Below are 57671 nucleotides of genomic sequence, written 5' to 3'. Positions count from 1 at the left end.
TCGGGGCGGCGGGCGTGCGCGGTTCGATGGTCGATGTGCTGGCCCGCAACGGTATTCGTCAACTGGTCGCCGCTGGTCAGTTCGCGCAAGCCGACTACGACCCGATCCCGGTGCTGGAACGGATCACCCAGCCGGTCCTCGCGATCTGGGGTGATCAGGACCGTCTCACCCCACCCGGTGACAGTCTGCGTGGCTTCCGGACCGCCTTCGAGCACGTCGGGAAAACGAACTACACGCTGCGCACGCTCCCGAATGCCCAGCACGCCGGACAGCCGACCACCGATGGGTTCGACAAGCTTCCCGGTTTGGCGCCGGGATACGGCGAGCTCATGGGTGATTGGGTCAACGGGTTGCCCGGCTCGTCGACACCACCGACGGCAGATCAGCCAGCGGCACAGGGCCATTCGGTGCAGTCGTTGACTCCCTCCGCATGGTGGGAATCGACCGCGGTGCAACTGATCCTGCTGTTCGGCATGATCCTGGCGCTTGGTGGCTACGCGATCACCGGAACAGTCGGGTCGTGGCGACTGCCCGATCGACTGCCGGCGCGAGTGCTGCTGTGCGCGGCGGTGATCGGCATCGTGGGCACGATCGTCCAGCTCGGCTACATCCTCACCACTCGCGCAACCTCGTTCGGTCCCTTGCTGTTCGGGCGCACTATGCCCTGGCTGACATTGCAGCTGATCGCGCTCGGCGCCGTGGTCGCGCTCGGGTTCGTGCTCGCGCGCGCCCGTCACACCCTTGCCGGTGCGAGCGTCGGCGGACGAACCCGATGGGCCCTCTTGGTCTGCGGTGGAACAGGTTTCGTGCTCTGGGCACTGTACTGGGGTCTGTTGCTCCCCTGAACCGAACGAGAAAGGCCCCCGACCAGGTCGGGGGCCTTCTTCGCGGTTACTCCTGAGCCGATCGCCGTTGATCGGTCTCAGGAGAACTGGCTCGGGTCAGCGGGCGGCGACGTTGCGGCGGGTGGCCCGAGAGTTCATGGTGCTGCGCAGGATCTGGTGCAGAACGGCGTCGAAGGCGTCGCTGTCTTCGACATTGCTGAGGTGACCGTGCGGCAGTACGTGGAAGTCGGCCAGGTGGCCGGTGCGGCGCAGGGTGTCGACGATCGGGCGCGACAGGCGCTGCGGCAGCAGCCGGTCCCTGGCGCCGGCGATCACGGTGGTCGGGACGGTCAGGTTGGCGGTGCCTGCCGACAGATCCATGTCGGCCATGGCGGCAGCGTGGCGCCCGCGCGCGATCGGACGACAGGACCGGATGATGCCCATCGCGAAGTCGACCTCGTCGGCAGTGGCCTCGGGGGTGAGAATGCGACTGCGGAGAACCTGCTGGGTGAGCCAGCCGCCGGGGATCGGCAAGGGTGCGAACAGCAGCGACTCGCTGACCGGCTGCGGCATCCGCACCGGTGCGCCGAGCAGGGTGACCGGGTACTGCGCGACGGTGAGCTGCTTGTTCAGCAGCGGCAGCATGTCGGTTTCCCAGCGGATCGCGGCATTGGCGGTGTTGGCGAGCAGCACGGCGGACGCGCGGCGCGAGACCTGCTCGGGGTGATGCTTGGCCCAGGCCTGAATGGTGAGCCCGCCCATGCTGTGCCCGGCCAGGACCGCTTTCTCGTCTCCACGCAGCGTCGCGTCGAGGACCGCGGACAGGTCGTCGGCCAGGGTGTGTTCGCTGGGGGCGGCGGTGCCGAGGGTGGAGGCGCCGTGGCCGCGCTGGTCGTAGCTGACCACGCGGTACTCGCCGGCGAAGGCGGTGATCTGCGGGTTCCAGTATTCGATACTGCAGGCCCAGCCATGGATGAGGACCAGGGTGGGGGCGGTATCGGGACCGTAGACGTGGACCCGGAGCTGCGCGCCGTCCGTGGTGGTCACCGGGACGACCCGGTGCTCGACGGTGGGGGCGTTGAATTTCGCGGTGGCGAAACTGCGAGTACGCAGCCCGGCACGGAACTGTGCGGTCAGTGCGCCGGTCTCGAGGTGAGAGACCATGGATCGCGCTGCCGCGAGCGTCATCATCGACTTCGCAAGCATTGTCGGCACTCCTTTGTGTCGTAGGCCACCGTACAGTGCAAGCCGGGGTGCTAGCTAGTGTTAGCGGGTCACAGTGTCCCACTTGTTGTGAAGTGGGTTACCGAGCGTGCCTGCATTGTGAAATCGCACGATCGGGCACCGGCCGCGCTGGCGGCGGCGAACGGCCGCCGCTACCGTAATGGAGTGGACAAATCGCACGTCACGGCCGAGTTTTCCGGCGCGGACCCGAGCCGGGGTGCCGCGCGCTCGACCTGGCAGCGGATGACGCCACCGCTGATCGCCGCCGGACTCGGCGTGGGCACGCTGGCCCTGCTGCACTTCCGTGACCCGCACGTCGAGGGTTCCTACGGCCTGTGCCCGGTGTACGCGCTGTTCGGGGTGTACTGCCCCGGGTGCGGCGGCATGCGCGCGATGCACAACCTCACCGACGGCAATATCGTCGACTCGCTGCACAGCAATCTGCTGGCCCTGCCGCTGACCGTGGCCTTCGCGGTCTTCGTCATCGATTGGATCCTGCGCGCCCGCCGCGGGCAACGATGGCGCGTGCCCGGCCTCAGCGCGGTGACCGTCTGGTCCTTCTTCGGTCTGCTCGCCCTCTATACCGTGCTCCGCAACACGCCATGGGGAACGTGGCTCACTCCCGTCTGACACTGGTTCGCAAGCCGATTACCGGGCAACCTGGACCTATGGGCGATTCACTGAAAGACAGAGTTCGACAGAAGTTGCAGCGTCAGCTCGCCCAGGACGGGCCCGATCCCGAGCAGGATGACGCCAGGACCATCGCGGTGGCCGACGATCTCGAGGCGCTCGAGATGGTGCAGGCCGACGATCCGCTCATCGAGGAACTGGCCCAGCGCTATCTGGTGTTCTGATGCGCCTGCCCACCCAGTGGCGGTAATTGCGGCAGCGGCTTGGTGCCGAGCCAGATCGCGAACAGCCCGCGCAACGGCGCCACACTGTAATGACCGGCCAGGTCGACGAATTCCTCCGTAGTGACAGAGGAGTGCCGGTACCGCGCGGTCCACTCCCTGATCAGTTCGAAGAACAGGTGATCGCGCAGTTCCAGCCGCAGCGCGTGCAGGGTGAGCGCCCCACGTTTGTAGACCCGGTCGTCGAACATGTCCTTGGGTCCGGGATCGCCGATGATGATGTCCTGCGGCTGACGTGCCAGGTTCGCGCGCGCCGCCCTGGCCAGCTGATCGGCGGTCGGTCCACCGGAGGCTTCGGACCAGATCCATTCCGCGTAACAGGCGAAACCTTCGTGCAGCCAGATGTCTTGCCACTGCTTCAGCGTGAGGCTGTTGCCGAACCACTGATGCGCGAGTTCGTGTGCGACAAGACGTTCCGCGCCGCGCTTGCCATCGCAATGGTTGGCGCCGAAGATCGAAATGCCCTGCGCCTCGATCGGGATGTCGAGCTCGTCGTCGGTGACGACCACGGTGTAGTCGCCGAACGGGTACGGCCCGAACCTCTCGGTGAACAGCGCCATCATCTCGGGCTGACGCGCGAAGTCGTGGTCGAAGTTCGCCCGCAGCCGCGGCGGGATGACTGCGTGCATCGGTATCGGTTCGCCGACGGCGCCGACCCGGTACCTGCGGTAGTTGCCGATCTGGATCGTGGCCAGATAGCACGCCATCGGCTCGGCCATCTCGTACACCCAGGTGGTCTGGCTGGCCTTGGCCTGCTTGCCGACCAGGGTGCCGTTGGCCAGCGCGTGGAACGGGCTGTCGGTGGTGATCGAAATCCGGTAGGACGCTTTGGAACTCGGGTGGTCGTCGCACGGGAACCAGGAGGCGGCGCCGTTGGGCTGGCTCGCGACCAGTACGCCCTCGGTGAGCTCTTCCCAGCCGACCTCGCCCCACAACCCGCGCACCGGCTTGGGGGTGCCCGCGTAGTGGACGGTGATCTCGAGAACGCCACCGGCGGGGATCTTCTGCTGCGGCGTGAGCGCGAGCTTGCCCTGCTGATGGACGAATTTCACCGCCTTCGATCCGTTGACGAGCACCTTCGACACCATCAGCGCCTGCGACATGTCGAGGGTGAACCACGGCCGCACCGCAGTGGTGACCGCGATGACCACCGCGCGTCCGGCGAGCCGGTTGCTGGCCGGTTTGTAGCTCAGCTCCAGCTCGTAGCGGGACACGCGGTAGCCGCGATTGCCGTTCTGCGGCAGGTAGGCATCGATGGGATCCTCGTAGAACTTGCTCCGCATCAGGCGGCTCCGCGCTGCCTCGACTCCCGCGTCACGGCGGGATCGGTCCAGTGCGAGATGGGGTTGCCCCACCAGCGTGTCGAGGGCGGAACCACATCGCCGCGCATGACCAGCGATGCCGGGCCGATGGTGGCGCCCGCGCCGATGTGGGCGGCGGGCAGGGCGACGCAGTGCGGGCCGAGGGTGGCGCCCGCGTCGAGTGTCACCGTGTCCATGGACATGATGCGGTCGTGGAACAGGTGTGTTTGCACCACGCAGCCGCGTTCCACGGTCGCGCCGTCACCGAGTGTCACCAGGTCCGCCTCCGGTAGCCAGTAGGACTCGCACCATACCCCGCGGCCGATCTTGGCACCGAGTCCGCGCAGCCACAGATTCATGACGGGCGTACCCGTGGCGGCACGCGCGAACCATGGCGCGGCGACGGTCTCGACGAAGGCGTCGGAGACCTCGTTGCGCCACACGAACGAGCTCCACAGCGGGTACTCCACCGCGCGAATCCGGCCGACGATCAACCACTTGGCGGCCACCGCGATGGCCCCGGCGACCGCGCCCGCGGCCATCAGTACCAGGCCCGAAGCAAGAGCTGCGACAAGGTAATCGGTGTGCTGGGCGATCGAGGCGAGCACGAGCAGCACGCTGAGACCGATGGCGAAGGTCACCATCACCGGGATCAGCCGGCAGGTCTCCACGAAGGCGCGGGCCAGCTTCAGCCGCAGCGGCGGATCGAACGTGCGTGAGGTGTCGCTGGATTCGGTCGCGCGACGCAGCCGCACCGGCGGACTGCCCAGCCAGGACGAGCCCGCCTTGGCCTTGTTCGGCGCGGCCGAGAGCACCGCGACCAGACCGTTCTTCGGCACGCGCCGACCGGGCGCGGTCATCCCCGAATTGCCGAGGAAGGCGCGTTTGCCGACCTTGGATTCGCCGATGCGCAGCCAGCCGCCGCCGAGTTCGTAGCTGCCGATCATGGTGTCGTCGGCCAGGAACGCGCCGTCGGAGATCACGGTGAACTTGGGCAGCATCAGTACGGTCGACGCCTCGACGTTCTTGCCGATCTTCGCGCCGAGCAGCCGCAGCCAGATCGGGGTGAGCAGGCTGGCGTAGAGCGGGAACAGGAACGTGCGGGCGGAATCGAGCAGGCGTTCGGTGGCCCACACCTGCCAGCCGGTCCGGCTGCGCACCGGGTGGTAGCCCTCGCGTAAACCGATGCTGAGCAGGCGTACCGCGAGCACGGTCGCCACGGCGTACACGGCGAGACTGAGCAGGGTGGCCAGCGGCAGGATGGCGAAGCCGCGCAGGGCGGCGGCGCCGATGGTGGTCTCCTCGCGGACCCACCAGGCGATGAAGGTGCCGCCGACGGCGAGGCCGAACACGGGCATCGCGGCCAGCACCATCGACGACAGGCCGAACACGACCAGCCAGTGCCTGGCGCGTTCCGGGGAGTGGTCGGGCCAGCGGCGTGGCGCCTTCCCGGTCTTGGTGGCCGGCGAACCCGCCCATTCCTGTTCGCCCTTGACCTTGCCCGAGACAGCGGAGCCGGGCGCGATCTCGGCCTTCTTGCCGATCTTGGTGCCGGGCAGCAGGATCGAGCGGGCGCCGATCACCGCTCCGTCGCCGATGGTGATGCCGCCGATGTGCACGATGTCGCCGTCGACCCAGTAGCCGGACAGGTCCACCTCGGGTTCGACGCTGGCGCCGTCGCCGAGTTCGAGCATGCCGGTGACCGGCGGCAGGCTGTGCAGGTCGACGCCCTTGCCGATCTTGGCGCCGAGCGCGCGGGCGAACGGAACCATCAGCGGTGCGCCGGAAAGGCTTTCGGCGCCGCTGGCCTCGGACAGGCGTACGGCGGCCCACAGACGCAAATGCACGGCCGAGCCGCGAGGGTAGGAACCGGGGCGGAGTCCGGCGAGCAGGATTCGGGCGCCTGCCACGCAGATCGTCATCCGGCCGATCGGCGAGATGAACAGCACGAACGCCAGCAGAATCCACCACCACGACAGGCGCGGCAGCCACGGCAGCGAACCCGACCAGCCCGCGATGCTGGACACGACGGTCAGCCAGGTGACCCACTGCAACCCGGTGAGGGTGGTCAGCGGAATCGTGGCCAGTACCTGGGTGATCTGCGCGCGCACCGGTGTCGGCTGCACGACGCGCACGTCGACGGCCGCGACCGGTGCGCTGCCGTCGAGGAGTTCGACCAGCGAACCGAGCCGCGGGTGGTCGTAGAGATCGGCGACGGTGACGTGCGGGTACCGCTCACGCAACGCGCCGACGAGCTGCGCCGCCGACAGCGAACCGCCGCCCAGATCGAAGAAATCCGCGTCGAGATCGGTGGCCTCGGCGCCCAGGATCGCGTCCCACAGGCCCGCCACCCAGGCCGCCGTGCCCGACAGTCCGGTCTCGGCGGACTCGTCGGTGCTCGGCAGCGGCCACGGCAGCGCGTCGCGGTCGACCTTGCCGGAGGTACGGGTCGGCAGGTCGGCGACGATCGCCAGGCGCGGCACCAGCGGGGCCGGAAGTTGTTCGGCCAGAATCTCTCTGGCCTTCTTCACGTCGAAGTCGGGTCCGGCGCCGGTGAGGTAGCCGACCAGGATCTTGTTGCCCGCCTTGGTGGTGCGGATCGCGGCGGCCGCACCGCTGACACCGGGGAGGTGCTGGAGCGCGTTGTCGAGTTCGCCGAGTTCGATGCGGCGCCCGCCGATCTTGATCTGGTCGTCGGCGCGGCCGAGGAAGATCAGGCCCTGGTAGTCGTTGCGCACCAGATCGCCACTGCGATAGGCGCGTTCCCACCCGAGCGAGGGCAGCGGGGCGTACTTCTCGGCGTCCTTGGCGGGATCGAGGTAGCGGGCAAGACCGACGCCGCCGATCACGAGTTCGCCTGATTCACCCTCGGCCACCGGGTTGCCCTGCGCGTCCACGACGGCCAGGTCCCAGCCGTCGAGGGGCAGGCCGATGCGCACGGGCATCTCGCCGGTGAGCAGCGCCGCGCACGCGACGACCGTCGCCTCGGTGGGGCCGTAGGTGTTCCACACTTCGCGGTCGGCGCCCGCCAGCCGTTCGGCCAGCTCCGGGGGTACCGCTTCGCCGCCGAAGATCAGCAGTCGCACCGATTCCAGTGCCTGGGCGGGCCAGGTCGCGGCCAGCGTCGGCACCGTGGAGACGATGCTGATCTCGCGGCGCATCAGCCACGGGCCCAGGTCGGCGCCGGTGCGCACCAGATCACGTGGCGCGGGAACCAGGCAGGCGCCGTTGCGCCAGGCCAGCCACATTTCCTCGCAGGAGGCGTCGAAGGCCACCGACAGACCGGCCAGCACACGGTCGCCGGGACCGATCGGGGCCTGTTGCAGGAAGAGCCGGGCCTCGGCGTCGACGAAGGCGGCGGCGTTGCGATGGGTTACGGCAACACCTTTCGGGGTGCCCGTGGAGCCGGAGGTGAAGATGATCCACGCGTCGTCGGCGGGGGTGGGCAGGGTGTTCCAGTCGTGGTCGCCTGCGGCCGTGGTGGCCGACTCGATGCCGTCGCCGGTGGCGATCGCGCTCACCCTCGCCTCGCCGAACACGAGCCTGGCTCGCTCCTGCGGGTCGTCGGCGTCGACGGGCACGTAGGCGGCGCCGCAGTAGAGCACGGCCAGAATCGTCACGTACAGCGCGGCGGAGCCCGAGGGCATGCGGACGCCGACACGGTCGCCCGGTCGCACGCCCGCCTCGGTGAGCTCGGCCATCCTGGCTTCGATCGCGGCGATCAGTTCCATGTAGCTGAGCACGACGGTGCCGTCGTCGATGGCCGGTGCGTCCGGGTGTGCGAGGGCGGTGCTGGTCAGGATGTCGACCAGGGTGCGCGGCGGCGCGGCGAGATCCGCGCGCAACAGCGGGTCGCGCAGGACCGCCGGTACCTCAGTGTGTGGCTCGAGCATCGTGCTCAGTCCACCTCTCATCGGTTGACCCCCATCGGTGGTGTCTGTTGTTTCATGAGCGGGTTACCGGAGGGCAAACAGGATGGTCACCAGATGCCAACGGTACTCGGTGCGGGTGTGGACGGATGGCAGCGCGGGGCGTGCCGTCCGCACTGTTCACGACGGCGATTCCGGCAGTTCGCCGAGCGCCGTGACCACCAGCCGGTGCAGCGTTCGCTGGTCGTCTTCGTCGAGGCCGCCCAGCACGCGCGCGGTCGCCTCGGCGATCAGCTTGTCGGTGCGTGTGCACTGCTTGCGCCCGGCCTCGGTGATCCGCAGCCGGTATTTGCGGCGATCCTTGCCGTCGCGGGTGCGCTCTACCAGGTCGGCTCGTTCCAGTGCGTCGATCAGCCGGACGACTTCACTGCGGTCGATACCGAGCGCGTCGCCCACCTTCTTCTGCGTCAGGTCGGCGTTTTCCTCGATGAAGGTGAGCACCCAGTGATCGCGCAACGGGATGCCGATCTCGGCGTGCAGCGCCTTGGTGAGCCGTCCGAGCGCGTACACCGGGTAGCGCGGCAGGCCGCGGACGGAGTTCGTGTTCGTGGACATGAGAGGGAACTCTAGCAAATGGTGGAGGTGCCCAATCATCTCGGGTTTCCATCATGGGGTGTTCAGATGGTTGGAAACTGGGTGTGATCAGGCAACTCGGGGGCAATCGGTCACGGGTAACCGACCACATTGCGTGCGCGTGGCGAGCGCGCGGACTGATAGGCCTCGGCGCGGCGCCGGACCTCGGTGTGGACGCTCGACGCGGGATCGAGGTCGGCGAGGTCGAACGAGATCTTGCCGCCGTGGTCGTGGTGGATGACCAGGGAATCGTCGAGCACGCGGTAGATCGCGCGCACCTCACCGTCGGCCCAGGCCGCGACGTAGCGCACCGCTGTGGCTCGGTGCAGTGCGAGGCGCCAGTACTTTCCGGTGCGCTCGCGTAATCGCTCGGCGCTGATGCCGTCGTACCAGCTGGGCGCCATCTCCCGCGCTAGGGGCGTGGCGCGTGGTTCGGCGGATTGCCGTGCCCAGCGGTCGGCGGCGCTCAGGTCGACCCAGAGGATTTCGCCGTCTCCGACCTGCTTGCCCGCGCGGGTCACGCGGCGCGATGGTGGGCGGCGTGGTGGTTTGGCCCGGGTGCCGATGACGGTGACGGCGGGCGTGCCGGGCAGTCTCGTCCCGGGGTCCACGGGTCGGTAGTCGGGATTGTCCTCGCGGACGAAGCCGAGGACGCGGTCGAAGGCCGACAGGCCCGGTGCGGGGGCACAACCGTCCAGGCACAGCAGGGTGCGACCGAGTGCGAAGACGAGGTCCGCCGCGATCGACCCCCGCTTCTGCTCGTCGAACGCGCGGGTGAGGACCTGCGCGGGCACGACCACGATCGAGGTATCCGAGGCGCTGGTGTGCTCGGCGCACCGGGTGAGGTGACCGACGTGCGCCGACTCGGACTCGGCGTAGAACAGGTAATACGCGGTTGCGCCGAAATGTCGCGCGGCGTCCTGCAGATCGGCCCGCTGCGCAGCAGGCAGGGCAGCCGATTTGAGCGGCTCACCGCGTCTGGCCCGCTTGGCCTGGATGAGCAATCGCACTTCGCTCGCACCCGAGGGTTCCTGCACGCTGTAGATGAAATCCGCACCGACCCCGCGCCTGCCCCTGGCCCGGTTGCCGCCCTCCTCCGGTCGTGTCAGCAGCCGGAGCCCGCCCGATCCGGTCGCCTGCGTCGCCGAACCCCACGAGCTACACCGACGCGGCGGCACACAGTCGGGGCACGGCGCGTCGATGCGGTAGTCGACCCCGGTGAGGTGGCCGAGCAGGATCTCGGTGAACGTCTCCTCCTGCCACGGAAACAGCCGCGCGCCCAGATGCTGCAGCCGGTACACACTCTGACAACTCAAGCGCCGCGCCGCGATCGGGTCGACGAAGATCTCCGCCGGGAACTCAGACATCGAGCGGGATCTCGATCGCCGGGCGTAGCGCTTCGAGCTGGGTGACATACGCGCTGAGCACTCGCTCGTACAGGTCGTCGACCTTGGCGTGGCGCACCGTGATCACCATCGAGTAGCGGATCGGCTGGGCGTTGGCGGTGGGATGGCCGGATTCCCTGGCGGTGTGGTGGATGTCGAAGACCGGGTTGCGCAGGCTGTTGACGCGCTTACTCCGCTCGGCGTGCAGGACGGTGTCCCACTTGTGGGAGTCGCGGCGCAGCACGGCTTCGGGGTCGAGTTCGGTCGCGCGGAAGAACGGGGCCGAATCCGGGTGGATTCTGGTCGGTTCGGCGAACCGCTCGTCGTGCGGACGGAACGTGACGTCGAGGCCGCTGCGGGTGTAGCTGCCGGGGTCGGCGGGGTCGACCGGGGTGGCGAAGACCAGGGTCGCCCGAATGCGGACCATGCCGGCGGGAAGCGCTGCGGGGAGCGGAATCCGGGCGCGCAGGTATTTCGCGGGGGTGAGCTCACCCTGGTAGAGAATCCTGGCTTCGCCGTCGCCGCAGAGAACCAGGTCGGCCAGGGTGGCCGCGATCCGGCCGTGTCCGGAATCGGAATCCGGTGAGCTGGTGCGTCGTTCGGCGGTGTGCACGAGCAGGGCCTTCAGGTCGAGCGCACCGAGTTTCGGGCCGAACAGGGTGCGGGCGCCCAGTGCGGCGCGCAGGGCCATCGGGGCGGCGAAGCTGGTGCCGGAGTCGGGAACGGCGGTGCCGTCGGGTCCGACGACGTGGAACGGTTCGTGATCGCTGCCGCCGAAGGCGAGCAGGTCGGGCTTCACGGTGCCAGGGGAACGGCCCGGCCCGATCGCGGAGTACGGCGCGCGGTTCCAGTTCGCTCCCACCCGATCCGACGAACCGACCGCGAGCGCGTTGACGCTGTCCGCCGGAACCTGAACGCGCGCATTGCCACTGGGCTTGTCGGCCTCACCGTTGTTGCCGACCGCGATGGTGGCCAGCGTGGTGCCGTCGCTGAGGTAGTCGTCCCAGAACGCGGTCCAGGCATGGACTTCGTCGTCCTCGATGGGAAGTTCGGGGCCGATGCTCACATTGACGAACTCGTATTTGCGTTGGCGCAGCACGGTATCGATGCGCTCGATGGCCGAGTACAACTCGCACTGGTCGTCGTCGGTGTCCTCGTCCAGCACCTGGTAGTGGTCGATGTAGCCGTAGGGGACCGGGACCGGCTGGACGGGGTCGACGCTGCCGAACAGCAGTGCCGAGGTGACGCGATGGCCGTGGTCGAGGTAGGTGCGCTGCGGTGCGGCGCTGTCGGCGAAGGTGTGGGCGTCGACCCAGCGGGTCAGCGGGGTGCGCGCGGGGATGCCGCCGTCGAAGACCGCGATGGTGAGTTCCCGGTCGGTCGGCTCGGCCGTCGGCAAGGCCGGCCGGAACGTCGACAGTGTTGTCCTGGTGGCGGTGTCGCGCCCGAGCTGGGTGCGCATGCGCGGCATCCGGCGGATCACCCTGGTGAACGAGTAGCCGGCGAGCGCGGCGATGGCGGCGTGGGTTCCGGTGACGGGGACGAAGGCCAGACCGCCGTTGTCGAGCCGGCGGTCGATGGCCACGTCGAGATCGAGATCGCGGGAGAAGTCGAGCAGACCCTGCAGGGCGACATCGCGATCGGAGTGCAGCACCAATTCGGCGACGGTCTCCGAATCACGCGGCGCCGCAGTGAGTCTGAGCCTGTCGGCAGCGTTGTTGAGCCGGAATTCGGCCAGGCTGATGATGCCGATCTCGGCGCCGCCCAGCGGTGCGTCGGCGTTGATCCGCGCGGTGAGCAACTGCAGATTGACGCGGGTGGTGGCGAGGAACAGCAGGGTGCTCGCCCGTGGTTTGCCGTGCTCCGGCGCGATGGCCACCGGTCTGCTGCCCAGTGGGTCCAGCTGCATCGAGGTGAGAAGTCTTGTGGGATAGCCGCTCTTGGACAAGAACTGCGGGTGCAGCGTGACCGCCGTCACCGTTTCGTCCTCCGGGCAGGCCGTCTTGGGCAACGCGTCCGCACTCGAGGTGGCCGCGCTCAGCATCGGCGCGAGCCGGGCTCGCGCCTGCTCCACCGTGTACGGGGACTGCGGCGAGCCACCGGATCTGCTGGGAGTGATGGGCGCGGTCAGTCGCTCACCGAAGCCGATCAGAAATCGCGGTCCCGCCACCGTGAATCCCCCCAGCTGCCACGTTATTCCCGTCGATGCGTGAAACCACGAATGGTGTCGCGCGACACCCCCGTCAGCGCGCTGATCTGGCGCTGAGACAAGCCTGACACGCCGGTCAGCGTCTGTGCCAGCCGTAACCGATCCGTTTTGGGAAGTTCAGCTGCTAGTCGCGCGGAATGCTCGGCCATCAACCCGGGCAGCAGCTGGTCCTCGAGCACGCAACGCCTGCGCAATCGCAGCATCGTGCGCTCGATGTCGTTGAACGACAAGCCCTTCGACGCGAGCGCGACCGCGTCCACCGCGCCGTCGGGCAAAGGCTGCCCGGCGAACCGGCGAATCGCCTCGCAGCGTTGCTCGGCCTCGGGGAGCGCGAACTCCACGCTCACATCGAAGCGTCGCCACACGGCCGGATCCAGCAGATCGGCGTGGTTGGTGGCGCCGATGACCAGGCCCGCGCCGGTCGGCCAGTCGTCGATCTGCTGGAGCAGCACCGTCACCAGTCGCTTCAACTCGCCCACGTCGCGATCGTCGTCGCGACGTTTGGCGATGGCGTCGAGCTCGTCGAGCAGCAGCACGCACGGTCGCTGCTTGGCGTAGTCGATGGCGTGGCGCAGATTGGTGCCGGTCTTGCCGAGCAGGCTGCTCATGATGGTCGCCAAGTCCAAAACCACCAGCGGCAGCGACAATTGGTGGGCCAGCCAGGCCGCGGCCATCGTCTTGCCGACGCCGGGCGGACCGACGAACAGCAAGCTGCGGGCCGGGGTCAGATCGACGGCGGCCAGCCGGTCGGCTTGTTTGCGTTCGTCGACGATCTGGGTGAGCACGTCGTAGGTTTCGGCCGCGAGGATCGGTACTTCGGCGACGGAGCCGGGCGGGATCACCCGCACCAGCGGCAGCCGGCTGTCGCTGTCGACCGGAATCGGCGTATCCACTTCCGCGCGTAGGGGATTGGCGCGTGTAGGGTTCTGGCGCAGCAGCGCGACCAGCGCATCGGCGAGGTCGGGACTGGCATGCCGGTGTCGGCGCGCGGCCCGGCGAACGAACATCGCCACATCCTGCTCGCGCCCGGCGAGCGCCAATCTGGCCAGGTGGACGAATTCATCGGGTAGATCGGCGCTCACGTCCGCCGAACTGGAGCTCAAGGCGTGTGACATGGTCTTCTTCCGATCAAATACGTGGACTATTTTCGCTTCACTCGATCGTACGGCGTCCATCACGGGCAAAGTTCACCCCTTGTGTACCGGTTTGACATCGGACCCCACCCACAGCGCCACATTGATCTGCCGAGCCCTCAGCGCAGCAATTCCCTTCGTCGGATGCTAGTTCCGCCACGCGCCCCCATGGGCGATTCCCTGCGCGTCGGCGTGCCTCGTGGCGGGCGAATCCGGCTACAGGTCGAACAGCGACAGGCCGGGGTCGTGAATCAAGCCCGTCGCTCAGGGGATTCGTGGTGGGTGGTTGACAGCCCCGGTGGTCGTCTGTCACTCTCGTTGCAGGTCACGAGTACCAGCGTTCAGCCCCGGCTTGCTGGTCGGCAACCCTCCTCCGCGGTGGGGTGCTCCGGGTGACGACCAGGCCGACGTCCGAATGGGGCGCGGCAAGCGCGGGCCACCTCTTCAGGAGCGGGTCCCTGAGCCGACGGGATTTCGTCATGACTGCTGTAATCGACCCCACCTGTGCCATCGCCGCCGTTTCCGGTGCCGACCTGCAGGTTCCGCTCGTTCAGGGCGGTACCAGCTCCTACGCCAACTTCGACTACGCGGCCAGTGCGCCGGCGTTGAAGCAGGTCACCGACCGGATTTCGCAGTTGCTGCCGTTCTACGCAAGCGTGCATCGGGGTGCGGGATACGCCTCGCGGATCTCCACCGAGTGCTACGAGGCTTCGCGTGGGTCCGTTGCCCGGTTCCTCGATGCCGACGACGACCAGGTCGTGGTGTTCACGCGCAACACCACCGATTCGCTGAACCTGCTGGCCGGGTGCGTGCCGGGGGAGACCGTGGTCCTCGATATCGAGCACCACGCCAACTTCCTGCCGTGGGCCGCGCACGGTCGTCGCGTCGTGCGGGCCGCCGCCACGGTCGAGGAGACGATTCAGCGTGTGGTCGCCGAGCTGTGCAGCAAGCCCGCCGCGTTGCTCGCGGTGACCGGGGCCTCCAATGTCACCGGTGAGGTGCTCCCGCTGGAGCGCCTCGCGACCATCGCCCATCTGTGTGGTGCGCGCATCCTCGTCGACGCCGCTCAGCTGGCTCCGCATCGCCGGATCTCCCTGCGCGAGACCGGGGTCGACTACCTCGCGTTCTCCGGGCACAAGCTGTACGCGCCGTTCGGCTCGGGTGTGCTCGTCGGCAGGCGGGACTGGCTGGACGCGGGTGAGCCGTACCTGGCCGGTGGTGGCGCGGTGCGCAATGTCGGGGTGGCAGAGGTCGAATGGGCGTGCGCGCCGCAGCGGCACGAGGCCGGTTCGCCGAACGTATTGGGCGCGGCCGCTATTGCCGCCGCCTGCGATGCGCTCGCCGCCATCGACCCCACCGAACTCGTCGCACACGAACGCTTCCTGGCCGACCGGCTGCGTGACGGGCTGTCCGCGATCCCCGGTGTCGACCTGGTCAGCATCTGGTCCGACAGCCCCGACTGTGTGGGCATCGTCGCCTTCACGATCGCCGATTTCGCCCCCGGTAAAGTCGCCGCGTATCTCTCCGCCGAACACGCCATCGGCGTCCGCGACGGCCGCTTCTGCGCCCACCCTCTCCTCGCGAGCCTCGGCCTCGACGCCGCCCTGCGAGCCAGCATCGGCCTCGGCACCACCGCCGCCGACGTCGACCGCCTGATCAGCGCGGTAGCCACCCTGGTCACCCACGGCCCCGCCTGGAACTATGCCGCCACCGACGGCCACTGGAACCCCACCCCCGAAACCCGCCCCCTGAGTGCCTCTTCCCCCGAAGGCGCCGCCCCCTGCCTGATCGGCTGAACTCGTCACACAACGAGATCTGCCGAACGTCGGCCGTCGAGACCTGCTCTCGGCGGCCGATGTTCGTTCCCCTCGGTGAGCGGCAGCGGCCAGAGAATCCGGCCGGAACACTTCGTTGAAATTCCAGGTTTGGAATGCTTACCAGCTGGGTAACGCCTGGTGAACCTGTCGCGATGAAGCCCCCGAGATTGCCCGACAATCAAAGGGGACACCGTGACTCGACCGATTCAGCCGCCCGACCCGTGGGCCCGCCCGCCCCGGCAGCCCGAAAAGAAACGGCGTTGGCCGTTGCTGGCCGGGATCGGAGTCGCCGGCGTGCTCGGTCTCTCGGTCGTCGCCGGTCTCGGTGATGACAACCCCTCTCCGGCCGCGCGGACCTCACCCACCTCGACCACCCGCATCGTCGAATCATCGACCACTACGAAGCCGTCGACGACCACCGCCACCCCGACAACCACGGCATCCACCGTGTTGTCACTCGCTCCGGCGACCACGATCGATCCGCCACCGGCACCCATCGCGCCGACCACCACGATCGCCCCTCCACCGCCGGTCATCGTCCCCGTGCCAACGACGGTCGATCTCCCCGCCCCACGGGTCGCAGCCGTCCCGCAGCCCGAAGCACCGGCACCCGCCAGCGCCTATTACAAGAACTGCGCCGCGGCCAAAGCGGCCGGCGCAGCCCCGCTGCACACAGGCGATCCCGGCTACCGCTCCGGCTTGGACCGAGACGGCGACGGCGTGGCCTGCGAATAGCGCCGATCAGCTGGCGAGGCCGTCAGTCGAGGTCCGCGTCGAGGGCGTCCCAGGTGATGGAGACGTCGAGCGGATCAGTGATGGCGATCGCGACGGGGTTGTGGGAGCGGAAACGGGTTTCGGCGGAGACGTAGACACCCGCGGTATTGAGACGCAGGATCTCGATGGATTTCACGCGGCCGTCGTTGTTCTCCATGCGAACAATCCAGTACTGCTCGATACCCAGGCGTGCGTATTCCGCTCGTTTGTCCACACAATCGGCGGTAACCGTCGCTGGTGAAACCACTTCGACCACCAGCATGGTGTCGCTTGCTGTCGGCTTGGTTCTCCACTTGTCGCGCGGGTCTTCGATGCAGCGGTACACGATGGCGTCGGGACGGCGGAAATTGAACGGAACCTCGGAGACCAGCATGTCCAGTTCGCCGCTGGCCTTCAGGCAGGGTTGTCCGGTGGCGCGTTTCCGGATCGCTTCCCGCAGGGACTGTTTGATCGCGTCGGCGATGGCGATGTGATTCGGCGAAGGTGAGTCGCAATGCACCAGCAGGCCGTCTTTGACCTCGATCACCCGAGAGAGGTCTTCCGGCATCGCCAAATACGTGTCCAGGTCGATACCCGGAACACCAGCGCGCAACCACGACCAGTCGTATGCCTCGCTCACCGGACCAACACTAGCTGTAGCAGCTGGCGCACCGGCCGACGTAGACGCTCCGATCAGGTGTCGAGGGCGGTGGGGCGGTGGTATTTGCCGTTGTAGTAGAGCAACGGGGCCGCTGAGGGGGACTCTTCGGTTTGGTCGTGGACTCGGGTGACCAGGCCTACGGCGAGGGTGTGGTCGCCGAGGTCGATGAGTTTGTGGAGGGTGGTGCGCAGCCAGATGGGGGTGCCGTGCAGGACCGGTTCACCGGTGTCGAGGGTGGTCCAGAGGGAGCGGTCGGTGAAGCGGTCGGCGGCGGTGCGGGAGAAGCGGTGGGCCAGGTGGTGCTGATGCTCGCCCAGGAAGTGGATCACCACCGAGTCGGCGGCCCGCAGGGCGTTGATGCTCGATGAGGTGTGCGCGATGTTGAACGACACCAGGGGCGGTTCCAGGGACAACGAGGCGAACGACGTGGCGGTGAACCCCACCGGTCCGGAATCCGCTCCGAGCGTCACCACGGTGACACCGGACGGATAGTGCCGCATGGAAGCCCGATACTGCTCAGCTGTGATCCCGCTCAAATCGTCGGGAACGACCAGCCCGGTCTCGGAAGAAGGTTGCACATCGCCCACCGCCCCCAACATACGCCCGCCTGTCGGCTCTACCCCTCCCGCTGTGTCCGTTTGATCCGAAACGCTTCAGTCGATCTCGATGGGTAGGCCCGCGGTGATGCGGACGATTTCGCGGAAGTTGGTGCGGAACACGGTGTTCGGGTGACCGCCGGCTGCCCAGACTTCGGGGTGGGCGGCGAGGGCGGTGTCCACCCAGGTGGGGAGGTTGGTGGGGTGGCCGAGGGGGGCCGTGCCGTCGATGGGCTGGCCGGTGATGCGTTCGACCAGGGCGGTGGGGGCGGGGGTGAGGGTGCCCTCGAGGCGTTTGCCGGTGCGGACGAGGTCGACGTGGTGGTGATCGGCTACCAGGAGCAGGACGGGGTCGTCGTCGAGGAGGAAGACCTGGGCGGTGAGGATGGCGGTGGGCTGGGCGCCCATGGCGCGGGCGGCGTCGGCCGCGGTGGGAGCCGGCGTCTCGGGGCAGACGATGACGCCGTGGTGCCCGCGGGCGATGAGAGTTTCCGCGACCCGGCATGCGACCGGCGGCAATGACGACCTGCGCATGTCATCCAGAGTAGGTCGATTGCGGGAAATATGCTGTGTTACTTGGAGTTCTGGCGAACGCGAACCCGGCCGCTGCGCGGCCGGCCCCTCCCTAAGGGTCGGGGGGCGGGGCTGGGTGGGCGGCATGTTGGCGCGGTGGCAATAATCAGGGCATGAGTGAATGGAAGGCCTTTACCGTCGAGATCGCCGACAACGTTGCCCAGGTCACGTTGATCGGGCCGGGCAAGGGCAATGCGATGGGACCCGACTTCTGGCGCGAGCTGCCCGAGGTCTTCGCCGAGCTCGACGCGGATCCGCAGGTTCGGGCGGTGGTGGTGACCGGGGCGGGCAAGCACTTCTCGTTCGGTCTCGACCTGGCGGCGACCGCGGGCACGCTGGCGCCGGTACTGGCCGACGACGCGAAGGCGGGGCCGCGCACGGAGTTCCTCAAGGAGGTCCGCCGGATGCAGGCCTCGGTGACGGCGCTGGCCGAGTGCACCAAGCCGGTGATCGCGGCGGTGTCCGGGTGGTGCATCGGCGGTGGTCTGGACCTGATCGCCGCTGCCGATATTCGCCTGGCCAGCGCGGATGCCAAGTTCAGCCTGCGTGAGGCGAAGGTGGCGATCGTCGCCGACATCGGTTCGCTGCAGCGCCTGCCCGGCATCATCGGGGAGGGCAATCTGCGGGAGCTGGCCTTCACCGCCAAGGACATCGACGCGGCCCGCGCCGAGCGGATGGGTCTGGTGAACGAGGTGTTCGCCGATCAGGAGGCCGTGCTGGCCGCCGCGCACGCGATGGCGCGCGAGATCGCGGGCAACCCGCCGCTGGTGGTGCAGGGCATCAAGGACGTGCTCGAGCAGCGGACCAGCCCGGCGATCGCCGACGGTCTGCGTTACGTGTCGACGTGGAACGCGGCGTTCCTGCCGTCGAAGGACCTCCCCGAGGCGATCGCGGCGGTCTTCGAGAAGCGCGCGCCGGAGTTCAAGGGCGAGTAAAGGCAGTTCAAACGGTTGCCCCGGCGACCGTGCTGCCGACATACTTGCATCACACAACTAATTGATTGATGCAAGTAAAGGTAAAAGTGTGAGTGAGAGTGAGCCGGCGATCGACGCGATCGCGATCCAGCTCGTGCGACTGCACCGGCTGCGCGATCGGGCGATGGCCCAGATCAAGGACCACTCGGGGATCGACCCGGCGGGGTTCATGGTGCTGTTCCGGTTGGTGTGTGACGGGCCGATGCGCTCTGGCGCGCTCGCCGAGGCGGTGCATTCGGACGCGTCGACGGTGAGCAGGCAGGTCGCGCAACTGGTGGAGCGTGGCCTGGTGGTGCGCGCCGCCGACCCCGACGACGGCCGAGCCACCGTGCTCGAGGCCACCGACCACGGGCGCGAGACCGCCGACCGGATCCGGGCGCGACGCCGGAATTCCATCGCCATCATCACCGAGAGCTGGTCCACCGACGATCGCGAGCTCTTCGCCGGGCTGCTGACGCGGTTCGTCGAGGACTACGACGCGGCCCGCCCGGTCCTGCTGACCCAGCCGCCCGCACTGAGCACTACGGAGAACCTTTCGTGACGACAACCGCGGCACCGGTGGAATCACCGGCCGGCTTCACCCATCGCCAAATCCTGACCATCCTGTCCGGCCTGATGCTCGGCATGCTGCTGGCCTCGCTCGATCAGACGATCGTGTCGACCTCCATCCGCACCATCGCCGACGACCTCGACGGCTACTCGCTGCAGGCCTGGGCCACCACGGCCTACCTGATCACCGCGACGATCAGCACTCCGCTCTACGGCAAGCTCTCGGACATGTTCGGCCGCAAGCCGTTCTTCCTGGCCGCGATCGGTCTGTTCATCGTCGGTTCGCTGCTGTGCACGCTGGCCACGTCGATGTATCAGCTGGCCGCGTTCCGCGCGTTCCAGGGTCTGGGTGCGGGCGGGCTCATGTCGCTGGCGCTCGCCATCATGGGCGACATCATCGGACCCCGTGAACGCGCCCGCTACCAGGGCTATTTCCTTGCGGTGTTCGGTATTTCGAGTGTGCTCGGGCCGGTGCTCGGTGGTCTGCTGGCCGGGCAGGACACCATTCTCGGCATCACCGGCTGGCGCTGGGTGTTCCTGGTGAACGTGCCGCTGGGGCTGCTCGCCCTGGTGGTGGTGACCCGGGTGCTGCACCTGCCCCGCAAGCCGCACGCCACCCACCGCATCGACTTCGCGGGGGCGATCGTGCTCGCGATCGGACTGGTTCCGCTGCTGATCGTGGCCGAACAGGGTCGCGAATGGGGCTGGAGCAGTATCTCTTCGGTGGTCTGTTACGCGATCGGCGCGATCGGGCTGGCCGGCTTCGTCGTGGTCGAGAAGTTCATGGGCGACGCGGCGTTGATCCCGCTGCGGATCTTCGACAATGTGACGTTCACGCTCGGCGTGGTGATCTCGTTCGTCGTCGGTGCGGCGATGTTCGGCGGCATGCTGCTGCTGCCGCAGTACCTGCAGGTGGTGCGTGGCGCTGGGCCGACCGAGGCCGGTCTGCAGATGCTGCCGATGGTGCTCGGGCTGATGACCGGTTCGATCCTCTCGGGTCGGCTGATCTCGAAAACCGGTCGCTACCGGGCATTCCCGGTGATCGGCGCGATCATGCTGACGCTCGGGTTGTTCCTGCTGCACCTGCTCGACGCCGACAGCCCGCTGTGGCTGGCGATGCTGTTCATGGCGGTCACCGGCTTCGGCCTCGGCAATCTCATGCAGCCGCTGACCCTGGCCTTGCAGAACGCGCTGCCGCCCAAGGACATGGGCGTCTCGACCGCGTCGGCGACGTTCTTCCGCCAGATCGGCGGCACCCTCGGCGCCGCGGTGTTCCTGTCGATCCTGTTCTCGCTGCTCACCCCGAACATCACCACCGAATTGCAGCAGTCGGCGGCAGACCCCGCCTACCAGCGGGCCGTGATCGAGGGCGCGCAGAGCACCAACCCGGCGGATGCCGCGCTGGCCAAGGGCCTGCTGGCGCACGACACTTCGGCTGCGGGCAAGGTGCTCCAGGACAGCTCGATCATCCAGCAGCTCGACCCCGAACTCGCCAAACCCTTCCAGGTGGGCTTCGCCGACGCGATGTCGACGGTGTTCCTGGTCGCGTCCGCGGTGGCCTTGATCGCCCTGCTGCTCGTGCTGTTCTGGAAGGAAGTTCCGCTGCGGATGTCGGGCGGGATCCAGGCCGACGGCGATGCCAAGGCCGCCGAAGGGGTGGGAGCGCTGATCGACACCGCCGCACAGTCCGCCGCTCCGGATGGGGACCTGAGCGACGGGGACAAGGGTGGTCGAGGCCGAGTGGGTGCACCCCCGGCATGATCATCGGGTGAGTCGATTCGGCAGCGGCGGTGTGGTGCGGCGGTTACGTCGTCTGCCCGCCGCTGTCGGCTATCTGCTGGTGGGCGGGCTGACCGGGGTGGCGTCGTTGCTGGCGGTGGTCGCGCTGGCGATCGTCGCGGCCGCGAGCCTGATCGGGATCGGGATTCCCGCGCTGCCGGAGGCGGTGAAATTGATCCGGCCGCTGCTGGGGCTCGAGCGGCGAAGGGCGGGCAAGTTACTCGGCACGCCGATCTTGGCCGCCTACCGGCCGTTGACCGGTGACCTGCGTCATCAGCTCGCGACGCTGGCCGCCGATCCGGCGAATCGGCGTGATCTCGCGTGGCTGGTGCTGCACGCGATCATCGGATTGCCACTGGCCGCGCTGGCGGTGGCGCTGCCGCTGAGCGCGGTGCAGCATCTCGCCATCGCGAGTTACTGGGGTGCGCGGGCCGACGGCCCGGTGTCCAGCAGCGGCATCGTCATCGATTCGTGGACCGCCGCTGTGGTGAGTGTGGCGGTCGGCATCGTCTACGGCGCCCTCGCACTGCGCGCGCCCGAGGGGGCGAACGCGCAGGCCCGGGTGGCGGGGGCGTTGCTCGCGCCGGACGAGAACGCCGTGCTCGCCGATCGGGTCGCCGAGCTGACCGTGACCAGGGCCGCCGCGTTGGACGCGCACGGCGCCGAACTGCGCCGTATCGAACGAGACCTGCACGATGGCGCCCAAGCCAGAATCGCGGCGGTGATCATGCAACTCGGACTCGCCGAGCAATTGCGCGACCGTGATTCCGCGGCCGCCGATCGGATGGTGCGGACCGCGCAGGACACGGCGTCGGCGGCCCTGGCCGAACTCCGCGACGTGGTGCGCAGCGTCTACCCGCCGGTGCTCTCGGATCGGGGCCTGAACAGCGCGGTCGCCGCGCTGGCCGCGCGCAGTCCGATCCCGTGCTTGCTCGAGTCGAACGGCATCACCCGGCGGCCGATGGCGGTGGAGGCCGCCGCCTATTTCGTGATCGCCGAGGCCATCACCAACGCGACCAAACACTCCGGTGCCGGCACACTGTCGATCGACCTGGGTGGGCCGCCCGATCTGCTCACCGTCGAGATCCGCGACGACGGCGTGGGTGGGGCGCGGGCGACCGACGGGGGTGGTCTGGCCGGCATCCGCCGCAGAGCCGAAGCGCTCGATGGGCAGATGACACTGAGTAGCCCCACCGGAGGGCCTACTGTGGTGCGGGTGGAGTTGCCGTGCGGGTCGTGATCGCCGAGGACGACGCCCTTCTGCGGGAAGGCCTCGCCTTGCTGTTGAAGACGGCCGGGATAGACGTGGTCGCCGCCGTCGACAATGCCGACGATTTCCTCGCCGTCGTCACCGCCGACCGGCCGGACGCGGTGGTGGTAGACGTGCGGCTCCCGCCCACCTTCACCGACGACGGCCTGCGCGCCGCGGTGCGCGCACGGACAGTCCACCCCGGTCTGCCGGTGCTGGTGCTGTCGTCCTATGTGGAGGACAGTTACGCCTCCGAACTGCTCGGTGACGGTGCCGGTGGCGTCGGGTATCTACTCAAGGAGCGGGTCGGCAAGGTCGACCGGTTCCTCGAATCCCTGCACCGCGTCGCCGCCGGTGGCACCGCCATGGACCCGGAAGTGATCGCACAGTTGCTCGTGCGCCGCAAGGCCGGCGATCCGCTGTCCACCCTGACCGCTCGGGAGCGCGAAGTGCTCGCGCTGATGGCCGAAGGGCAGGACAACTCCGCCATCGCGGCACGTCTCGTCGTCACCGAAGGCGCTGTGCTCAAACACATTCGCAGCATCTTCGCCAAGCTCGGGCTCGCCGCCGACGAATCGGGCCACCGCCGGGTCCTCGCCGTACTGGCCTACCTGGACTCGCGCCCTGAATCGTCCTGACAGCTCGGCGATCGTGGTTCTCACGCCGCGCACACCACGGTGTCGAAGGCCTTCTCCACAACCTCTGCCTGGTCCTTGCTCTTCGGCAGCTCGTTCACGGTGAGGGTCACCGCGACGCCGTCGGCGGTGACACCGGTGCGGGTGTCGAAACCGGGGATGCTGCCGCCGTGCGCGACGGTCTTCTTGCCGCACGAGGTGGTCTGCTCGACCAAGCCCAAACCGTAACCAGCCGAGGGCATTCGATCGAACGTCACCGTCCGGCGCATCTGTTCCAGTTGCGCCGCGGGCAGCAGCTTGCCGTCCAGCAGAGCGAGGAAGAAGCGGTTCAGATCCGAGCCGGTAGCGATCATCGCACCCGCGGTATCGCCCCAGGAAGGATCGAAGTCGGTGAAATCGACACGAGTGCCGTCGATTTCCTGGTAGCCGCGCGGGTGTGGTGTGCGCAGGCCGAGGTCGCCCGGGGCGGGAACGTAGGTGTCGCGCAGGCCGAGTGGCTCGATGATCCTGGTGGTGATCTCGGTGGCGGCGGAGCGGCCGGTGACCTGCTCGATCAGCATGCCGAGCAGGATGTAGTTGGTGTTGGTGTAGACCGAGCGGGCGCCGGGTTCGTGCCGTGGCGGCATCGTCATCGCGATGCCGACCAGCTCGCTGGGCGAAAAGTGGCGCAGGCGGATGACTTCCGGATCAGGTCGGATCTGCCGCGAGCCGGGGTCGGTGCGCAGGCTGGGGTCGCCACCGGCCAGGTAGTCCGGTAGACCGCTGGTGTGCTGGAGCAGTTGGCGCACCGTGATGCGGGTGCCGTCGTTGCCGCTGCCCTGCACGACACCCGGTAGGTATCGCTCGATGGGACCATCGAGTTCGACCTTGCCCTCGGCGACCAGCTGCATGACCACGGTCGCGACGAAACTCTTGGTGTTACTGCCGATTCGGACGTGCGCCCGGTCGGGAATCGGTGCGCCGGTATCGATGTCACCGACTCCGGCGGACACGGTCTGTTCGCCGATCGCGGTGGTGATCACGGCCTGGGCGCCGGGAAACCCGGCCTGCACCACCGATTCGAGCGCCTGCCGGATCTCCGGCCGATCCGGTTGTGCCGCCGTGGCGCCGGTCTCGGGGCCGCACGCGGTGACGGCGAGTAGTGCGAGCAAGCCTGCTCCGGCCGCGAAGGCGCGCAGTGACCGGCCCGGAAAAGTGGTGTTGAGCTGCATGATTCGAGCCTAGGAACGAGCGGCGGCCGTGCCCATGCCGCGCGCACCCGAATCGAAGGTGGTGCCAGCGCTACCAACCCGAGGGTGGGGTGGGTGAAGCGACCAAGGGGAGAGGGAACCTACCCCTAGGGGTGGCTGTTCAAACCTCTGTGCCGCAATAACTTCGAGAAGTCGAAGTTGTCCGCGTCAGGAGAAACACAATGCGCATCAAATCCACCATCGCCGCCGCTTTGCTGGCCGTCGCGACCGTCGCCGGGGTGTCGGCGGTCGGTGCGGGCAGTGCCGCCGCGGCCCCGTACGGAACGTATTACGGCACCTACTACGAGCTCTACCAGTGCCGTGCGGCCGGGGAAGATCCCTACACCGGCGGGTACTACTGGGAGTGCACGGAGAGCTGGGACGGCTGGGATCTCTACATCTGGTACTGACACGAAAACGGGAAGTCCGAAAACTCTTCGGACTTCCCGTTTTTCGTAGGTCTATCGGCTCAGTGGCCGGATTCCTTCAGCCGGGTGAAGGACTCGTCGATGATCTTCTCGGCCTCGGCGCGGCCGAGCCACTCCGAACCCTCGACGTACTTGCCGGGCTCGAGATCCTTGTAGCGCTCGAAGAAGTGCTTGATCGCCGACAGTTCGAACTCCGAGACGTCGCCCAGGTCCTGGATGTGCTCCCAGCGCGGGTCGCCCGCGGGGACGCACAGCACCTTGTCGTCGCCGCCGGCCTCGTCGGTCATGCGGTACACGCCCACCGGGCGGGCCTCGACGATCACGCCGGGGAACACCGACTCGGGCAGCAGCACCAGCGCGTCGAGCGGGTCGCCGTCCTCGCCGAGGGTGTTCTCGATGAAGCCGTAGTCGGCCGGGTAGCCCATGGAGGTGTACAGGTACCGGTCGAGCTTGACCCGACCGCTCTCGTGATCGACCTCGTACTTGTTCCGAGAACCCTTGGGAATCTCGATGGTGACGTCGAACTCCACGCCATCTCCTTGCTCGTTCGAGTGCTGGTCTGTGCCGAATCGCCAGATCGTTCTGGGGAACCGTTGCGCAACGAGGATAGTGTGGTGTGCTGGTACACCGGTGCGGCAGGCGGCTGTAGTCGCGCAGTCGAGGCGTGTCGGTCGGCGTTGAGGGAGACACTGTCGTGGTCGATACAGGCGGCAATCCGGGATCACCGGTGCAGGGGCGCCGGAAGTCCCGCTGGATCTGGTTGTCGGCAGTGGTCGTCGCGCTACTGGTGATCGCGGGCGGGTTCGCGGCGATCGCGCAGCCGTGGACACCGGAATTCCGGCACGGCGGGCTCACCGTGGCGCCTCCGCCGGATACGGGTCAGGTGTTTCCCGAGGTGGCCCCGGCCCGACCCGACGCCCCCGCGCCGACGGTGGCCGGCATCGCCGCGGCGCTCGCTCCGGTCGTCGGCAATCCCGATCTCGGCGCGTTCGCGGGTCAGGTGACCGATCCGGGCAGCGGGACGGTGCTGTGGAGCCAGGAGCCCACCAAGGCGATGATTCCGTCGTCGACGGCGAAGATCATGCTGGTCGCCGCCGCACTGCTGACCTTGCCCGATGATCAGCGGGTGACCACGAAGGTGCTCGCCGGTGCGCCCGGCGAGCTGGTGCTGGTCGCGGGCGGAGATCCGACGCTCACCACACGGGCAGCGGGCGGCTACTACACCGACGGTGCCCGGATCGCGGATCTGGCCGCGCAGGTGCGGGCCGCGGGCCGGCAGGTGACCGCGATCGTGGTCGACACGTCCGCCTACTCGGGCCCGACCATGGCGTCGGGCTGGGACCCGATCGACATCCCGGAAGGGTCCATCGCCCCGATCGAGCCGATCATGCTCGACGGTGGCCGGTTCGATCCCTCGGCCGACTACTCCCCGCGCACCGCCAACCCCGCGCTCGACGCGGGGCGGGCGCTGGCGGCCGAGCTGGGTGTCGATCCCGCCGCGGTGCGCGTGGGACCGGCCGCGCAGACCGGTGCTCAGGTCGCGAAGGTCGAATCAGCGCCCCTGCGAGTCCGCTTGCACGACATGATGATTCACTCCGACAATGTGCTGGCCGAGACCATCGGACGTGAGCTGGCGGCGGCATCGGGACAGCCCGCCTCCTTCGCCGGCGCGGTCGCGGCTACCACAGCGGCTCTCTCGGCGGCCGGATTCGATATCGCCGGGCTGCGTCTGGCCGACAACAGTGGGCTTTCCGTCGACGACCGGGTGACGCCGAAGCTGCTCGATTCGATCATCGCGACCGCGGCGAAGCCGACCGGCAACGCGGCACTGGTGCCGACCGGAACGCAGGCCAGGCCCGAAAACGACCCGCGCGCAGCGGCTCTCGCACCGATGCTGGACTACCTGCCCGTCGCGGGCGGCACCGGCACGCTCGCGCCGCGCTTCGTCACGCAGAACCGGCAGGGTGCGGGGTGGGTGCGGGCCAAGACCGGAACTCTGAGCGTGGCCAGCGCGTTGGTCGGATATGTACTCGACCGCGACGGCCGGGTACTCACCTTCGCACTCATGTCGAACGACCGATTGCCGGAGCAGAGCAGACCGGCGCTCGACGCGGTGGCGGGTGCCCTGCGCAACTGCGGATGCTCGTAGAGAACAGGTGGCTATGACCGACAAGACCGAGCGCAAGAGTTCCGGGTTCAGCGGAGCGGTGGACTGGCGGCTGGCCGCGCGAACCGGGGCGATGCTCGCCCCCGCCGGACCGCGCGCGTCCCGGCAGACCGCGCAACAGGTCGTCGCCGAGTTGGCGGCGGCCTCGGTACTGGCCGAACTGCCGGTGCGTGAGGTCAGTGGGCTGCTCGACGACCGGCCGGTGCCCGAGGCCCGGATCGTCGACCGGCCGGGGTGGATCTCCGCGGCCGCCGACTCGATGGCTGTGCTCACCGGCACCGAATCCGCCGACGGGGGCAAGTTCGTCGGGAAACCCGCGGGCGTCCAGGCGGGCACGATGCTGGCGTTCCTGTCGACGGCGATCCTCGGGCAGTACGACCCGTTCACCGGCGAGGACGGCACCTTGCTGCTGGTCGCCCCCAATATCCTCGGCGTCGAGCAGGCGCTCGGCGTGGATCCGAGCGACTTCCGGCTCTGGGTGTGCCTGCACGAGGTGACCCACCGGGTGCAGTTCTCGTCGGCGCCCTGGCTGGCCGGGTACATGCGCACCAACGTGGACATCCTGAGCGAGGTCGGCGAGGAACCGATGAGCGAGATGCTCACCCGGTTGCTCGGTGAGGTGCGGTCGCGGCGCAACGGCGACAACGCCGACGATCCGAACAGCCGGGGAGTGGTCGGGCTGTTACGTGCGGCCCAGGCGCCGCCGCAGCGTGAGGCGCTGGATCGGCTGTTGATGCTCGGCACGCTGCTCGAGGGGCACGCCGATCATGTGATGGACGCGGTGGGACCCGCTGTGGTGCCGACTGTCGCCGATATCCGGGCGGCTTTCGATCGGCGCAGACAGCGACCGTCGAATCCGATCCAGCGGCTGCTGCGGGCGTTGCTCGGGGTGGATGCCAAGGTCGCGCAGTACGTGCGTGGGAAGAAGTTCGTCGACGCGGTGGTCGAGCGGGTGGGGGTCGCGGAGTTCAACACGGTGTGGACGAACGCGGACACACTGCCGTTGCTGGACGAGGTCGACGATCCGGAGCGGTGGATCCGCCGGGTGCTGGGGTAGGTCTCGGTAGCCTGCACACGTGACATACGCGGACGGTCGACCGCCGGGCAGGGCCGCGCAGCCTGCTCGTGGATCGTGGCTGCCGACCGAGGATCGAGATGCGATCGTTCGGTATAGCCGATGACATCGCCTCGGCCGATGCGCCTACCGGAGACGGCGGCGGTGCTCGCCGTGCGACGGGGTGTGCGTGAATGGGTGGCCGCGCGTGGTGGCCGGGGGCCGGTGGTCGTGGGGTTGTCCGGCGGAGCTGATTCGCTGGCATTGGTGGCCGCCGCTGTGGTCGAGGCGGGCGAGGTCAGCGCGGTGGTCGTCGATCATCGGTTGCAGGACGGCTCGGCCGCTGTGGCCGACCGGGCGGTCGAGCAGGCGCTGGGGCTCGGGTGTGTGGGTGCGAGGGTTGTGCCCGTCGAAGTGGGTCGGGTGGGGGGTGTGGAAGCGGCGGCGCGGTCGGCTCGGTACGCGGCGCTGGAGTCGGTCCGGGGCGGGCGGCCGGTGCTGCTCGGGCACACGCTCGACGATCAGGCCGAGACCGTGCTGCTGGGGCTGGCGCGTGGATCGGGTGGGCGGTCGATCCAGGGGATGGTGGCGTGGAATTCGCCGTGGGGGCGGCCGTTGCTCGGGGTGCGGCGGGCCGACACGGTGCGGATGTGCGCGGATCTCGGGATCGAACCGTGGGACGACCCGCACAACGCGGACCTCAGATACACCCGGGTGCGGGTGCGCAACGAAGTACTGCCGCTGCTCGAGGACGTACTCGGCGGTGGGGTCGCGCAGGCACTGGTCCGCACCGCGAGCCACCTACGCGAGGACGGCGCGGTGCTCGATGTCTATGCCGCTGAGCTGCTGCGTAACGCGCGTTCGCATCGCGCGGGTCTACCTGCCGACGGTGCCGTGGCGCGCCCTCCCGATGCCGGTGGCGAACTGCCCGGCGCCACCTGCGGCGGTGGGCTCGACGACATCGATCGGCCCGCCCTTTCGATCGAGATCCTTGCCACTGCGCCGCCCGCGTTGCGTCGCAGGGCCGTGCGCGCCTGGCTCGCCGATCAGGGCGTGACCGGGCTCGTGAACGCCCATTTACAGGCGATCGACGAGCTGGTGAGCGATTGGCACGGACAGGGCGCGGTGGCGGTGACGGGCGGCTCGAGGGACCACAGGTTGGTCGTGACGCGCGAACATGGCACGCTGGCGGTGCGAGCACAGCCGCGCATTTGATGCCACGAAGGGACACCCACTTCCGTGTACGGAGACGACATCGCATCGGTGCTGATCACCGAAGACGAGATCAAAGCCAAGATCGAGGAACTGGCCGAGCTCGTCGCCAAGCGATACCCGCCCGATTCCCCCGAAGGTGACCTCCTGCTGATCTGCGTCCTCAAGGGCGCGATCTTCTTCATGACCGATTTCGCCAGGGCGCTGTCGATCCCCACCCAGCTCGAATTCATGGCCGTGTCGTCCTACGGTTCGTCTACCTCGTCCTCGGGCGTGGTGCGGATCATGAAGGACCTGGACAAGGACATCGCGGGCCGTAACGTCCTGATCGTCGAGGACATCATCGACTCGGGCCTGACCCTGTCCTGGCTCAAGCGCAACCTGTCCACCCGCAACCCGGCCTCGCTGGAAGTAGTCACCCTGCTCCGCAAGCCGGACGCGCTGCGCACCCCCGTCGACGTCGCGCACGTGGGCTTCGACATCCCCAACGAATTCGTCGTCGGCTACGGCCTCGACTACGCCGAGCGCTACCGCGACCTCCCCTACATCGGCACCCTCAATCCCGCGGTCTATTCGTAATCTTGGAGCGCTGGCGCGCTCGAGTTCGCGCCCCCGGCGGTCCCGCCGATCAGGTACCGCTGCTTGCTCCTTCGTCGCCTACGCAACGGCACCTGATCGGCGGGACGGGCGCGAACCGCCGACTGCGTCGGCGGCCCCTCCTCGAGGTCGGGGCGGTCGGGGCTGGGGATCGACGACTCTGATTAAGGCCCGGATATCGGCGTCGATCGCGCGGAACAGCGCGTACGAGCCGAGGAAGGCCACGACGCTGCCGAGGTAGACCACGCGCAGCGAGACCATGGTCGGCAGCAGGTCCTCGGTGGGCAGCAGGGTGATGGCGACCATCGCGATCAGCGGGATGGACGCGGCGACGGCCAGGTACCAGCCGCAGCGCTGCAGGAGTCCGCGCAGCGCCGCGGCATCGGTGTGGAACCGGTGGCCTTGCTGCAGGAAGGCCGGGTAGGCGCAGCGGACCATGTAGAAGGTGATCAGGAAGAACGCGTAGGTCGCCGCCACGGCGCAACCGATGGCGTTCGATGTCAGAAATTGCACCGTGGTGCGCGTCTCCAGTTCGCCGGTGCTGACCTTCACCGTGGCGGGCAGGATCGCGGCGGCGGTGACCCAGAACAACAGGGCGACGACAACCGCCCGGTCACCCAGATACAGCGATTGTCTGCCTGCCAGGCCCAATGTCTCGGTACTCACGCGCCGCCCCGCCCGCAACGCGCGCGGAACCAGGATCGCGTGGCGGGACAGGTAGACCAGAATCACCGCGCCGAGCGCGAAAGCGATCACGTTGGTCACCACCGAGACGATGTGCACTGCCTCGCGAGCGGCGGGCTCGAGCCGCTGCACCAGCAAGCCGGAGTTCTGCCAGGTCTTGTATTTCACGGCGAGCGCGTTGGGCACCGCGATCGCCAGCGTCATCAGCACAACCATGAAGGGCCGCAAGCGAATTCGAAAGGAACCGGCAGGCGGGTCGACCAGGTTCCTGCCGCGTGGGTCAAGGCAGAGGTCGAACTGTTCGGCGAGGACGGTGCCGTCGGACCAGCGGTCGCCTCGATCCGGTTCCAGGCAGCGGAGCAGCACCCGGCGCAGTGCGGGCGGACAGTCCGGCGGAAGGTGTTGTAGCGCGGAGTCGCTCACGCCCTCGCTGCGCGAGGTGAGCATCGCTTCGAGTCTGGTCTGATCGCCCCAGGCGGGGTTGTCGGCGCCGGTGTCGTCGAACGGCTTCGTGCCGGTGAGCAATTCCCACAGCAGCACGCCCAGTGAGAAGAGATCCGAGCGTGCTTCGAGGTCGGCGGCGCTGCGGTCGTAGCCGGGATGGCTGGCCTCGAGCTGCTCGGGTGACATGTACGCCAGCGACCCGCCGAAATACGAGAGCGGGCTGGTGCCCGCGGTCTCGCTGAAGCTGATGTTGAAATCGGCGAGCTTTGGCACACCCTCGGCCGTGAGCAGGACATTCGCCGGCTTCACATCACGGTGCAGCACACCCCGATCAGCCGCGTGATCCAGCGCCGCGGCCAGGCGACGTCCCAGCCAGGCCACGGTGTCGGGCCAGCTGAGCTGGGCGATCTCGCGGCGCACGCTCGAATCCGTCGGGCGGATCTCGCCCTTCTCCGTCATCGCCGCGTCGATCGCGTCGAGCAGGAGCCGACCGCCGCGTTCGGCGGGTGGGGTCGCGCGGACCCAGCGCAGCAGGCCGAGCAGGGTGCCGCCGGGCAGGAACTGCATGTACAGCAGGCGCAGCCGGGGTGATCCGTCGCCGGGTGGATCGAGGACGAGCTGATCGAAGACGCGCACGATGTAGTCGTGGTCGAGCTGGGCCAGGGTTTGCGGCTCGGTGCCGCTGTCGGCGGAGATCTTCACCGCGACCAAACGTTGCATCGATCGTTGCCGGGCCAGGAAGACCCGGGCGAACGCGCCCGCGCCGAGCTCGGTCAGCAGTTCGAAGTCGCCGACGCGGTCGCCCACCTCGAACCTGTCGAGCCCGCGACGATCGGTGGAGTGCATGGTGGCGGTGCGGTCGAGCGAGGGGCGGGTCGCCTCGGTGATGACTGTCGAGCTCACGACGGGTCATACGCGCGGACCGGCACGGAAGTTCATCCGCGCCGGCGATCGTCAGCTGACGACGCGTTCCAGGGCTTTCAAATCGGCTTCGAGGGCGCGGAAGAGCAGGTAGGAGCCGACGAAGGCGACGATGCCGCCGACACAGAGCACCCGAACGGCGACGATCACGGCCGGGATGTCACCGGGCGGAAGAAAAGTGACGCCCGCGACGGCGAGCAGGGGGACCGAGGCGGCCACCGCGAGGTACCAGGTGCAGCGGCGGCTCAGCTCGCGCAGCCAGGTGCTGTCGTCGGTGCTGATCTCGCCGTGGCGAAGGAAGATCGGGTAGATACAGCGGACCAGGTAGAACGTCACGAGGAAGAACGGGTAGGCCACTGCGATCGCCCCGCAGACCAGCAGGGATGCGAGGAAATGGACCACGGCGTGGCCGGGGACATCACCGGCGGCCAGCTGCAGCGCGATCGGGAAGGTCATTCCGGAGATCGCCCAGAGCGAGAACACCACGATCACCACCCGGTCGCCGATGCGCAAGGTGTCGTGTCTGGTGCGGCGCAGGATCTGTGGGTCGTAACGGCGGCCATGGCGAAGGCCGCGCGGCACGGAGAGCACGAATCGGGCGAGGTAGATGAGCACCGCGGCGCCCAGCGGGAAGAAGACCACGTTCACGCCCGCGGTGATCACGACGAACGATTGCTGAGCGGACTCGCTGAGTCGGCTCACCACCAGATTCTGGTTGTGCTGGATGTTGTACCAGGACGCCAGGGCGTTGGGGATGCCGATCGCCAAGATCATCACCAGCAGCGGCCACTTGCGCCACACCATCCGCCAGCTGTTCGGCGGCGGGTCGACGAGGTCGCGGGCTCGGGCGTCCAGACACAGGTCGAACTGCTTGGCCAGCACCGCACCCTCGGCCCAGCGCCGCGACCTGTCCGGGTCGAGGCAGGTCAGCAGGACGCGGCGCAGGGCAGCGGGACAGTTCGCCGGAACCCGGTCGAGCGCGGTGGGGTCCACGCCGCCGGTTCGTCGCTCGAGCATCGCCTCGAGGGTGGTTTCGTCGCCGCGACCCTCGGCCGCGGCGGTGTCGTCGTCGAACGGCTTCGCGCCGGTCAGCAGTTCCCACAGGACCACGCCGAGGGAGTAGATATCGCTGCGGGTGTCGAGGTCGGCGGCGGTGCGGCTCAGGCCGGGGTGACAGGCCTCCAGCTGTTCGGGCGACATGTAGGCCAGCGAACCGCCGAAGTAGGCGACCGGGCTGGTGCCCTCGACGGAGCGGCTGAAGCTGATGTTGAAGTCGGCGAGCTTCGGCACGCCCTCGGCGGTGAGCAGCACATTCGCCGGTTTCACATCACGGTGCAGCACACCGTGCGAGGACGCGTAATCGAGCGCCTCGGCCAGCCGCCTGCCCAGCCAGGCCACCGTTTCCGGCCAGCTCAGGGCGGCGATCTCGGAGCGCACGCTCGAATCGGTCGGGCGGATCTCGCCCTTCTCCGCCATGGCGGCGTCCACCGCGTCGAGCAGCAGTTCGCCGCTGCGTTCGGCGGGTGGGGTCGCGCGGACCCAGCGCAGCAGGCCGAGCAGGGTCCCACCGGGCAGGAACTGCATGTAGAGCAGGCGCAGGCGCCGCGAACCCGAGGGCGCCGAACCGGTGTCCATCAGTTGCTGGTCGAACACGCGCACGATGTAGTCGTGGTCGAGCTGGGCAAGCGTCTGCGGCTCGGTACCGCGGTCGGCGGAGATCTTCACCGCGACCAGACGCTGCATCGACGTCTGCCTGGCCAGGAACACGCGCGCGAACGCACCCGAACCGAGCCCGGTGAGCAGCTCGAAGTCGCCGATTCGCTGGCCGATTTCGATGCGGTCGAGCGGCTCGAACACCCCGGGATTCGAGAGTGGGTCCGTCGACGCCGTCGCGGCCGACGTGGCGGTCGCGGTGAGGTCGAGCTGCGGGCTGGTCATCTGGGTACTACGAGTCGGGTCCGGCGTTCGGTTCATCGTCGCGTCGGGATCGTCGGCCCGGTGGGTGCTCTGGTCGAGGTCCTCGGTGTTGAGCAGGCCGCGCAGACTGGCCGCCTGCTCCGGGTACTCGCGCAGGCACTCGCGCGGGTCGACCCGTTCGCCGCTGTGCCTGCGGATGACGAATTCCTCGAACACCAGCCCGGCGGGCAGCGACGCCCGGTCGAGTTCGGGGAACTCGGCGCAGTAGTTGGCCAGCCGCTTGCGGTCGATGCCGGTGCCTGCGTGATGCAGCCAGCGATGGCGCAGGTCGACCCGGATCAGCTCGTGCAGCGCCTGCGCGCGCAAGGTGGCCGCGTCGGGAAGGAACTCGGCGATGTCGGGCGGGCGCTCGTCGGCCGCGCCCCACGCGGTGGCGAACGCCTCGACCATGTCGACGCGCAGATTCGTGGCCCGACCGGCTGTTGCGTCGGGTTGTTCCCCGCTTCCGGTGTTATCGCTCATCAACCGACCTAAAGGGTTCGCGCGGATCGGTGCGAAATTCATTCCGCCACACCCGCCGCCATCGCCGGAGAGCTGTACTTGAAATGATAACTTGCGCCTCTAGAGCTGATCACCCGAATTTCGACGACCATGCGACGGGGGCGAATCCGCAGATGAATGAAGACCTCACAGCGGTAGCATGGGAGTCCGTCGACGACGACGGCGTAACGGACGCTGAGGTGACGATGGACTCGTCTCGCCCTCCTGCCGACGAATACCCCATCGGCGGCCCCGCCGCGGCGCTGGCCGCCCGGGTCCGCGCGGGCACCATCACGCCCGCCGACGTCACCGCCGACGCGCTCGCCCGAATCGGTTCGGAGAATCGCAAGATCAACGCGTTCACGGTGGTGCGCGCCGAGCGAGCCAGGGCCGAGGCGCGGGAACTGGCCGCCAGGCAAGATCTCGACGAGCTGCCGCTGGCCGGGGTGCCGGTGGCGGTGAAACAGAACATCGCGGTGGCAGGCGAACCGACCCGGGCCGGTTCGGCGGCCACCTCGGCCGAACCGGCGAGCGTCGATCACCCGGTCGTGGCGAGGCTGCGCGCCGCGGGCGCGATCGTTGTGGGGTTGACGGCGATGCCCGAACTCGGCTTGTGGGCGAGTACCGACTCCGCGGGGTGCGTTACCCGCAATCCGCGCGATGTCGGCCGGTCGACGGGTGGGTCCTCGGGTGGCGCGGCCGCCGCGGTGGCCGCCGGACTCGTGCCGATCGCGCACGGCAACGACGGCCTCGGCTCGATCCGGGTGCCCGCCGCCGCGTGCGGGGTCTTCGGGATCAAGCCGGGTAGACACGTGGTGCCCGCACAGATCGGCGCCGATTCCTGGGCGGGACTGGCCGAGAACGGCGTCCTCGCGACCACGGTGTCGGACGCGGCGCTGGCGCTTTCGGTGCTGGCGGGCCGTTCCGACCTGGCCGAACTACGCAAGCCGCAGCGACTACGCATCGGACTGGCCGTGGCTCCGCCGTCGCGACTGGTCCGGATGGATCGGCACTGGACGGCGGCGGCGCGCACCGCGGGTGCGCGCGCGGCAGTGGCCGGACACGAGGTGCAACCGGTGGAACTGCCCTACGGCGACACGGCGCTGTTGATGCTGCTGCGCTGGCCGAGCGCGGGTCTGGCCGACGCCGACACACTCGAGAATCCCGACCTCCTCCAGCAACGCACCAAACGTCATCTGGCGATCGGCAGGGTGATCCGGCGACTCGGCCTGGTCCGCCCCAGCCAGATCGACCGGACCGAAGCCAGGCTGCTCGAATTCTTCGAGGACTTCGACGTGGTGATCACCCCGACGCTGGCCGCGCCACCGCCCAAGGCCAAGCAGTGGAGCGGGCGCGGGTGGGCCGCGAATGTCGTGTCCTCGGCGCGCTACGCACCGTTCACCGGACTGTGGAATCTGCTCGGCTGGCCGGCGGCGTCACTGCCGATGGGCACCCATCCCGAGGCGCACACCCCGTTGGCCGCGCAACTGGTCGGTCCGCCGGGCAGCGAGTCCACCTTGCTCGGTCTCGCTGCCCAACTGGAACTGTCGAACTAGACCGCGATCGGCTGCGGCTGCGGTGCCGGCTCGGAGAAACCGCCGTCGACGGCGCGACCGGCGAATTCCAGAATGGTCGGGCGGGTGTCGTCGGCCCGCCACGCCACCGCCAGCTCACACGGGGTGAGACCGGCGACCGGACGCGCGGTCAAGCCGGGCCAGCGGTACATCGGCACGTTGTTCTCGGCGAGCAGGCACACGCCGAGGCCCAGGCTCACGGCCTCGAGCTTGTCCTCGGGGGTGGCCGCCTCGGCGCCGATCTTGGCCGCCTTGCCGCCGCGGGCATCGTTGCCGAGCCAGAAGTCGCGGACCGCGCCCGCCTCGGTGGGCAGGGCGACGAAGGGCTCGTCGAGCAGATCGGCGAACTCGATGCTTTCCTGCTCGGCCAGCGGATGCGACTCGGGCAGCAACACCCAGCGCGGCTCGGTGCGCAGCACCTGCCAGCGATAACGGTTGGGGTCGGGCAGCGGCAGCCAGACCAGCGACAGGTCGGCCTGTCGACCGGCCAGGCCGCTGGACGGGTCGTTCCACGACGCGGCGTGCAGGGCGAGGCGGTGACCGCTCGCGCTCTCGAGGTCGTTGAGCAGACCCCGGCCGAGCGCGGACTGGATACCGACGCGCAGCACCTCGCCTGCTTCCTGGAGGGACACGTTGGTCACCTCCCACAGCTCGAGGATCTTGCGTGCGCCTTCGAGCAGTTCCTTACCGGCGACGGTGAGGGCGACACTGCGCTGGTTGCGGTCGAACAGGACCACGTCGAGCTGGCGTTCGAGCTGGCGGATCTGGCGTGACAACGTCGGCTGAGCGATATGCAGCCGCTGGGCGGCGTTCGTGAAATGCAGTTCCTCAGCGACGGCGACGAAATACCGCAGATCGCGCAAATGCGGGTCCATAGCACCTTGCTATCAGAATCGGTCGGGAAAATCCAGCCAAAACGGGCAAGGAAGTTCGCGGAGGTGGATCAAAACAGTCACCAGGTTGGTATTGCACAGCATATGGCCTGACATGGTGAGCTGCACCATCGGATTGTCTATTGTTCGTGCCGATCTGCCGCCGAGTGGATCTGTGTCACATCTGGGCAGCTGACCAGCGAAAACGCGTCGGCGTTCACATCACCTGGCCGGATGTGGGCCGCGCCGCGTCGCTGTCCTGCGCGTCGAAAGGTGCCGCTGACCACGGCGAGCCCAACCAGCAGGTTCACGTGAGTGATCTTAGTCACAAAGAAGTTTCGAAGCGACGAATCCGGCTGCGCGCCAACGTGCGTCGCAGCCGGAATCGGCTACTCGCTCTTCTTGAGGCGCAGCACCGCGGGCAGGTCGATCCGGCGCAACCCGCGCGCACCGGCCGCCCGCATCGCCGCGACCGCGACGACCAGCTTGTTCATGTCGGAGGGGTACCAGAACAATTCCTTGCTCATGGTCGGCAGCTTCGGCTTCGTCATCGCCTGCGCGCGACAGTACTTCCGCAGTCCCGACGCACCGCCCCAGCGCGCGCCGACGCCGGACAGGCCCCAGCCGCCCATCGGCATCGCGGGATTGAACAGGTTCGAGAACACGTCGTTGATGTTCACCGCGCCCGTGTTCAGCTGCCTGGCCACGCGCTCGCCGCGCGCCTTGTCGCCGGTCCACACCGACGCCGAGAGCCCGTAGATCGAGTCGTTGGCCATCCGGATCGCCTCGGCCTCGTCGGCCACCTTCATCACCGGAAGTGTCGGGCCGAAGGTCTCCTCGGCGACGCACGACATCGAATGGTCCACATCCACGAGCACGGTCGGCTCGAAGAAGGTGCCGACGCCGGTGCGTTTGCCGCCGGTGGTCACCCGGGCGCCCGCCGCCACCGCCTCGTCGACGTGGCGCTGCACGATCAGCACCTGGTTCTCGTTGGCGAGCGCGCCGACGTCGTTCTTCGACTCGCGACCGTCGGCGCCCTGGCGCAAGGCGGCGACCGCCGCGGTCAGCTTGGTGACGAACTCGTCGTAGACCGGCGCCTCGACGTAGACCCGCTCGACCGAGATGCACACCTGACCGGCGTTGAACATGCCGCCGAAGGCGACGCCGTGCGCGGCGCGGTCGAGGTCCGCGTCGGCGAGCACGATCGCCGGGTCCTTGCCGCCGAGCTCGAGGCTGTAGGGCACCATCCGCTCGGCGCAGGCGGCCGCGATCTTGCGGCCGGTGGCGGTGGAGCCGGTGAACTGGATGTAGTCGGCGTTCTCGACCACCGCCGCGCCGGTCGCGCCCGCGCCGGTGACCACCTTGAACACCGGCGGCGCACCGATCTCGGCCCAGCCGCGGGCCAGCTCCACCGCGGACAGCGGCGTCACCTCCGACGGCTTGAGGATCACCGCGGCGCCCGCCGCCAGTGCGGGGAACACGTCGATCGCGGGCATCGCGAGCGGGAAGTTCCACGGCGTGATCACCCCGACCACGGGATAGGGGCGGTAAGCCACGGTCAGCGCCTTCACCCGCGCGAGCGGGCTGTGCGGGGACGGGTGCTCGTCGGCGAGGAACTTGCCCGCCCGGCGCGCGTAGTAGCCGAGGATGTCGACCGCGAACGCCGGATCGATGATCGCGTCGACGCGCGGCTTGGCGGTCTCCGATTGCAGCACCGCGGCCAGATGCTCGGTGTTGTCGATCAGCCAGTCCTGCATCTTCAGCAGCCACTGCTTACGCCCGGCCGGCCCGATCGCTTCCCATTCGGGTTGGTAGAGGCGCAGTTCGCGGACCGCGGCCGCCACGTCGTCGGGCGTGGTGACGGGCACGGTGCCCACGAGGTCGCCCGTGGCCGGATTGTGTACTTCGATCACCGCGACGTCTTTGTCGAGTTCGCTCACTGGTCGTTCTCCTCGTGCGTCTGCTGAATTCGGTTCACCGACTATCACGGCGCGGCCAGGAGGAAGTGGCGTGCCTCAGATAATTAGAACACGTTTCAATTCTGGCTCGCGCTGATTCCTACGTCGTCTCGCTGACCTCGTTCTCGCGCGCTGCGATCCGGCGTAGCGGCGGCTCGGTGGGCGGCGGGACCCGGCGATCGGGGAGTTCGGCCAGCAGCGCGGTGGTGGCCGCGGCGATGGCCGCGACAGCTTTGTCGACCGCGGGTTTGGTGGCGCTACTCAGGCCGGAGATGCCGCCGACTTTGCGCACATATTGCAAGGCGGCAGCGTAGATCTCCTGCTCGGTGGCGGCAGGCTCCAGACCACGCAAGACGGTGATATTTCTACACATGACAGAACCATAGACCTGTGAGGCATGACACGACAGGCGAAGAATAAGGGGATCTGAAAATCTCGTGATACACGTGAGATTCGCACGCCACCCGTGATCGCGGTCACGGCACTAGACTCGGCCGCATGCCTGCCAGGGGAGTACCAGCGCTGACCACCTTTCCCTACCCGGAACTAGACGAGCGCGAAGAAGATCACTGGTCGGGCGCGGGGGTGAGCGACGACGAACTGCGCGCGCTCGCCCTCGGTGCCTTCTACTCCACGCGCTGGGACGCCTTCCACGACGCGATGCTGCTCGGCCCCGAGCGTGAGCACCCGCTCGGGGACCGCCGCGAACTCGCCATCGACACCCTGACCGGCGCCTGGGGCATCACCGACGGCACCGAAGCCCGCGCCTCGATGGAGCAGCTGCTCGAAGGCATGCACGGGCCCCTGTATTCGCTGGTGCATCCGCTGGTGATGGCCTCGGTCAACGCCAGCGAGCGCGACCGTTTCGGTGAGCGGGCCGACAAGCAGCGCGCGTTCCTACGGCAGGTCGGTTCGTTTCGGGGGATGGACAATCCCGAGGCGCTGGTCCGCGACTACGACATCTGGGCGCAGGCCATCAAGATCGGCTTCACCGACCACCTGTCGCGCCCGCTACCCAACGACATCCACGCCTGGGATCTGGCCCGCGTCGTCGCGGTGGCCCGCATGGCGTTCACCGCCGGGTACATCGACGCCGACGTGGCGTGGGAATACTGCATGCGCGCGCTGGTCCCCGCGCAGCGTCGCTACCGCAACTGGCGCCAGTTCGGCGACGCCTACCTCACCGGCTGGACCTACTGGCAGGCCACCGAGGACCTCGCCGAGCTGAAGAACGGCGGCGTCGACCGCCGGATGGAACTGGTGCGACTATGGACCCGGCCCACCAGCCCGTGGCGCCGGATCGAACTCAACGAGCCGGAGCAGAAGGCGGAAACCGAAGCGGCCGAACCGAATTGAGCATTCGGTCCGGCCACCGGCCCTACAGGCTGCGCAGGATCCCGCGGCCGTAGCGCTGGAATTGCGTGTCGTCGACCATGCCGAGCGAATGCCGCTCGACCAGTAATTCCCATTCCGCGTAGAGCTGGTTGACCCCCGGGTCGGCGGGCCCGGCGGCACCGTCGGCGGCCTGCCTGCGGATGGCGAAATTCACCGCGCAGGTGACCCGCTCGGTATCGGCGCGATCCACGCCGGCGAAATGCAGCGTGCGATTGCCGTCGTTGATATCGATGCCCGATCCGCCGTGGCGTGTATCGACCTCGCCGGGTGCCGAGCGCGCGCCTTCGATGGTGCGGGCGCCGAGAATCGCGGCCACCGCCAATTCGAAGGCATAGCGTTCGTCGCCGCCGATGGAGATGAACAGCACGCGAGAGGTGGTCGCGGCGAGCAGTCCGGTGCCCGATCCCGCGGGCGGGGCGGCGACGGCGATGGCCGTTTCCAAGACGTATTCGTCGGGCGTGACATACCGGTTCAGCGCGGTGACCGCCGAACGCGCGTCCTTGCGCGGCGCCATCCGGCGCACTGCACGCTCGACATCGGCGCGGGTGGGACCCGATTTGCCCCACTCGGGAGCCGGTGGGGTGAGATCCGGCGCGGCCACGTCGATGCGCTGGGTCGTCATGATCTGGTCGTTGATCCGGTCGACGATGCCGAGGGCGGCAGGCACGTCGTGCTCGGCGATGAGCACCGGAAGGGGCGTGCGGTCGGCGGGAACGCCGGTGAGGACCGCGGTGGGATAACGCAGATAGATCTCGATCACCACTGCTTCGTCGGCGCGCCGATTGAGGCGCACTTTGAGCAGGTCGGCAATGGGAACGTCGAGAACACGTTCGCCGTCGGTACCCGGCCGGAGGACGACGAGCCGTCCACCGCCGTGGCGCAGAATCGCTGTGGGTGTTCGTAGCTCGACGATGTCTATACCCCCTGCGCTGTAGTTGTGTCGTCGCCCACGATAAGGCGGGCATGACATGATTGTGGCCACTTGCCACAACCCGGTCGGAGCGTTCGGGAACCTCTTGCGTTCTCCGGCCGTTTACCAGTGCAACTGCACCAGCAGCCGAACTGCGCGATGTATCGAACTAGACCGTACGCGGTAACGTGGCATGTCCGCATCCGAAACCCGCCGATCTCGACGCTTCGCAAGCACACCCGGAGTAATAACCGGAAAGGACTGGGCCGTCCGGCCGACGCTCTATGAACCGCAAGACAGTGTTTCGCACCTTGGCGATCATCTCGGGCATCATGCTCATGATCTGGCTGTTCAGCTTTCTCAGCGATGACACGCGCGGTTGGGAGAGTGTCGACACTTCCGTTGCGCTGGCCCAGCTCGAGGACAAAGCGAACGTCAAGAACGTGCAGATCGATGACAAGGAGCAGCAGCTCCGCATCGAACTGAACAACGGCAACGAGGCCACGAGCAACAACGCCAAGATCGTCGCCAAGTACCCCAGTGGTGGGGAGAACTCCGCGCAGGTCCTCGACGCCGTGCAGAAGTCCGGCGCCCCGTACGACACCGTGGTCAAGCAGGAGAGCTGGCTGTCGCAGCTGCTGCTGTTCATCGTGCCGATGGTGCTGCTGGTCGGCCTGTTCATCTTCGTGATGTCGCGCATGCAGGGCGGTGGCCGTGGCGGGATGATGGGCTTCGGTAAGTCCAAGGCCAAACTGCTGACCAAGGACATGCCCAAGACCACGTTCCAGGACGTGGCAGGCGCCGACGAGGCCGTCGAAGAGCTCTACGAGATCAAGGACTTCCTCCAGAATCCGGCCCGCTACCAGGCGCTCGGCGCGAAGATCCCCAAGGGCGTGCTGCTCTACGGGCCGCCGGGAACCGGTAAGACGCTGCTGGCCCGCGCGGTCGCGGGTGAGGCCGGGGTGCCGTTCTTCACCATCTCCGGTTCGGACTTCGTCGAGATGTTCGTCGGTGTCGGCGCCTCGCGCGTGCGCGACCTGTTCGAGCAGGCCAAGCAGAACAGCCCCTGCATCATCTTCGTCGACGAGATCGACGCGGTCGGCCGCCAGCGCGGTGCGGGCCTCGGCGGCGGTCACGACGAGCGCGAGCAGACCCTCAACCAGCTGCTGGTCGAGATGGACGGCTTCGGCGATCGTTCCAACATCATCCTGATCGCGGCCACCAACCGGCCCGACATCCTCGACCCCGCGCTGCTGCGTCCGGGCCGATTCGACCGGCAGATCCCGGTCGGCAACCCCGACCTGGCCGGTCGCCGCGCGATCCTGCGGGTGCACTCGGCGGGCAAGCCGATCTCGCAGGAAGCCGATCTCGAGGGTCTGGCCAAGCGCACCGTCGGCATGTCCGGCGCCGATCTGGCCAACGTCATCAACGAGGCCGCGCTGCTCACCGCCCGCGAGAACGGTTCGGTCATCACCGGCGAATCGCTCGAGGAATCGGTCGACCGCGTGATCGGTGGCCCGCGCCGTAAGAGCCGCATCATCAGCGAGCACGAGAAGAAGATCACCGCCTACCACGAGGGTGGTCACACCCTGGCGGCGTGGGCGATGCCCGATATCGAGCCCGTGTACAAGGTCACCATCCTGGCCCGCGGCCGCACCGGTGGTCATGCCATGACGGTGCCCGAGGACGACAAGGGCCTGATGACCCGTTCGGAGATGATCTCCCGGCTGGTCTTCGCGATGGGTGGCCGTGCCGCCGAGGAACTGGTGTTCCACGAGCCGACCACCGGCGCGTCCTCCGATATCGACCAGGCCACCAAGATCGCCCGCGGGATGGTCACCGAGTACGGCATGAGTGCCCGCCTCGGCGCCGTGCGCTACGGCCAGGAGCAGGGTGACCCGTTCCTGGGTCGCTCGATGGGCGTACAGGCCGACTACTCGCACGAGGTCGCTCGCGAGATCGACGAGGAGGTGCGCAACCTCATCGAGGCCGCGCACACCGAGGCCTGGTCCATCCTCAGCGAGTACCGCGAGCAGCTCGACGCCTTGGCCACCGCGCTGCTCGAGCGCGAGACGCTGCACCGCAAGGATCTCGAGACGATCCTGGCCGGGGTGGAGAAGCGCCCGCGGATCACCGCGTTCAACGATTTCGGTGATCGGCACCCGTCGGACAAGCCGCCGGTGAAGACGCCGGGCGAGCTGGCGGTGGAGCGCGGCGAGCCGTGGCCGCCGGTGCAGCCCGCGCCGGTACCGGTACCCAACGGGGCACCGCCGGTCGAGCCCAACGGCTACCCGGGGCAGCCCTACGGTCAGCCCGCGCCGCCCGCGGCCGGTTACCCCTTGCCCGCCGCGCCGACCCAGGCGTTCCCCCGGCAGTCGGGGACGCACGGTTCGCGGCCCGATTACGGCGCACCAGCCGGCTGGTCGGCTCCGGGTTGGCCGCCGCGCGAGGAGCAGCAGCAACCCCAACAGCAGCCCCAGCCGCCGCAGGACCAGGGCAGTGCCTGGGGCAGGCCCGAGCAGCAGCAGCCGCGGCACGCCAGCGACGGTTTCCAGCCGTGGGGTGCCCAGCCGCAGCCGCCCGCGCGTGACGCCGATCCGGAGAACAAGGACTGGGAAGGGCCGAACGGCCGCCACTGACCGGTGGCCAACTACGCTCGAACGTCGAACGCCGGACAAGTACCGGCGTTCGGCACTGGTTCTCGGACTACGCTCGGCCGTCGAATGTCGGGTGGTCGCCGGCGTTCGGCTCTGGTTCTCGGCCGACGGGTGGACAGGGCCGAGAACCCGCGGCGGCAGCCGCAAATATCACGGAGGTGCGGAGAAGTTGTCGGCCAACAAGCAGGATCTCGATCCGGCAGGTGAGCTGGGTGCGACCAGTCCGTCGGTGCTGACGGCGCTGGCGACCGGTTTGCCGTTCGATCAGGCGCGTGCCGAGAACGCGGTGCGTGAGCTGCTGCTCGCGGTCGGTGAGGATCCCGACCGTCCCGGCCTGCTCGACACGCCCGCGCGGGTGGCGCGTGCTTACCGGGAGATGTTCGCCGGTCTCTACACCGAGCCCGACGCGGTGCTGGCGACCACGTTCGACGAGGGTCACCAGGAACTCGTCCTGGTTCGCGACATCCCGATGTTCTCCACCTGCGAGCATCACCTGGTCTCGTTCCACGGCGTCGCGCACGTCGGGTACATCCCCGGCTCGCACGGCCGGGTGACGGGGTTGTCGAAGCTGGCCCGCGTCGTCGATCTCTACGCCAAGCGCCCCCAGGTGCAGGAGCGGCTGACCAGCCAGATCGCCGACGCGGTGATGCGCAGGCTCGATCCGCGCGGCGCGATCGTGGTGGTCGAGGCCGAGCACCTGTGCATGGCCATGCGGGGAATCCGTAAGCCCGGCGCCAGCACCACCACTTCGGCGGTGCGTGGCCAGCTGCAAACCGACGCCGCCTCGCGAGCCGAGGCGCTGGACCTGATCCTGCGCAAATGAGCCAGCCACTGGTGACCGCCCGTGACCACCGCTCCTGCGTGGTCATGGGTGTGGTCAACGTGACCGCTGATTCCTTCTCCGACGGCGGTCGCTACCTCGATCCCGAACTCGCGATCGCGCACGGTGTCGAGCTGTACGAGGCGGGCGCCGACATCGTCGATGTGGGTGGTGAATCCACCAGGCCGGGGGCTGACCGGGTCGATCCGGCCGCCGAGGCCGCCAGGGTCGCTCCGGTGATCCGCGGGCTGGTGGCCGCCGGGGTGCCGACCAGTGTCGACACCATGCGCGCCGAGGTCGCCGAGGCCGCGCTGGCGGCGGGCGTCTCGGTGGTGAACGACGTCTCCGGCGGCCGTGCCGACCCGAACATGGTGAAAGTCGTCGCCGAAGCGGGCGTGCCGTGGATCCTCATGCACTGGCGGGCAGCCGCCGACTACCGGCACACCGGTCCCGCCGATCACTACGACGACGTGGTCGCCGAGGTGCGCGCCGAACTCACCGCCCAGGTCGACCTGGCTGTCGCCGCCGGTGTGACCACGGACCGGCTGATCCTCGACCCCGGCCTCGGTTTCGCCAAGAACGCCGAACACAACTGGGAACTGCTCGCCGCTCTCCCGGAACTGGTCACAGGCGGTTTCCCGATCTTGATCGGCGCCTCACGCAAGCGTTTCCTCGGCGCTCTGCTGGCCGGCGAATCCGGCCCTCGCCCGCCCGACGGCCGCGAGACCGCCACCGCCACCGTGTCCGCCCTCGCGGCCACCCACGGCGCCTGGGGCGTGCGGGTCCACGATGTCCGGGCATCCCTCGACGCCATCGCCGTCGTCGATGCCTGGCGTCGAGCCGTCGGCGCCCGAGCGTCCGCTGGGCACACGCCGTGAACATCCTCGCTACCCGAACCGCCGCAGGCGTCCGAGTCACTCTCCGAGGAGCTGTCCGATGAACTCGTATTTGCTGCCGCCGCCCGCGGGCAGGCCCGCTTCGTCACGGATCGAGCTGCGCGGCCTGCGTGCCTTCGGCAGGCACGGAGTGTTCGATTTCGAGCGTCGTGACGGCCAGGAATTCGTCGTCGATCTGACGGTGTGGGTCGATTTCGCCGCGGCCGCCGCGTCCGACGACCTCGCCGACACCGTCGACTACGGAGCGCTCGCCGAGCGTGCTGTGCGCATCGTGACCGGTCCGCCGCGGAATCTGATCGAGACAGTGGTCTCCGAGATCGCCGACGACGTGATGGCCGACCCGCGGATCGAGGCGGTGGAGGTGGCCGTGCACAAGCCGTCGGCGCCGATCCCGCACACCTTCGAAGACGTGCGCGTGGTGGCCACCCGGAATCGCACGGAGGCCCCGGGGCATCGCCGATGACTCGTGCGGTGCTCTCGATCGGCTCGAATCTGGGCGATCGGCTCGCGCATCTGCGCAGCGTGCTCGACGCGCTGGGGGAGCGGGTCGAGGCGGTATCGCCGGTCTACACGACCGCGCCGTGGGGTGGCGTCGACCAAGACGATTACCTCAATGCTGTTGTCACCGTGCAAGATCCGGCTTTCGACGACTACGCCTGGCTGCGTGTGGGCCAGGAGCTGGAGCAGGCGGCGGGCCGGGTTCGCGAGGTCCGCTGGGGTGCGCGCACCCTCGACGTCGACGTGGTGCAGTGCGCCGACAGCACCGGCACGCCGATCGCCCGCGGGAGCGATCCGACGCTGATCCTGCCGCACCCGCAGGCCCACAACCGGGCCTTCGTCCTCATCCCGTGGCTGGCCGTCGAACCGTCCGCGCGCCTTCTCGTCGACGGGGTCGCCCGTCCGATCGCGGAGCTGCTCGCCGGACTCGACCAGTCCGAGAAAGACGGCGTGATCCGCACCGATCTGGCGCTACGCGAGGAAAGCGCGGGCTCGTGCTGAAACCCACCCGGGTACTCGACCTCGCGCTGAACGTGGTGGTGGCCGCGGCGGTCGCCTGGGTCGCCACCCGGTTCGCCTATTCCAGCTTCCCGTCGATCTCGGTGGCCGCAGGCGCCTCGCTGCTGCCGGTGGCCGCGATCGAGGCGGCGCTCGGCTTCGCGATCAAGGCCAAGATCGCCGATGAGCAGATCGGCGACGGATCGGGCCAGATGCATCCGATCAACGTGGCCAGGGGTGTGGCGCTGGCGAAGGCGTCGTTGCAGGTGGGTTCGCTGGCCGCGGGTGTGTGGCTGGGTTTCCTGCTGTGGGTTTTCCCACAGCGCGGGACCGTCACCGCCGCCGCTACGGATTCGCCGGGTGCGGTGGTGGGCCTGCTGGCCGGTTCGGCCCTGGTTGCTGCGGCTTTGTGGCTGGAGTATTGCTGCCGGGCACCCGAGGACCCGACCGACGACCCCGCTACTACATAGCAACTTGCGAATGGAATCTCCGTAGCCTTTGGTGGGCCGACCAGCCGATTCCGGCTACCCTGGCCCTCATGGTTTCACCCTCCCGCAGCACGGCGCCCCGACGACGGCGGGACGACGCGGGAAAATTCTTCGTCGGTTTCCTCATCCTGCTCGGTCTGACCGCCAGTGTTTTCCTGATCTTCAGCGAAAACGTCCAATACGTGCGGATCGGCCTGGTAACAGCCCTGTGGGCCGCGGTGATCGGCGCGCTCGCGGCTACTCGCTACCGCAAGGACGCGGACGTCGACAAGGCGAAGGTGCGCGATCTGCAGACGGTGTACGAGTTGCAGCTCGAGCGCGAGATCAACGCGCGCCGTGAGTACGAGATGGGTGTCGAGGCGCGGGTGCGCGCCGAAGTCGGCGCCGACTCCTCCGAAATCGCCGCGCTGCGCGCCGAGCTGACCCTGCTGCGCCAGAATCTGCAGGTTCTCTTCGACGGTGCCCTGCTCGACGAGCAACCTGCGCTGCAGGCCGATGCCGTGCGGATCGACGCGTTGCCCGCCGGTGGCTTCAATGCCTTCGACGAGCCCGACCACGATTTCGACGTTAGCCCCGAGGATGCCACAGCCGCCTGGTTCGGCCCGTGGCAGCAACCGCCCAGCGCACTGAAACCTGTCTTCATGCAACCGGTTTCGGCCAATTTCGCCGACCCGTACGACGATCCGGTCACCGCCGAGACCTCGGCGGTGCAGCTCGACGAGTACGCCGAAACCCAGCAGCCGACCGTCCCCGCGCCGCCCGCCGCACCGACCACGCCATCGGGGAAGACGCCGCCGCCGCGCTTGTCCTCGCCGAACACCCGCCAGGTGACGGACACGGTCCTCCCGGTCGAGCCCACCACCAACGGCAACTCGACCGCTGCTCCCGAGCCCGCTCCGGCTGCGGCCGAGCCCACCCCGGCACCGATCGCCACGGCCGAACCCGCCCCGGCTCCCGTAGCGACGGCCGAGCCCTCCCCGGAGCCCGCCCAGCCCCCGGCTACCCGCCCCGAGAAGGCCCCCGCGGTCGGCACCAGCTCCCGTCGACGCCGCCGCGCCGAGACCGAGGGCACCGCTCGACTATCGGTGGCAGACATCATGGCCAACCTCGAATCGGAGTCCACCGGCTCCGCCTCACCGCGCACCTAGCTGATCGCAACACCGTTCTCGCGCGAGAACATGGGTAACTCACCGGCAACAGCCAGCTTGCCCACCGGCAAACCCTCGGCCGCGTCCCCCTGTCACCACGCACCTGGGTCTGGCCTGAATACGCGGAGTGGCGGATCAGGTGAGCGCTAGATCACGGTGGGGGCATGTGGCGATCCTCGAGTAACTCCCTCTATTCTCGAAGCGAACGTCTGGTACCCGCACCGCGGGACTGGAACGCAAATCGAGAGGACAACGTTGACCTCGAGAAGTGTCAACCCTGATGGCGCGCACACGAGCGCCGACGCCGTACCCGCACGAATGGATCCAGCGCCCGCACGACTGACGGTAGGAATCGTCTCGGCGGGACGAGTGGGTTCCGCGCTCGGCGTAGCGCTGGAGCGAGCCGGCCACGTGGTCTTCGGCGTCGCCGCGATCTCCGACGCCTCGGTGCATCGCGCCCGTACCCGCCTGCCCGAAGCCCAGGTGCTGCCGATCGAGCAGATCGCCCAGCGCAGTGAGCTGCTCCTGCTCGCCGTTCCCGACGCCGAGCTGGCCGGGCTGGTCCGCGGCCTCGCCGGTGCGAACGTGGTCCGCCCCGGCACCATCGTCGTGCACACCTCCGGCGCGAACGGCGTCGCGATTCTCGAACCGCTGACGAAGCAGGGTGCGCTCGGCCTCGCGATCCACCCTGCCATGACCTTCACCGGCCACGACGAGGACATCGCCCGGCTCGCCAACGCCTGTTTCGGCGTCACCGCCGCCGACGAGGTGGGTTACGCCATCGCGCAGGCGCTGGTGATCGAGATGGGTGGTGAACCGGTTCGCGTCGAGGAAGATCAGCGTTCGCTCTATCACGCCGCCCTCGCCCACGGCAGCAATCACCTGGTCACGGTGATCGTCGACGCCGTCGCGGCCCTGCGCGAATCCCTGGCCGGCCCCGGTCTGCTCGGTCAGCCGCTGGTCGACGATCAGCCCGGCGGCCTGCCCGAACGGCTGCTCGCTCCGCTTGCCTCGGCTGCCCTCGACAACGCCTTGCGGCGCGGCCAGGCCGCACTGACGGGTCCGGTCGCGCGCGGCGATGTCGACGCCGTCGCCGCGCATCTCGCCGCGCTCGAGCAGGTCGACGACCGCCTCGCCGAGGCCTACCGAGCCAACTCGTTGCGCACGGCCCAACTCGCCCACACCGATCCGGCACTGCTGGAGCTCCTCGCCAAGGAAGGCCACTGATGGAACCCCGAGAAGTGCATCACCACCAGGGTGGGGCCCGCGCGACCGGCGCTTTCAAGGCGGGCGTGCTCACCGTGCATCACAATCCCGAGGTGCTCGACACGGTCGCCAGGGCCTTGCGCGGCGCCGGTCGCACGGTCGGTTTCGTGCCGACGATGGGCGCGCTGCACGAGGGGCATCTCGCGCTGATCCGTCAGGCCAAGCTCAACAACCAGGTCGTGATCGTCTCGATCTTCGTCAACCCGCTGCAGTTCGGCGCGAACGAAGACCTCGACGCCTACCCGCGCACCCTCGACGCCGACCTCGAACTGCTCCGCACCGAGGGCGTCGACCTGGTCTTCGCGCCGACCGTTTCCGATATGTACCCGGACGGCATGCGCACCACGATCCAGCCGGGCGCCCTCGGCGCCGAGCTCGAAGGCGCCAGCAGGCCGACGCATTTCGCGGGCATGCTCACCGTCGTCGCGAAGCTGCTCAACATCACCCACGCCTCCGAGGCGTATTTCGGTGAGAAGGACTACCAGCAGCTCACGCTGATCCGCCAGATGGTGCGTGATCTGAACATGGACGCGAAGATCGTCGCCTACCCGACGGTCCGCGAACCCGACGGTTTGGCGCTGTCCTCGCGCAACCGCTTCCTCGACGCCACCCAGCGCGAGTCGGCGCTGGCGCTGTCGGCCGCACTCGCCGCGGGCCGCCACGCCGCCGGTCTCGGCGCGGAGGCGGTCGTCCGGACCGCTCGCTCGGTTCTCGACGCGGTCGACGGCCTCGATGTCGACTACCTCGAGCTGCGCGACTCGAACCTGGGTCCGGCTCCCACCGCGGGCAACGCCCGCCTGCTGGTCGCGGCCAAAGTCGGCGACACTCGCCTGATCGACAACGCTCCCGTAGTACTCGGCGCCCAGATCGACGGGCATCCCGACGCGAACTCCCTCCCTGCCTCGCAGGCGCACTGAAAGGCGACGACGATGTTGCGCACCATGATGAAGTCGAAGATCCACCGTGCCACCGTGACCCATGCCGACCTGCACTACGTCGGCTCGGTGACCGTCGACCAGGATCTGCTCGACGCCGCCGATCTGCTCGAGGGTGAGCAGGTCTGCATCGTCGACATCGACAACGGCGCCCGCCTCGAGACCTACGTGATCGCGGGGGAACGCGGTTCGGGCGTGATCGGCATCAACGGTGCCGCCGCCCACCTCGTGCACCCCGGTGACCTGGTCATCCTCATCGCCTACGGTCAGATGGACGAGGCCGAGGTCCGCGAGTACGACCCGAAGGTGGTCTTCGTCGACGACCACAACCGTCCGGTGGAGCTGGGCAGCGACCCCGCGCACGCACCGGAGGGCTCCGGCCTCACCTCACCGCGCTCGCTGTCGTTCGTCTGAGCCGGGCGGGGGACCCAGGACCATGCTGCTGACGATCGACGTCCGCAACACCGGGATCGAACTCGGCTTGTTCTCCGGCAGCGGCGACCACGCGAAACTGGTGCGGCACTGGCGGATTCACACCAATCCGCTGATCACCGCGGACGAGTTCGCCATGCAGGTGCGCGGCCTGGTCGGCGACGATCTCGATCAGATCGCCGGTGTCTCGGCGCTGTCGACCGTGCCGCCGGTGCTGCGCGAACTGCGCGCCATGCTGGCGCGCTACTGGTCCCATGTGCCGCACGTGCTGGTGGAACCCGGTGTCCGAACAGGCATTCCGCTGCTGGTCGACAATCCGAAGGAAGTCGGCGCCGACCGCATCGTCAACTGCCTTGCCGCCTTCCGCAGCTTCGGCGGGCCCGCGATCGTCGTCGATTTCGGCACCGCGATCTGCGTCGACCTGGTCTCGGCCAAAGGGGAGTTCCTCGGCGGCGTGATCGCGCCCGGTGTGGAGATCTCGGCCGAGGCGCTGGTGGAACGTAGTGCGATGCGTCGCGTCGAGCTGGCGAGGCCGCGTTCGGTGGTGGGCAAGAACAGCATGGAATGCATTCAGTCCGGCGCGATCTTCGGATTCGCCGGGCTGGTGGACGGGCTGGTCGACCGCATCCGCGACGAATTCGACGCGTTCGCGGGTACCGATGTCACCGTCGTCGCCACGGGGGCGGGCGCACCGTTGATCGTGCCGGAGTCGGAAACCATCGACCAGCACGTTCCACATCTCACACTGACCGGTCTGCGCCATGTCTACGAGCGCAACAAAAAGTAGTGTCTGCTAAACTTGCGCTCGTGATCTTCCGTGTGAGCACCCAGGAGTGTTGTCGAGGCTAATCTGCCTCGACCGTTCGAGGCTGACGTTTTCCCTCGACCGATTTCTCACCTCCTGGAGATGCGCTCATGCGTTCTTCTGTCCTTTCCCTCTCGTCCGCACGCGACGAATACTCCGCGACGCCCCCGCTCGACCGGGCGATCGCCTCGGCGTTGCCGACTCGGTTGCGGCCTGCTGACCTGCTGCGACTCACCGACGAAGGCGCCGAAGACGTCCTCTCCGGTCGCTACGACCACCTCCTGCCCGCCGACGGCATCTGGCCGGCCGAGGAGCGCTGGGCGACCCGCCTTTCGCACGACGACGAGGTCGATGTCTGGCTGATCAGCTGGACGCCGGGAAAATTCACCGATTTGCACGATCACGCCGGCTCGCTCGGCGCCCTGACCGTGCTGAGCGGCGCGCTCTCGGAATACCGCTGGAATGGCACGGAGTTACGCAGACGCACGCTCGCCGCGGGTGATCAGGCGTCGTTCCCGATCGGCTGGGTGCACGACGTGGTACGCGCGCCCGCGGCCGCGGAATCCGTCGGTCCGCTCGATCCCACCCTGAGCGTGCACGCCTATTCCCCGCCGCTGTCGGCGATGTCGTATTACGAAGTGACCGGCCACGGAACGTTGCGCCGAACCAAAACCGTCCTCACCGACCAGCCCGAAGGTGATCTGTGATGAGCCGTTTGACGATTGATCAGATGCTCGAGAACGCTCGCGCGCGATTGCGCCGGGTGTATGTGTACGACGTGGCCGACGCGCTGGAGCGCGGCGCGATTCTGGTCGACATCCGGCCTGCCGCGCAGCGGGTGCGCGAAGGTTCGCTGCCCGGCGCGCTGGTGATCGAGCGGAATGTCCTGGAATGGCGACTGGATCCGACCTCGTCGGCCCGGCTGTCCCTCGCCGTTGATCATGATGTGGAATGGATCGTCTTCTGCTCGGAGGGGTACACGTCGAGTTTGGCGGCGGCCGCGTTGCAGGAGTTGGGGTTGCACCGGGCCAGCGATGTGATCGGTGGATACCAGGCGCTGAAGTCGGCGGGGTTGTTGACCGTGGGCATCGGCGTCCCGCATTTCGCCCGTGAGGTCGACGCGCTGGCTTCGCTGTAGGGTCGACGTCCGCGAGTTCGGTTGTCCACGAGGCGAATCAGAGGTCGTCACGGGCCGTGTGTGTTTCAGTTATGTGACGTTGATTGCATCTCGCGGGGGAATGGTCGGTGCGGGCCGGGGTTTGCCTCTCGTTCTTTGTGGGCGGGAGTAAATCCATTTCGGGGTGCCGCTAATGTTGTCGGATGTGAGCACTCCTAACCCCGCCGCACCCGGCCGCGCCGCCACATCCGCTGTGGACATCGATGTTCCCGAGCAGATGCGGATTCGCCGGGACAAGCGCGAACGGCTGCTCACCGAGGGTGGTGAGGCCTATCCGGTGGTGGTGCCACGCACTCACACGCTGGCCGAAATCCGTGCCGCCTACCCGGATCTGGAAGCCGACACCCAGACCGGTCTGCAGGCGGGTATCGCGGGTCGCGTCATTTTCGTTCGTAATACCGGCAAACTGTGCTTCGCCACGCTGCAGGAAGGCGACGGCACCAAGTTGCAGGCGATGATCAGCCTCAACGGCGTCGGCGCCGACGCGCTGGCGGCCTGGAAGGCCGATGTCGACCTCGGTGACTTCGTGTTCGTGCACGGCGAGGTCATCTCCTCACGCACCGGCGAATTGAGCGTGATGGCCGATTCCTGGTCGATGGCGGCCAAGTCGCTGCGCCCGCTGCCGGTGGCACACAAGGAGATGAACGAGGAGTCGCGCGTTCGTCAGCGCTACGTCGACCTGATCGTGCGCCCCGAGGCCAGGGAAATGGCCCGTACCCGCGTGAACGTGGTCCGTGCCCTGCGCAACGCGCTCGAGCGCCGCGGCTTCCTCGAGGTCGAGACCCCGATGCTGCAGACCATCCACGGTGGCGCCGCCGCGCGCCCCTTCGTCACCCATTCCAATGCGCTGGACATGGATCTCTTCCTGCGCATCGCGCCGGAGCTGTTCCTCAAGCGTTGCGTGGTCGGTGGCCTGGAGAAGGTCTTCGAGATCAACCGGAACTTCCGCAACGAAGGCGCCGACTCGACCCATTCACCCGAGTTCGCGATGCTGGAAACCTACGAGGCCTACGGCACCTATGACGACTCGGCGACGATGACCCGGGAATTGATCCAGGAAGTCGCGCAAGAGGCATTCGGCACCCTCCTTGTGACACTTGCCGACGGCACTGAATATGATCTCGGCGGCGAGTGGACGACCGTCGAGATGTATCCCTCGCTGTCGGAGTCGATCGGTGTCGAGGTGACTCCGGAAACCACTGTCGAGGAATTGCTCGCACTCGCTGATCGGGTAGGTCTGGAAATTCCTTCCGACAAGGGCTACGGTCACGGGAAACTGGTCGAAGAACTATGGGAGCACGCGTATGGCGACAAGCTCTACGCGCCGACTTTCGTTCGCGACTTCCCGGTCGAGACTTCACCGCTGACCCGCCAGCATCGCAGCAAGTCCGGTGTCACCGAGAAGTGGGACCTCTATGTTCGCGGCTTCGAGTTGGCAACGGGCTATTCGGAACTGGTGGACCCGGTGATCCAGCGGGAACGCTTCGTCGACCAGGCCAGGTTGGCCGCGGCAGGCGATGACGAGGCCATGGTGCTCGATGAAGACTTCCTCGCCGCGATGGAACACGGTATGCCGCCGACCACCGGAACCGGTATGGGAATCGATCGCTTGTTGATGGCACTGACTGGTTCGGGAATCCGGGAAACGATCCTGTTCCCGATTGTGCGGCCCACTAGTCGCTGACCAGTGAATTCACGGGGTGAAGACCCCGTGTTGGAAATTTCGCATTTCGGGGTATTCTTGCCTCGGGTATTCGGCCTGGAGGCAGGCTTGACGATTTCGAGAGGACGTTCATCTCATGGCAAAGAAGGTCACCGTTAGCCTGATCGACGATGTCGACGGTGAGTCCATCGCGGACGAGACCATCGAGTTCGCTATCGATGGGGTGTCGTACGAGATCGATCTGTCGGACGCAAATGCGGCGCGCCTGCGCGAAGGCCTGGACGAGTGGGTCGCCAACGCCCGCCGTGTGAGTGGCCGTCGTCGGGTGAAGGCTGCCGGTGCGCCCGCGCCGCAGGGTAAGAGCCGCGTTTCCATGGACCGCGAACAGAGCGCCGCAATTCGCGAATGGGCACGCCGTAAGGGCCACAAGGTCTCGGCCCGCGGCCGTATCTCGGCGGAAATCACCGAGGCATACAACAAAGAGGTCGGCAAGAGCTGAGATATCGGCGGCGCGGGCGCCGCGTGGTTCGCGGCCCCGCCGGTCCCGCTGTTGAGGCACCGTTGCTTGCTCCTTCGTCGCGTACGCAACGGCACCTCAACAGCGGGACGGCCGCGAACGGCAGGCTGCGCCTGCCTGCCCCTCCTCGAGGTCGGGGCGTGCGGGGTTGCGTTGGCGGGGAAAACGAGGGAACGAAGGGCCCGGGTTGTGCCGGGTGTGGGGAACAAGGGGGTTGGGGTTGTCCCGGGTGTGGGGTCTCGGGACGTAGACTGATGGCCGTGCACAAGGTGTTTCGAGTATCCGGCGGTGTTGCGCGGTGAGTTCCTTCCTGCGGTACACCGACGACACCGGTAAGCAGCATGAATTGGCCCTGGAGGCCGGGCAGCAGCGTGTCACCATCGGGCGCAATGTGCAGGCCGACCTGGTGCTCGCGTGGGATGCCGAGGTTTCCCGGCTGCACGCGGCGGTCGAACATCTCGGTGCGCACTGGACCATCATCGATGACGGACTTTCGCGCAACGGCACCTTCGTCAATGGCGAGCGGCTGGTCGGACGGCGCCGGCTGAGTCCCGGCGACCGGATTCGGGTCGGGACCACGCTCGTGCATTTCTTCGATTTCGGCGGTGTGGTGGACGACGCGACGCATACCGCGTCCGGGTCCATCCCCACGATGCGCTCACTGACCGAGACCCAGCGCGCGGTGCTGGTGGCGCTGTGCCGTCCGTACAAACACGGCACCGGATTCGCGACCCCCGCGTCGAATCAGCAGATCGCCGAGGAATTGTTCCTCTCGATCGACGCCATCAAAACCCATCTGCGCGCCCTGTTCGCGAAGTTCGGGGTGGAAAACCTGCCGCAGAACCAGAAGCGCACCCGATTGGCCGCGCTGGCGATGCAGAGCGGCCTGATCTCCGACCACGATTTGTGAGCGCGACGTTCGCGTAGGTCGGTGAGCGTCTGAACTATGTCGCGGATCCGGTCTGGGCGGTTGACTTACTCGTATCACCGGAGCGCGAGATCGAAGCTCCGGACCACGAGTCAGGAGACATCACATGTTCGCAGTTCGGATGGCCACCATGGTGCTGGCCGTGCTCAGTACCGGACTCGTCGCCGGCGTGTTCTACGCCTACGCGATCTCGGTGATGCCCGCGCTGGCCCGCACCGACGACCGCACGCTGATCGACGTGATGCAGAAGATCAACGTCGTGATCATCAACCCCTGGTTCATGTTCGGCTTCATGGGCACGGTCGGTTTCACCGCGCTGGCGGCCGCTGTGCACCTCGGCAAGGAGCAGCGCACGACGCTGATCTGGATCGGAATCGCGTTGGCGCTCAACGTGATCGCGTTCGCCGTCACCGCGGGGCTGAACGTGCCGCTCAACGACGCGCTCGCCGCCGCGGGCGATCCGGCCTCGATCGCCGACACCGCCGCTGTCCGTGCCGATTTCGAGGCGACCTGGGTTCGCTGGAACATCGTCCGCGCGGTGCTGCACACCGCCGCGTTCCTGGTGCTGTGTGGCGCGCTGTTCGCCGCGGGCGTGCAGCAGGGCAAGTCGAGTTCGGCCACCGATGTGGCCGCGGCGCCGGTGTCGATGGTTTACGGCCGGTAGTGCCACGCGATCACTAGAACGTGTTCCATGATGAGTGGAACACGTTCTAGTGAGGAGTCGTTCATGCGACGTAGTTCGCTTCTGGTGCTGGCCGCGGCCCTGTTCGCCTGCCTGCCCGCCACCGCGTCGGCCCAGCCCCTCCCGGTCGACTACAACTTCTTCGCAGGCATCCCGCCCGAGCTCACCAACCCGGGCGGCTCGCTCCCCGGCGCGAACGATCCGGCCTGCGTTCCCTCGCCCGAACACCCCGACCCGGTGGTGCTGCTGCACGGCACCGGCGGCGGAGGGCAGACGAACTGGGGCGTGTACGCCCCGCTGCTGGCCAACGAGGGCTATTGCGTCTTCTCCCTCACCTACGGCGCCTACGCCCTTCCCTGGCCCGTCTCGGCGATCGGCGGCATGCGTCCGATCGAGCAGAGCGCCGCCGAGGTCTCGGCCTTCGTCGACAGCGTCCTGGCCCGCACCGGCGCCCAGCGCGTCGACCTGATCGCCCATTCGCAGGGCAATATCGTCGGCAACTACTACCTCAAGCGGCTGGGCGGCGGCGACAAGGTGGGCAAGCTGGTCGGGATCGCGCCGCCCTGGCTCGGCACCAACGCGTTCGGGGCGGGCGATATCGCCCACTTCAGCCGGGCGCTCGGCGCGGGTCCCGCCTTCGACGCGGTCAGCTCGTCGCTGTGTCAGGCCTGCGGGCAGATGTTCACCGGCTCGCCCTTCATGACCGCGCTCAACGTCGACGGCGTGTACGACCCACGGGTCACCTACACCAACATCGTCTCCGCTTTCGACGAATTGGTCGTCCCGCATACCTCGGGCCTGGTCCCGGGCCCGAACGCCACCTCGATCGTGGTGCAGGACGGCTGCTCGCAGGACTACTCCGAACATCTGGCCATCGCGGGCAGCCCGCGCGCGGCAGGCCATGTCCTGAACGCCCTCGATCCCGCCAGGCAGGCCGCGGTCGCGTGCGAATTCGTCCCACCCTTCACCGGGTGAGCCGCACGGCGCGATTTCGCTGTAGGCAAAACTGACAGGGAAACGAATACCGCGACGTGCGCGTTGTCAGTAGGTGACCATGTTGTCGCCGGTCCCCAATAGGGTGGACCGGCGGCGGCGGAATCCCCTGCCAACTAGAGTGGATGGCGGGGGCCGCAACCCCCGGGCTTCATGGCAGGCTGACGGCGAAAGTTGTCGGTCCGACGCCCTAGGTTGTATCGAGCATACTGCGGCGTCTGTTGCCAGAATGTCGGAGCAGGAGAGTGAGGGAGCGATGTTCGAGAGGTTCACCGACCGCGCGAGGCGTGT

At 68.1% G+C, this 57671-nt stretch carries 54 protein-coding genes and 1 riboswitch (2 of these 55 only partly in view); of the genes, 36 read left to right on the top strand and 18 right to left on the bottom strand.

The genetic code is table 11. The annotated features are described in order from the left end of the window. Positions 1-845, top strand: partial view of an alpha/beta hydrolase gene (locus ACFWFP_RS16860; protein WP_379295942.1) — the 3' portion only. It extends 529 nt beyond the left edge of the window; only the last 845 of its 1374 coding nucleotides appear in the window; its start codon lies beyond the left edge, outside the window; it ends in the stop codon at positions 843-845. A 96-nt stretch (positions 846-941) separates the two neighbouring features. On the opposite strand, the gene ACFWFP_RS16855 is transcribed toward ACFWFP_RS16860, so the two are convergent. Then, the gene (locus ACFWFP_RS16855) at positions 942-2030 is read right to left on the bottom strand and encodes an alpha/beta fold hydrolase (RefSeq protein ID WP_379295940.1); all 1089 of its coding nucleotides are present in this window, start codon (positions 2028-2030) and stop codon (positions 942-944) included. A 183-nt stretch (positions 2031-2213) separates the two neighbouring features. On the opposite strand from ACFWFP_RS16855, the gene ACFWFP_RS16850 reads away from it, so the two are divergent. Beyond that, entirely contained in the window at positions 2214-2678 is a 465-nt protein-coding gene (locus ACFWFP_RS16850) for a DUF2752 domain-containing protein (protein WP_379295938.1), read from the top strand. A gap of 38 nt (positions 2679-2716) precedes the next feature. Next, positions 2717-2902, top strand: coding sequence for a hypothetical protein (locus ACFWFP_RS16845; RefSeq protein WP_379295936.1), 186 nt, complete (start codon positions 2717-2719; stop codon positions 2900-2902). Here the strand turns inward: ACFWFP_RS16845 and ACFWFP_RS16840 are convergent. The 6 genes from ACFWFP_RS16840 to ACFWFP_RS16815 all read right to left on the bottom strand — a co-directional run bounded on the left by ACFWFP_RS16840 (position 2887) and on the right by ACFWFP_RS16815 (position 13471). Continuing rightward, positions 2887-4242, bottom strand: coding sequence for a M1 family metallopeptidase (locus ACFWFP_RS16840; protein ID WP_379295934.1), 1356 nt, complete (start codon positions 4240-4242; stop codon positions 2887-2889). The two genes, ACFWFP_RS16845 and ACFWFP_RS16840, sit on opposite strands and share 16 nt — an antisense overlap. After that, complete coding sequence (locus tag ACFWFP_RS16835; RefSeq protein ID WP_379295932.1) at positions 4242-8153, bottom strand: Pls/PosA family non-ribosomal peptide synthetase; 3912 nt, start codon at positions 8151-8153, stop codon at positions 4242-4244. The genes ACFWFP_RS16840 and ACFWFP_RS16835 overlap by 1 nt, the downstream gene beginning before the upstream one ends. Positions 8154-8309: 156 nt before the next feature. Further along, positions 8310-8744, bottom strand: coding sequence for a MarR family winged helix-turn-helix transcriptional regulator (locus tag ACFWFP_RS16830; RefSeq protein WP_379295930.1), 435 nt, complete (start codon positions 8742-8744; stop codon positions 8310-8312). A gap of 110 nt (positions 8745-8854) precedes the next feature. Further along, complete coding sequence (locus ACFWFP_RS16825) at positions 8855-10129, bottom strand: hypothetical protein (protein ID WP_379295928.1); 1275 nt, start codon at positions 10127-10129, stop codon at positions 8855-8857. Then, positions 10122-12317 carry a S8 family peptidase gene (locus tag ACFWFP_RS16820; RefSeq protein ID WP_379295926.1) on the bottom strand — a complete coding sequence of 732 codons (2196 nt, stop codon included), beginning with the start codon at positions 12315-12317 and terminating at the stop codon, positions 10122-10124. The genes ACFWFP_RS16825 and ACFWFP_RS16820 overlap by 8 nt, the downstream gene beginning before the upstream one ends. Positions 12318-12340: 23 nt before the next feature. After that, positions 12341-13471 (bottom strand): AAA family ATPase, encoded by a 1131-nt coding sequence (locus tag ACFWFP_RS16815; protein ID WP_379295924.1) that lies wholly within the window; start codon positions 13469-13471, stop codon positions 12341-12343. Positions 13472-13812: 341 nt separating this feature from the next. Continuing rightward, positions 13813-13927: riboswitch (SAM riboswitch) on the top strand. Positions 13928-13968: 41 nt separating this feature from the next. Here ACFWFP_RS16815 and ACFWFP_RS16810 point away from each other — a divergent pair. After that, positions 13969-15285, top strand: coding sequence for an aminotransferase class V-fold PLP-dependent enzyme (locus ACFWFP_RS16810; protein WP_379295922.1), 1317 nt, complete (start codon positions 13969-13971; stop codon positions 15283-15285). 213 nt (positions 15286-15498) lie between these two features. Beyond that, a complete protein-coding gene (locus ACFWFP_RS16805; RefSeq protein ID WP_379295920.1) occupies positions 15499-16041 on the top strand; it encodes an excalibur calcium-binding domain-containing protein in 543 nt (180 codons plus the stop codon). Positions 16042-16063: 22 nt separating this feature from the next. Here ACFWFP_RS16805 and ACFWFP_RS16800 read toward each other — a convergent pair whose 3' ends face one another. The 3 genes from ACFWFP_RS16800 to ACFWFP_RS16790 form a co-directional block, all read right to left on the bottom strand. Further along, complete coding sequence (locus tag ACFWFP_RS16800) at positions 16064-16699, bottom strand: Uma2 family endonuclease (protein ID WP_379295918.1); 636 nt, start codon at positions 16697-16699, stop codon at positions 16064-16066. A 53-nt stretch (positions 16700-16752) separates the two neighbouring features. Further along, a complete protein-coding gene (locus ACFWFP_RS16795; RefSeq protein WP_379296017.1) occupies positions 16753-17220 on the bottom strand; it encodes a flavin reductase family protein in 468 nt (155 codons plus the stop codon). 153 nt (positions 17221-17373) lie between these two features. Further along, complete coding sequence (locus ACFWFP_RS16790; protein ID WP_379295916.1) at positions 17374-17850, bottom strand: YbaK/EbsC family protein; 477 nt, start codon at positions 17848-17850, stop codon at positions 17374-17376. A gap of 152 nt (positions 17851-18002) precedes the next feature. On the opposite strand from ACFWFP_RS16790, the gene ACFWFP_RS16785 reads away from it, so the two are divergent. The 5 genes from ACFWFP_RS16785 to ACFWFP_RS16765 all read left to right on the top strand — a co-directional run bounded on the left by ACFWFP_RS16785 (position 18003) and on the right by ACFWFP_RS16765 (position 23078). Further along, positions 18003-18824 carry a crotonase/enoyl-CoA hydratase family protein gene (locus tag ACFWFP_RS16785; RefSeq protein ID WP_379295914.1) on the top strand — a complete coding sequence of 274 codons (822 nt, stop codon included), beginning with the start codon at positions 18003-18005 and terminating at the stop codon, positions 18822-18824. An 88-nt stretch (positions 18825-18912) separates the two neighbouring features. After that, a complete protein-coding gene (locus ACFWFP_RS16780) occupies positions 18913-19404 on the top strand; it encodes a MarR family winged helix-turn-helix transcriptional regulator (RefSeq protein WP_379295912.1) in 492 nt (163 codons plus the stop codon). Then, positions 19401-21173, top strand: a complete 1773-nt coding sequence (locus ACFWFP_RS16775) for an MDR family MFS transporter (RefSeq protein ID WP_379295910.1) — start codon at positions 19401-19403, stop codon at positions 21171-21173. Before ACFWFP_RS16780 ends, ACFWFP_RS16775 begins: the two co-directional genes overlap by 4 nt. A gap of 7 nt (positions 21174-21180) precedes the next feature. Next, positions 21181-22431 (top strand): sensor histidine kinase, encoded by a 1251-nt coding sequence (locus tag ACFWFP_RS16770; RefSeq protein WP_379295908.1) that lies wholly within the window; start codon positions 21181-21183, stop codon positions 22429-22431. Continuing rightward, positions 22419-23078, top strand: coding sequence for a response regulator (locus ACFWFP_RS16765; RefSeq protein ID WP_379295906.1), 660 nt, complete (start codon positions 22419-22421; stop codon positions 23076-23078). The genes ACFWFP_RS16770 and ACFWFP_RS16765 overlap by 13 nt, the downstream gene beginning before the upstream one ends. A 20-nt stretch (positions 23079-23098) precedes the next feature. Here ACFWFP_RS16765 and ACFWFP_RS16760 read toward each other — a convergent pair whose 3' ends face one another. Beyond that, a complete protein-coding gene (locus ACFWFP_RS16760; protein WP_379295904.1) occupies positions 23099-24286 on the bottom strand; it encodes a serine hydrolase domain-containing protein in 1188 nt (395 codons plus the stop codon). A 200-nt stretch (positions 24287-24486) separates the two neighbouring features. Between ACFWFP_RS16760 and ACFWFP_RS16755 the strand changes: the two genes are divergently transcribed. Beyond that, the gene (locus tag ACFWFP_RS16755; protein WP_378631491.1) at positions 24487-24714 is read left to right on the top strand and encodes a hypothetical protein; all 228 of its coding nucleotides are present in this window, start codon (positions 24487-24489) and stop codon (positions 24712-24714) included. Between the two features lie 59 nt (positions 24715-24773). Here the strand turns inward: ACFWFP_RS16755 and ACFWFP_RS16750 are convergent, their stop codons facing one another. Then, the gene (locus tag ACFWFP_RS16750; RefSeq protein ID WP_357212065.1) at positions 24774-25262 is read right to left on the bottom strand and encodes an inorganic diphosphatase; all 489 of its coding nucleotides are present in this window, start codon (positions 25260-25262) and stop codon (positions 24774-24776) included. 164 nt (positions 25263-25426) lie between these two features. Here ACFWFP_RS16750 and ACFWFP_RS16745 point away from each other — a divergent pair, with 164 nt between their 5' ends. From ACFWFP_RS16745 to hpt, 4 genes are all read left to right on the top strand, one after another. Continuing rightward, positions 25427-26881 (top strand): D-alanyl-D-alanine carboxypeptidase/D-alanyl-D-alanine-endopeptidase, encoded by a 1455-nt coding sequence (locus ACFWFP_RS16745; protein WP_379295902.1) that lies wholly within the window; start codon positions 25427-25429, stop codon positions 26879-26881. Between the two features lie 13 nt (positions 26882-26894). Beyond that, positions 26895-27956, top strand: coding sequence for a zinc-dependent metalloprotease (locus tag ACFWFP_RS16740; RefSeq protein WP_379295900.1), 1062 nt, complete (start codon positions 26895-26897; stop codon positions 27954-27956). Positions 27957-28094: 138 nt separating this feature from the next. Further along, positions 28095-29168: a tRNA lysidine(34) synthetase TilS gene (gene tilS / locus ACFWFP_RS16735; RefSeq protein ID WP_379296015.1), complete on the top strand. Its 1074-nt coding sequence runs from the start codon at positions 28095-28097 to the stop codon at positions 29166-29168. Positions 29169-29192: 24 nt separating this feature from the next. Further along, positions 29193-29744 (top strand): hypoxanthine phosphoribosyltransferase, encoded by a 552-nt coding sequence (gene hpt / locus ACFWFP_RS16730; RefSeq protein ID WP_056819061.1) that lies wholly within the window; start codon positions 29193-29195, stop codon positions 29742-29744. 78 nt (positions 29745-29822) lie between these two features. Here the strand turns inward: hpt and ACFWFP_RS16725 are convergent, their stop codons facing one another. Continuing rightward, positions 29823-31793 carry a serine/threonine-protein kinase gene (locus ACFWFP_RS16725; RefSeq protein ID WP_379295898.1) on the bottom strand — a complete coding sequence of 657 codons (1971 nt, stop codon included), beginning with the start codon at positions 31791-31793 and terminating at the stop codon, positions 29823-29825. Positions 31794-31844: 51 nt separating this feature from the next. Beyond that, the gene (locus tag ACFWFP_RS16720; protein WP_379295896.1) at positions 31845-34250 is read right to left on the bottom strand and encodes a protein kinase; all 2406 of its coding nucleotides are present in this window, start codon (positions 34248-34250) and stop codon (positions 31845-31847) included. Positions 34251-34474: 224 nt separating this feature from the next. Between ACFWFP_RS16720 and ACFWFP_RS16715 the strand changes: the two genes are divergently transcribed. Further along, positions 34475-35824 (top strand): amidase, encoded by a 1350-nt coding sequence (locus ACFWFP_RS16715; protein WP_379295894.1) that lies wholly within the window; start codon positions 34475-34477, stop codon positions 35822-35824. Here the strand turns inward: ACFWFP_RS16715 and ACFWFP_RS16710 are convergent. The 3 genes from ACFWFP_RS16710 to ACFWFP_RS16700 all read right to left on the bottom strand — a co-directional run bounded on the left by ACFWFP_RS16710 (position 35821) and on the right by ACFWFP_RS16700 (position 39045). Then, positions 35821-36717: a LysR family transcriptional regulator gene (locus ACFWFP_RS16710; RefSeq protein WP_379295892.1), complete on the bottom strand. Its 897-nt coding sequence runs from the start codon at positions 36715-36717 to the stop codon at positions 35821-35823. The two genes, ACFWFP_RS16715 and ACFWFP_RS16710, sit on opposite strands and share 4 nt — an antisense overlap. Before the next feature lie 386 nt (positions 36718-37103). Continuing rightward, positions 37104-38654, bottom strand: a complete 1551-nt coding sequence (locus tag ACFWFP_RS16705) for an aldehyde dehydrogenase family protein (RefSeq protein WP_379295890.1) — start codon at positions 38652-38654, stop codon at positions 37104-37106. Positions 38655-38772: 118 nt separating this feature from the next. Continuing rightward, positions 38773-39045, bottom strand: a complete 273-nt coding sequence (locus tag ACFWFP_RS16700; RefSeq protein ID WP_379295888.1) for a DUF2277 domain-containing protein — start codon at positions 39043-39045, stop codon at positions 38773-38775. 125 nt (positions 39046-39170) lie between these two features. On the opposite strand from ACFWFP_RS16700, the gene ACFWFP_RS16695 reads away from it, so the two are divergent. Then, positions 39171-40028 (top strand): DUF1266 domain-containing protein, encoded by an 858-nt coding sequence (locus ACFWFP_RS16695; protein ID WP_379295886.1) that lies wholly within the window; start codon positions 39171-39173, stop codon positions 40026-40028. Between the two features lie 22 nt (positions 40029-40050). Here the strand turns inward: ACFWFP_RS16695 and ACFWFP_RS16690 are convergent, their stop codons facing one another. Next, positions 40051-40860, bottom strand: a complete 810-nt coding sequence (locus ACFWFP_RS16690) for a hypothetical protein (protein WP_379295884.1) — start codon at positions 40858-40860, stop codon at positions 40051-40053. 401 nt (positions 40861-41261) lie between these two features. On the opposite strand from ACFWFP_RS16690, the gene ftsH reads away from it, so the two are divergent. From ftsH to ACFWFP_RS16595, 19 genes are all read left to right on the top strand, one after another. Then, a complete protein-coding gene (ftsH, locus tag ACFWFP_RS16685) occupies positions 41262-43616 on the top strand; it encodes an ATP-dependent zinc metalloprotease FtsH (protein WP_379295882.1) in 2355 nt (784 codons plus the stop codon). 226 nt (positions 43617-43842) lie between these two features. Further along, positions 43843-44457, top strand: coding sequence for a GTP cyclohydrolase I FolE (gene folE, locus ACFWFP_RS16680; protein WP_379296013.1), 615 nt, complete (start codon positions 43843-43845; stop codon positions 44455-44457). Beyond that, entirely contained in the window at positions 44454-45332 is an 879-nt protein-coding gene (gene folP, locus ACFWFP_RS16675) for a dihydropteroate synthase (RefSeq protein WP_379295880.1), read from the top strand. Before folE ends, folP begins: the two co-directional genes overlap by 4 nt. Positions 45333-45390: 58 nt before the next feature. Then, entirely contained in the window at positions 45391-45813 is a 423-nt protein-coding gene (gene folB, locus ACFWFP_RS16670; protein ID WP_379295878.1) for a dihydroneopterin aldolase, read from the top strand. Then, on the top strand, positions 45810-46349 hold the full coding sequence (gene folK, locus ACFWFP_RS16665; RefSeq protein WP_379295876.1) for a 2-amino-4-hydroxy-6-hydroxymethyldihydropteridine diphosphokinase: 540 nt from the start codon (positions 45810-45812) through the stop codon (positions 46347-46349). Before folB ends, folK begins: the two co-directional genes overlap by 4 nt. Beyond that, entirely contained in the window at positions 46343-46816 is a 474-nt protein-coding gene (locus tag ACFWFP_RS16660; RefSeq protein ID WP_378990757.1) for a DUF3180 domain-containing protein, read from the top strand. The genes folK and ACFWFP_RS16660 overlap by 7 nt, the downstream gene beginning before the upstream one ends. 68 nt (positions 46817-46884) lie before the next feature. Beyond that, on the top strand, positions 46885-47982 hold the full coding sequence (locus tag ACFWFP_RS16655) for a DUF6779 domain-containing protein (protein ID WP_379295874.1): 1098 nt from the start codon (positions 46885-46887) through the stop codon (positions 47980-47982). A 318-nt stretch (positions 47983-48300) separates the two neighbouring features. Further along, positions 48301-49209, top strand: coding sequence for a Rossmann-like and DUF2520 domain-containing protein (locus tag ACFWFP_RS16650; RefSeq protein ID WP_379296011.1), 909 nt, complete (start codon positions 48301-48303; stop codon positions 49207-49209). Continuing rightward, a complete protein-coding gene (gene panC, locus ACFWFP_RS16645) occupies positions 49209-50165 on the top strand; it encodes a pantoate--beta-alanine ligase (RefSeq protein ID WP_379295872.1) in 957 nt (318 codons plus the stop codon). The genes ACFWFP_RS16650 and panC overlap by 1 nt, the downstream gene beginning before the upstream one ends. 12 nt (positions 50166-50177) lie before the next feature. Further along, complete coding sequence (gene panD / locus ACFWFP_RS16640; RefSeq protein WP_357370408.1) at positions 50178-50597, top strand: aspartate 1-decarboxylase; 420 nt, start codon at positions 50178-50180, stop codon at positions 50595-50597. 22 nt (positions 50598-50619) lie between these two features. After that, the gene (locus tag ACFWFP_RS16635; RefSeq protein ID WP_379295870.1) at positions 50620-51402 is read left to right on the top strand and encodes a type III pantothenate kinase; all 783 of its coding nucleotides are present in this window, start codon (positions 50620-50622) and stop codon (positions 51400-51402) included. A 128-nt stretch (positions 51403-51530) separates the two neighbouring features. Further along, a complete protein-coding gene (locus ACFWFP_RS16630; protein ID WP_379295868.1) occupies positions 51531-52127 on the top strand; it encodes a cysteine dioxygenase in 597 nt (198 codons plus the stop codon). Then, entirely contained in the window at positions 52127-52558 is a 432-nt protein-coding gene (locus tag ACFWFP_RS16625) for a rhodanese-like domain-containing protein (protein ID WP_379295866.1), read from the top strand. The genes ACFWFP_RS16630 and ACFWFP_RS16625 overlap by 1 nt, the downstream gene beginning before the upstream one ends. A gap of 256 nt (positions 52559-52814) precedes the next feature. Then, positions 52815-54281: a lysine--tRNA ligase gene (gene lysS, locus ACFWFP_RS16620; RefSeq protein WP_379296009.1), complete on the top strand. Its 1467-nt coding sequence runs from the start codon at positions 52815-52817 to the stop codon at positions 54279-54281. A gap of 115 nt (positions 54282-54396) precedes the next feature. Continuing rightward, complete coding sequence (locus ACFWFP_RS16615) at positions 54397-54759, top strand: Lsr2 family protein (RefSeq protein WP_067454241.1); 363 nt, start codon at positions 54397-54399, stop codon at positions 54757-54759. Between the two features lie 316 nt (positions 54760-55075). Continuing rightward, positions 55076-55687 (top strand): FHA domain-containing protein, encoded by a 612-nt coding sequence (locus tag ACFWFP_RS16610; protein WP_101464728.1) that lies wholly within the window; start codon positions 55076-55078, stop codon positions 55685-55687. Between the two features lie 124 nt (positions 55688-55811). Continuing rightward, positions 55812-56369, top strand: coding sequence for a DUF1772 domain-containing protein (locus tag ACFWFP_RS16605; protein ID WP_379295864.1), 558 nt, complete (start codon positions 55812-55814; stop codon positions 56367-56369). Between the two features lie 63 nt (positions 56370-56432). Further along, positions 56433-57362 (top strand): lipase family alpha/beta hydrolase, encoded by a 930-nt coding sequence (locus ACFWFP_RS16600; protein ID WP_379295862.1) that lies wholly within the window; start codon positions 56433-56435, stop codon positions 57360-57362. Between the two features lie 274 nt (positions 57363-57636). Continuing rightward, positions 57637-57671 carry the start of an ATP-dependent Clp protease ATP-binding subunit gene (locus ACFWFP_RS16595; protein WP_379295860.1) on the top strand. The gene runs 2533 nt beyond the window's last position, so 35 of the gene's 2568 nt are visible here — the first part of the coding sequence; the start codon lies at positions 57637-57639; its stop codon lies beyond the right edge, outside the window.

Origin of the sequence: Nocardia sp. NPDC060249, assembly GCF_042728755.1 — a bacterium.
In the GTDB taxonomy this organism is placed as follows: Bacteria; Actinomycetota; Actinomycetes; order Mycobacteriales; family Mycobacteriaceae; genus Nocardia.
This window is presented reverse-complemented; position numbering and strand designations above follow the sequence as displayed.

Bases quoted from the DNA above. Each gene is read 5' to 3' on its own strand.
- ftsH (WP_379295882.1), top strand. From the start codon at position 41,262: ATGAACCGCAAGACAGTGTTTCGCACCTTGGCGATCATCTCGGGCATC.
- panC (WP_379295872.1), top strand. From the start codon at position 49,209: ATGGAACCCCGAGAAGTGCATCACCACCAGGGTGGGGCCCGCGCGACC.
- ACFWFP_RS16830 (WP_379295930.1), bottom strand. From the start codon at position 8,744: ATGTCCACGAACACGAACTCCGTCCGCGGCCTGCCGCGCTACCCGGTG.
- ACFWFP_RS16715 (WP_379295894.1), top strand. From the start codon at position 34,475: ATGGACTCGTCTCGCCCTCCTGCCGACGAATACCCCATCGGCGGCCCC.
- ACFWFP_RS16700 (WP_379295888.1), bottom strand. From the start codon at position 39,045: ATGTGTAGAAATATCACCGTCTTGCGTGGTCTGGAGCCTGCCGCCACC.
- ACFWFP_RS16790 (WP_379295916.1), bottom strand. From the start codon at position 17,850: ATGCGCAGGTCGTCATTGCCGCCGGTCGCATGCCGGGTCGCGGAAACT.
- ACFWFP_RS16815 (WP_379295924.1), bottom strand. From the start codon at position 13,471: ATGTCACACGCCTTGAGCTCCAGTTCGGCGGACGTGAGCGCCGATCTA.
- panD (WP_357370408.1), top strand. From the start codon at position 50,178: ATGTTGCGCACCATGATGAAGTCGAAGATCCACCGTGCCACCGTGACC.
- ACFWFP_RS16760 (WP_379295904.1), bottom strand. From the start codon at position 24,286: ATGCAGCTCAACACCACTTTTCCGGGCCGGTCACTGCGCGCCTTCGCG.
- ACFWFP_RS16650 (WP_379296011.1), top strand. From the start codon at position 48,301: ATGGATCCAGCGCCCGCACGACTGACGGTAGGAATCGTCTCGGCGGGA.
- ACFWFP_RS16795 (WP_379296017.1), bottom strand. From the start codon at position 17,220: ATGCGGCACTATCCGTCCGGTGTCACCGTGGTGACGCTCGGAGCGGAT.
- ACFWFP_RS16720 (WP_379295896.1), bottom strand. From the start codon at position 34,250: ATGAGCGATAACACCGGAAGCGGGGAACAACCCGACGCAACAGCCGGT.
- folB (WP_379295878.1), top strand. From the start codon at position 45,391: ATGAACTCGTATTTGCTGCCGCCGCCCGCGGGCAGGCCCGCTTCGTCA.
- ACFWFP_RS16635 (WP_379295870.1), top strand. From the start codon at position 50,620: ATGCTGCTGACGATCGACGTCCGCAACACCGGGATCGAACTCGGCTTG.
- ACFWFP_RS16825 (WP_379295928.1), bottom strand. From the start codon at position 10,129: ATGTCTGAGTTCCCGGCGGAGATCTTCGTCGACCCGATCGCGGCGCGG.
- ACFWFP_RS16845 (WP_379295936.1), top strand. From the start codon at position 2,717: ATGGGCGATTCACTGAAAGACAGAGTTCGACAGAAGTTGCAGCGTCAG.
- ACFWFP_RS16810 (WP_379295922.1), top strand. From the start codon at position 13,969: ATGACTGCTGTAATCGACCCCACCTGTGCCATCGCCGCCGTTTCCGGT.
- ACFWFP_RS16785 (WP_379295914.1), top strand. From the start codon at position 18,003: ATGAGTGAATGGAAGGCCTTTACCGTCGAGATCGCCGACAACGTTGCC.
- ACFWFP_RS16855 (WP_379295940.1), bottom strand. From the start codon at position 2,030: ATGCTTGCGAAGTCGATGATGACGCTCGCGGCAGCGCGATCCATGGTC.
- ACFWFP_RS16710 (WP_379295892.1), bottom strand. From the start codon at position 36,717: ATGGACCCGCATTTGCGCGATCTGCGGTATTTCGTCGCCGTCGCTGAG.
- ACFWFP_RS16755 (WP_378631491.1), top strand. From the start codon at position 24,487: ATGCGCATCAAATCCACCATCGCCGCCGCTTTGCTGGCCGTCGCGACC.
- ACFWFP_RS16695 (WP_379295886.1), top strand. From the start codon at position 39,171: ATGCCTGCCAGGGGAGTACCAGCGCTGACCACCTTTCCCTACCCGGAA.
- lysS (WP_379296009.1), top strand. From the start codon at position 52,815: ATGCGGATTCGCCGGGACAAGCGCGAACGGCTGCTCACCGAGGGTGGT.
- ACFWFP_RS16625 (WP_379295866.1), top strand. From the start codon at position 52,127: ATGAGCCGTTTGACGATTGATCAGATGCTCGAGAACGCTCGCGCGCGA.
- tilS (WP_379296015.1), top strand. From the start codon at position 28,095: ATGCGCCTACCGGAGACGGCGGCGGTGCTCGCCGTGCGACGGGGTGTG.
- ACFWFP_RS16615 (WP_067454241.1), top strand. From the start codon at position 54,397: ATGGCAAAGAAGGTCACCGTTAGCCTGATCGACGATGTCGACGGTGAG.
- ACFWFP_RS16605 (WP_379295864.1), top strand. From the start codon at position 55,812: ATGTTCGCAGTTCGGATGGCCACCATGGTGCTGGCCGTGCTCAGTACC.
- folP (WP_379295880.1), top strand. From the start codon at position 44,454: ATGAGCCAGCCACTGGTGACCGCCCGTGACCACCGCTCCTGCGTGGTC.
- ACFWFP_RS16835 (WP_379295932.1), bottom strand. From the start codon at position 8,153: ATGCTCGAGCCACACACTGAGGTACCGGCGGTCCTGCGCGACCCGCTG.
- ACFWFP_RS16655 (WP_379295874.1), top strand. From the start codon at position 46,885: ATGGTTTCACCCTCCCGCAGCACGGCGCCCCGACGACGGCGGGACGAC.
- ACFWFP_RS16840 (WP_379295934.1), bottom strand. From the start codon at position 4,242: ATGCGGAGCAAGTTCTACGAGGATCCCATCGATGCCTACCTGCCGCAG.
- ACFWFP_RS16630 (WP_379295868.1), top strand. From the start codon at position 51,531: ATGCGTTCTTCTGTCCTTTCCCTCTCGTCCGCACGCGACGAATACTCC.
- ACFWFP_RS16740 (WP_379295900.1), top strand. From the start codon at position 26,895: ATGACCGACAAGACCGAGCGCAAGAGTTCCGGGTTCAGCGGAGCGGTG.
- ACFWFP_RS16600 (WP_379295862.1), top strand. From the start codon at position 56,433: ATGCGACGTAGTTCGCTTCTGGTGCTGGCCGCGGCCCTGTTCGCCTGC.
- folK (WP_379295876.1), top strand. From the start codon at position 45,810: ATGACTCGTGCGGTGCTCTCGATCGGCTCGAATCTGGGCGATCGGCTC.